Source organism: Microvirga sp. Mcv34, assembly GCF_024519725.1.
Taxonomy (GTDB): Bacteria; Pseudomonadota; Alphaproteobacteria; order Rhizobiales; family Beijerinckiaceae; genus Microvirga.
The window spans coordinates 103,038-158,708 of sequence record NZ_JALJRK010000002.1 but is presented as its reverse complement, the minus strand read 5'-3'; the positions used below and the strand labels follow the sequence as shown (position 1 = coordinate 158,708).

Annotated in this window: 55 protein-coding genes (1 of these 55 cut by a window edge); 26 read left to right on the top strand and 29 right to left on the bottom strand. The window is 64.4% G+C overall.

The genetic code is table 11. The features are described 5' to 3' along the window. From OC446_RS02135 to OC446_RS02115, 5 genes are all read left to right on the top strand, one after another. Positions 1 to 386: the 3' portion of a TIGR01244 family sulfur transferase gene (locus OC446_RS02135; RefSeq protein WP_262027386.1), read on the top strand. Its footprint begins 58 nt before the window's first position; only the last 386 of its 444 coding nucleotides appear in the window; its start codon lies off the left edge, out of view; it ends in the stop codon at positions 384 to 386. 146 nt (positions 387 to 532) lie between these two features. Beyond that, entirely contained in the window at positions 533 to 1,117 is a 585-nt protein-coding gene (locus OC446_RS02130; protein WP_262027385.1) for a GbsR/MarR family transcriptional regulator, read from the top strand. Between the two features lie 2 nt (positions 1,118 to 1,119). After that, entirely contained in the window at positions 1,120 to 2,541 is a 1,422-nt protein-coding gene (locus tag OC446_RS02125; protein WP_262027384.1) for a cytochrome ubiquinol oxidase subunit I, read from the top strand. A 3-nt stretch (positions 2,542 to 2,544) separates the two neighbouring features. Continuing rightward, positions 2,545 to 3,552 (top strand): cytochrome d ubiquinol oxidase subunit II, encoded by a 1,008-nt coding sequence (gene cydB, locus OC446_RS02120; protein WP_262027383.1) that lies wholly within the window; start codon positions 2,545 to 2,547, stop codon positions 3,550 to 3,552. Continuing rightward, complete coding sequence (locus tag OC446_RS02115; protein ID WP_262027382.1) at positions 3,552 to 3,674, top strand: DUF2474 domain-containing protein; 123 nt, start codon at positions 3,552 to 3,554, stop codon at positions 3,672 to 3,674. Before cydB ends, OC446_RS02115 begins: the two co-directional genes overlap by 1 nt. A 33-nt stretch (positions 3,675 to 3,707) precedes the next feature. On the opposite strand, the gene OC446_RS02110 is transcribed toward OC446_RS02115, so the two are convergent. Genes OC446_RS02110 through OC446_RS02100 form a run of 3 tightly spaced genes read right to left on the bottom strand, consistent with a single transcriptional unit; the run spans position 3,708 to position 4,943 of the window. Continuing rightward, positions 3,708 to 4,166, bottom strand: coding sequence for a YeeE/YedE family protein (locus tag OC446_RS02110; protein ID WP_262027381.1), 459 nt, complete (start codon positions 4,164 to 4,166; stop codon positions 3,708 to 3,710). Positions 4,167 to 4,169: 3 nt separating this feature from the next. Further along, positions 4,170 to 4,595: a YeeE/YedE family protein gene (locus OC446_RS02105; protein ID WP_262027380.1), complete on the bottom strand. Its 426-nt coding sequence runs from the start codon at positions 4,593 to 4,595 to the stop codon at positions 4,170 to 4,172. Between the two features lie 12 nt (positions 4,596 to 4,607). Next, positions 4,608 to 4,943, bottom strand: a complete 336-nt coding sequence (locus tag OC446_RS02100) for an ArsR/SmtB family transcription factor (protein ID WP_262027379.1) — start codon at positions 4,941 to 4,943, stop codon at positions 4,608 to 4,610. 193 nt (positions 4,944 to 5,136) lie between these two features. On the opposite strand from OC446_RS02100, the gene OC446_RS02095 reads away from it, so the two are divergent. Together OC446_RS02095 and OC446_RS02090 are read left to right on the top strand one after the other, a co-directional pair. Further along, complete coding sequence (locus tag OC446_RS02095) at positions 5,137 to 6,909, top strand: chloride channel protein (RefSeq protein WP_262027378.1); 1,773 nt, start codon at positions 5,137 to 5,139, stop codon at positions 6,907 to 6,909. A gap of 261 nt (positions 6,910 to 7,170) precedes the next feature. Next, positions 7,171 to 7,836, top strand: a complete 666-nt coding sequence (locus tag OC446_RS02090; RefSeq protein ID WP_262027377.1) for a Spy/CpxP family protein refolding chaperone — start codon at positions 7,171 to 7,173, stop codon at positions 7,834 to 7,836. A 123-nt stretch (positions 7,837 to 7,959) separates the two neighbouring features. Here OC446_RS02090 and OC446_RS02085 read toward each other — a convergent pair whose 3' ends face one another. Then, positions 7,960 to 9,147, bottom strand: coding sequence for an amidohydrolase family protein (locus tag OC446_RS02085; protein WP_262027376.1), 1,188 nt, complete (start codon positions 9,145 to 9,147; stop codon positions 7,960 to 7,962). Positions 9,148 to 9,334: 187 nt separating this feature from the next. Between OC446_RS02085 and OC446_RS02080 the strand changes: the two genes are divergently transcribed. The 7 genes from OC446_RS02080 (at position 9,335) to OC446_RS02050 (ending at position 18,290) form a co-directional block, all read left to right on the top strand. Then, positions 9,335 to 10,042 (top strand): GntR family transcriptional regulator, encoded by a 708-nt coding sequence (locus OC446_RS02080; RefSeq protein WP_262027375.1) that lies wholly within the window; start codon positions 9,335 to 9,337, stop codon positions 10,040 to 10,042. Positions 10,043 to 10,250: 208 nt separating this feature from the next. Further along, on the top strand, positions 10,251 to 11,819 hold the full coding sequence (locus OC446_RS02075) for an ABC transporter substrate-binding protein (protein WP_262027374.1): 1,569 nt from the start codon (positions 10,251 to 10,253) through the stop codon (positions 11,817 to 11,819). Between the two features lie 58 nt (positions 11,820 to 11,877). Then, entirely contained in the window at positions 11,878 to 12,849 is a 972-nt protein-coding gene (locus OC446_RS02070) for an ABC transporter permease (RefSeq protein ID WP_262027373.1), read from the top strand. Next, entirely contained in the window at positions 12,846 to 13,760 is a 915-nt protein-coding gene (locus OC446_RS02065; protein WP_262027372.1) for an ABC transporter permease, read from the top strand. Before OC446_RS02070 ends, OC446_RS02065 begins: the two co-directional genes overlap by 4 nt. Continuing rightward, positions 13,757 to 15,487 (top strand): dipeptide ABC transporter ATP-binding protein, encoded by a 1,731-nt coding sequence (locus OC446_RS02060; RefSeq protein ID WP_262027371.1) that lies wholly within the window; start codon positions 13,757 to 13,759, stop codon positions 15,485 to 15,487. Before OC446_RS02065 ends, OC446_RS02060 begins: the two co-directional genes overlap by 4 nt. Before the next feature lie 18 nt (positions 15,488 to 15,505). Continuing rightward, positions 15,506 to 16,960, top strand: coding sequence for an amidohydrolase family protein (locus OC446_RS02055; RefSeq protein WP_262027370.1), 1,455 nt, complete (start codon positions 15,506 to 15,508; stop codon positions 16,958 to 16,960). A gap of 88 nt (positions 16,961 to 17,048) precedes the next feature. Then, a complete protein-coding gene (locus OC446_RS02050) occupies positions 17,049 to 18,290 on the top strand; it encodes an MFS transporter (protein ID WP_262027369.1) in 1,242 nt (413 codons plus the stop codon). 36 nt (positions 18,291 to 18,326) lie between these two features. Here the strand turns inward: OC446_RS02050 and paoC are convergent, their stop codons facing one another. From paoC to OC446_RS02010, 8 genes are all read right to left on the bottom strand, one after another. After that, positions 18,327 to 20,546 carry an aldehyde oxidoreductase molybdenum-binding subunit PaoC gene (gene paoC / locus OC446_RS02045; protein ID WP_262027368.1) on the bottom strand — a complete coding sequence of 740 codons (2,220 nt, stop codon included), beginning with the start codon at positions 20,544 to 20,546 and terminating at the stop codon, positions 18,327 to 18,329. A 3-nt stretch (positions 20,547 to 20,549) separates the two neighbouring features. After that, entirely contained in the window at positions 20,550 to 21,500 is a 951-nt protein-coding gene (locus OC446_RS02040; protein ID WP_262027367.1) for an FAD binding domain-containing protein, read from the bottom strand. Beyond that, positions 21,497 to 22,132, bottom strand: a complete 636-nt coding sequence (gene paoA / locus OC446_RS02035) for an aldehyde dehydrogenase iron-sulfur subunit PaoA (RefSeq protein ID WP_262027366.1) — start codon at positions 22,130 to 22,132, stop codon at positions 21,497 to 21,499. The genes OC446_RS02040 and paoA overlap by 4 nt, the downstream gene beginning before the upstream one ends. Positions 22,133 to 22,427: 295 nt before the next feature. Beyond that, entirely contained in the window at positions 22,428 to 23,132 is a 705-nt protein-coding gene (locus tag OC446_RS02030; protein WP_262027365.1) for an ABC transporter ATP-binding protein, read from the bottom strand. Further along, positions 23,125 to 23,907: an ABC transporter ATP-binding protein gene (locus OC446_RS02025; RefSeq protein ID WP_262027364.1), complete on the bottom strand. Its 783-nt coding sequence runs from the start codon at positions 23,905 to 23,907 to the stop codon at positions 23,125 to 23,127. Before OC446_RS02025 ends, OC446_RS02030 begins: the two co-directional genes overlap by 8 nt. Continuing rightward, positions 23,904 to 24,851, bottom strand: coding sequence for a branched-chain amino acid ABC transporter permease (locus OC446_RS02020; protein ID WP_262027363.1), 948 nt, complete (start codon positions 24,849 to 24,851; stop codon positions 23,904 to 23,906). Before OC446_RS02020 ends, OC446_RS02025 begins: the two co-directional genes overlap by 4 nt. Positions 24,852 to 24,853: 2 nt before the next feature. Next, positions 24,854 to 25,726: a branched-chain amino acid ABC transporter permease gene (locus OC446_RS02015; RefSeq protein ID WP_262027362.1), complete on the bottom strand. Its 873-nt coding sequence runs from the start codon at positions 25,724 to 25,726 to the stop codon at positions 24,854 to 24,856. Between the two features lie 210 nt (positions 25,727 to 25,936). Further along, positions 25,937 to 27,103 (bottom strand): ABC transporter substrate-binding protein, encoded by a 1,167-nt coding sequence (locus tag OC446_RS02010; RefSeq protein ID WP_410054991.1) that lies wholly within the window; start codon positions 27,101 to 27,103, stop codon positions 25,937 to 25,939. A gap of 296 nt (positions 27,104 to 27,399) precedes the next feature. On the opposite strand from OC446_RS02010, the gene paaG reads away from it, so the two are divergent. The 4 genes from paaG to OC446_RS01990 are packed head-to-tail and all read left to right on the top strand — an operon-like array spanning position 27,400 to position 30,658. Continuing rightward, a complete protein-coding gene (paaG, locus tag OC446_RS02005) occupies positions 27,400 to 28,194 on the top strand; it encodes a 2-(1,2-epoxy-1,2-dihydrophenyl)acetyl-CoA isomerase PaaG (RefSeq protein WP_410054990.1) in 795 nt (264 codons plus the stop codon). Next, positions 28,194 to 28,655 (top strand): hydroxyphenylacetyl-CoA thioesterase PaaI, encoded by a 462-nt coding sequence (gene paaI / locus OC446_RS02000; RefSeq protein ID WP_262027361.1) that lies wholly within the window; start codon positions 28,194 to 28,196, stop codon positions 28,653 to 28,655. Before paaG ends, paaI begins: the two co-directional genes overlap by 1 nt. A gap of 23 nt (positions 28,656 to 28,678) precedes the next feature. Next, positions 28,679 to 30,013 carry a phenylacetate--CoA ligase PaaK gene (gene paaK, locus OC446_RS01995; protein WP_262027360.1) on the top strand — a complete coding sequence of 445 codons (1,335 nt, stop codon included), beginning with the start codon at positions 28,679 to 28,681 and terminating at the stop codon, positions 30,011 to 30,013. Between the two features lie 9 nt (positions 30,014 to 30,022). Then, the gene (locus OC446_RS01990; protein WP_262027359.1) at positions 30,023 to 30,658 is read left to right on the top strand and encodes a TetR/AcrR family transcriptional regulator; all 636 of its coding nucleotides are present in this window, start codon (positions 30,023 to 30,025) and stop codon (positions 30,656 to 30,658) included. A gap of 207 nt (positions 30,659 to 30,865) precedes the next feature. Here the strand turns inward: OC446_RS01990 and OC446_RS01985 are convergent, their stop codons facing one another. The 7 genes from OC446_RS01985 to OC446_RS01955 all read right to left on the bottom strand — a co-directional run bounded on the left by OC446_RS01985 (position 30,866) and on the right by OC446_RS01955 (position 36,379). Continuing rightward, the gene (locus OC446_RS01985; protein WP_262027358.1) at positions 30,866 to 31,630 is read right to left on the bottom strand and encodes a Phenylacetic acid catabolic protein; all 765 of its coding nucleotides are present in this window, start codon (positions 31,628 to 31,630) and stop codon (positions 30,866 to 30,868) included. 16 nt (positions 31,631 to 31,646) lie between these two features. Then, the gene (gene paaE, locus OC446_RS01980; protein WP_262027357.1) at positions 31,647 to 32,723 is read right to left on the bottom strand and encodes a 1,2-phenylacetyl-CoA epoxidase subunit PaaE; all 1,077 of its coding nucleotides are present in this window, start codon (positions 32,721 to 32,723) and stop codon (positions 31,647 to 31,649) included. A 16-nt stretch (positions 32,724 to 32,739) separates the two neighbouring features. Next, positions 32,740 to 33,252 (bottom strand): 1,2-phenylacetyl-CoA epoxidase subunit PaaD, encoded by a 513-nt coding sequence (paaD, locus tag OC446_RS01975; protein ID WP_262027356.1) that lies wholly within the window; start codon positions 33,250 to 33,252, stop codon positions 32,740 to 32,742. A gap of 14 nt (positions 33,253 to 33,266) precedes the next feature. Next, positions 33,267 to 34,025: a 1,2-phenylacetyl-CoA epoxidase subunit PaaC gene (gene paaC, locus OC446_RS01970; protein ID WP_262027355.1), complete on the bottom strand. Its 759-nt coding sequence runs from the start codon at positions 34,023 to 34,025 to the stop codon at positions 33,267 to 33,269. Beyond that, a complete protein-coding gene (paaB, locus tag OC446_RS01965; protein WP_262027354.1) occupies positions 34,025 to 34,315 on the bottom strand; it encodes a 1,2-phenylacetyl-CoA epoxidase subunit PaaB in 291 nt (96 codons plus the stop codon). Before paaB ends, paaC begins: the two co-directional genes overlap by 1 nt. A 14-nt stretch (positions 34,316 to 34,329) precedes the next feature. After that, a complete protein-coding gene (gene paaA, locus OC446_RS01960) occupies positions 34,330 to 35,325 on the bottom strand; it encodes a 1,2-phenylacetyl-CoA epoxidase subunit PaaA (protein ID WP_262027353.1) in 996 nt (331 codons plus the stop codon). 157 nt (positions 35,326 to 35,482) lie between these two features. Further along, a complete protein-coding gene (locus tag OC446_RS01955) occupies positions 35,483 to 36,379 on the bottom strand; it encodes a PaaX family transcriptional regulator C-terminal domain-containing protein (RefSeq protein WP_262027352.1) in 897 nt (298 codons plus the stop codon). Between the two features lie 213 nt (positions 36,380 to 36,592). On the opposite strand from OC446_RS01955, the gene paaZ reads away from it, so the two are divergent. From paaZ to OC446_RS01940, 3 genes are read left to right on the top strand one after another with little or no spacing between them, the layout of a single operon-like run. Further along, positions 36,593 to 38,620: a phenylacetic acid degradation bifunctional protein PaaZ gene (gene paaZ / locus OC446_RS01950; RefSeq protein WP_262027351.1), complete on the top strand. Its 2,028-nt coding sequence runs from the start codon at positions 36,593 to 36,595 to the stop codon at positions 38,618 to 38,620. Further along, positions 38,620 to 40,707 carry a 3-hydroxyacyl-CoA dehydrogenase NAD-binding domain-containing protein gene (locus OC446_RS01945; protein WP_262027440.1) on the top strand — a complete coding sequence of 696 codons (2,088 nt, stop codon included), beginning with the start codon at positions 38,620 to 38,622 and terminating at the stop codon, positions 40,705 to 40,707. Before paaZ ends, OC446_RS01945 begins: the two co-directional genes overlap by 1 nt. Before the next feature lie 27 nt (positions 40,708 to 40,734). After that, entirely contained in the window at positions 40,735 to 41,154 is a 420-nt protein-coding gene (locus OC446_RS01940) for a PaaI family thioesterase (protein ID WP_262027350.1), read from the top strand. A gap of 167 nt (positions 41,155 to 41,321) precedes the next feature. On the opposite strand, the gene OC446_RS01935 is transcribed toward OC446_RS01940, so the two are convergent. Beyond that, positions 41,322 to 41,807 carry an Lrp/AsnC family transcriptional regulator gene (locus OC446_RS01935; protein WP_410054989.1) on the bottom strand — a complete coding sequence of 162 codons (486 nt, stop codon included), beginning with the start codon at positions 41,805 to 41,807 and terminating at the stop codon, positions 41,322 to 41,324. 130 nt (positions 41,808 to 41,937) lie between these two features. Here OC446_RS01935 and OC446_RS01930 point away from each other — a divergent pair, with 130 nt between their 5' ends. Then, entirely contained in the window at positions 41,938 to 45,420 is a 3,483-nt protein-coding gene (locus tag OC446_RS01930; RefSeq protein WP_262027349.1) for an indolepyruvate ferredoxin oxidoreductase family protein, read from the top strand. A gap of 202 nt (positions 45,421 to 45,622) precedes the next feature. Here the strand turns inward: OC446_RS01930 and OC446_RS01925 are convergent, their stop codons facing one another. The 3 genes from OC446_RS01925 to OC446_RS01915 form a co-directional block, all read right to left on the bottom strand. After that, the gene (locus OC446_RS01925) at positions 45,623 to 46,033 is read right to left on the bottom strand and encodes a response regulator (RefSeq protein WP_262027348.1); all 411 of its coding nucleotides are present in this window, start codon (positions 46,031 to 46,033) and stop codon (positions 45,623 to 45,625) included. Between the two features lie 112 nt (positions 46,034 to 46,145). After that, positions 46,146 to 46,568 carry a response regulator gene (locus tag OC446_RS01920; protein WP_262027347.1) on the bottom strand — a complete coding sequence of 141 codons (423 nt, stop codon included), beginning with the start codon at positions 46,566 to 46,568 and terminating at the stop codon, positions 46,146 to 46,148. Between the two features lie 43 nt (positions 46,569 to 46,611). Further along, positions 46,612 to 47,007 carry a response regulator gene (locus OC446_RS01915; RefSeq protein ID WP_262027346.1) on the bottom strand — a complete coding sequence of 132 codons (396 nt, stop codon included), beginning with the start codon at positions 47,005 to 47,007 and terminating at the stop codon, positions 46,612 to 46,614. Here OC446_RS01915 and OC446_RS01910 point away from each other — a divergent pair. Both OC446_RS01910 and OC446_RS01905 read left to right on the top strand, forming a co-directional pair. Continuing rightward, on the top strand, positions 46,988 to 47,167 hold the full coding sequence (locus tag OC446_RS01910) for a hypothetical protein (RefSeq protein WP_262027345.1): 180 nt from the start codon (positions 46,988 to 46,990) through the stop codon (positions 47,165 to 47,167). The genes OC446_RS01915 and OC446_RS01910 overlap by 20 nt on opposite strands. A 4-nt stretch (positions 47,168 to 47,171) precedes the next feature. After that, positions 47,172 to 47,615: a response regulator gene (locus OC446_RS01905; protein WP_262027344.1), complete on the top strand. Its 444-nt coding sequence runs from the start codon at positions 47,172 to 47,174 to the stop codon at positions 47,613 to 47,615. Positions 47,616 to 47,643: 28 nt separating this feature from the next. On the opposite strand, the gene OC446_RS01900 is transcribed toward OC446_RS01905, so the two are convergent. Continuing rightward, positions 47,644 to 49,314, bottom strand: a complete 1,671-nt coding sequence (locus OC446_RS01900; protein ID WP_262027343.1) for a methyl-accepting chemotaxis protein — start codon at positions 49,312 to 49,314, stop codon at positions 47,644 to 47,646. 200 nt (positions 49,315 to 49,514) lie between these two features. Between OC446_RS01900 and OC446_RS01895 the strand changes: the two genes are divergently transcribed. Continuing rightward, positions 49,515 to 50,099, top strand: coding sequence for a hypothetical protein (locus tag OC446_RS01895; RefSeq protein WP_262027342.1), 585 nt, complete (start codon positions 49,515 to 49,517; stop codon positions 50,097 to 50,099). An 81-nt stretch (positions 50,100 to 50,180) separates the two neighbouring features. On the opposite strand, the gene OC446_RS01890 is transcribed toward OC446_RS01895, so the two are convergent. Continuing rightward, positions 50,181 to 50,855, bottom strand: coding sequence for a transglutaminase-like cysteine peptidase (locus tag OC446_RS01890; RefSeq protein ID WP_262027341.1), 675 nt, complete (start codon positions 50,853 to 50,855; stop codon positions 50,181 to 50,183). Between the two features lie 663 nt (positions 50,856 to 51,518). Here OC446_RS01890 and OC446_RS01885 point away from each other — a divergent pair. After that, a complete protein-coding gene (locus OC446_RS01885; protein WP_262027340.1) occupies positions 51,519 to 51,899 on the top strand; it encodes a hypothetical protein in 381 nt (126 codons plus the stop codon). 1 nt (position 51,900) lies between these two features. Here OC446_RS01885 and OC446_RS01880 read toward each other — a convergent pair whose 3' ends face one another. The 4 genes from OC446_RS01880 to OC446_RS01865 form a co-directional block, all read right to left on the bottom strand. Continuing rightward, entirely contained in the window at positions 51,901 to 52,686 is a 786-nt protein-coding gene (locus OC446_RS01880; RefSeq protein WP_262027339.1) for a DUF1217 domain-containing protein, read from the bottom strand. A gap of 38 nt (positions 52,687 to 52,724) precedes the next feature. Beyond that, positions 52,725 to 53,279, bottom strand: coding sequence for a hypothetical protein (locus tag OC446_RS01875; RefSeq protein ID WP_262027338.1), 555 nt, complete (start codon positions 53,277 to 53,279; stop codon positions 52,725 to 52,727). Between the two features lie 72 nt (positions 53,280 to 53,351). After that, entirely contained in the window at positions 53,352 to 54,191 is an 840-nt protein-coding gene (locus OC446_RS01870; RefSeq protein WP_262027337.1) for a flagellin, read from the bottom strand. Positions 54,192 to 54,665: 474 nt separating this feature from the next. Continuing rightward, positions 54,666 to 55,505, bottom strand: a complete 840-nt coding sequence (locus OC446_RS01865) for a flagellin (RefSeq protein WP_262027336.1) — start codon at positions 55,503 to 55,505, stop codon at positions 54,666 to 54,668. Between the last annotated feature and the right edge of the window lie 166 nt (positions 55,506 to 55,671).

The window sequence follows — 55,671 nt, the reverse complement described above, 5'->3', positions numbered from 1 at the left end:
ACCTGGAGCAAGCCGCCGCCGCGGGATTCCGGTCCATCATCAACAACCGCCCGGACGGCGAAGCCTCGGACCAACCCTCGAGCGAGACCCTTGCGGCGGCCGCGCAACGCCTGGGCCTTGCCTACCGGCACATCCCGGTCGTTCCCGGCCAGCTATCCCCCGAACAGGTCGCGGCGTTCAAGGAAGCCCTCACGGCAGCCGCCGGGCCGACGCTGGCCTTCTGCCGGACCGGCACCCGCTCCACCAGCCTGTGGGCCCTCGCTTCGGCCCCTCACCTTTCGCCCGATGAGATTCTGCGGATTGCCGCGGCTGCCGGATACAACCTGGAGGCCTTGCGCCCTCAGATTGAGGCGGCTGCCCGCAACCGATCGGCGGATGCCGGATAGCCGGATCCTCGATCGCCCGACCGAGCTTCGCCTCTCATATTGCCGGCCGGCGTAGGCGAGCAGCGAGCATCCGAACCCGGCGATCCTTGACTTATGTCAACGCGTGTCCTGATATTTCAGAAAATTCTGAAATTTCAGGACACGCCGTGAATCTCCCTCCTCTTGTCCAAACCTTCGTGCTGCATTTCGGCGAGATGGGTTCCCGCTGGGGCATTAACCGCACAGTCGGCCAGATCTACGCCCTGCTGTATCTCTCCAAGGAGCCGCTGAACGCCGAGGACATCGTCGAGCGGCTCGGCGTCTCGCGCTCCAATGTCAGCATGGGCCTGAAGGAATTGCAGGCCTGGAATCTCGTGCGGCTCCAGCACAAGCCCGGTGACCGCCGCGACTACTTCGCCACCCCCGATGACATCTGGCAGATCGTCCGCACGCTGGTCGAGGAACGCAAGAAGCGTGAGATCGACCCGACCATGACGCTCCTGCGCGAGGTGCTCATGCAGGAGCCCGCCAGCGCCGAGGAGCGACATGCCCAGGAGCGCATGCGCGAGATGCACGACCTCTTCGAGCTTCTGACCGGCTGGTACGCCGATGTGCAGCGGCTCGATACGGAGCGCCTGATCCAGCTTCTGACGCTCGGCTCGAAGGTGCAGAAAATCCTGGAGATGAAAGACCGCCTCTTCGTCGTGCCCGGATCGAAGAAGAGCCGCCGCGAAGACCCCAAGGAAAAGTAAAAATGTTCGACCAGTTCGACGCCCTGCTCCTGGCGCGCTTCCAGTTCGCGTTCACGGTTTCCTTCCACTTCATCTTCCCCTCCTTCTCGATCGGACTGGCGAGCTATCTCGCCGTGCTGGAGGGGCTGTGGCTGTGGACCGGGCGCGAGGTCTATCTCAACCTGTTCAAGTACTGGCTCAAGATCTTCGCCCTCGCCTTCGCCATGGGCGTGGTCTCGGGCATCGTCATGTCCTACCAGTTCGGTACCAACTGGGCCGTCTTCTCCGACAAAGCCGGGCCCGTCATCGGCCCGCTGATGGCCTATGAGGTCATGACCGCCTTCTTCCTGGAGGCGGGCTTCCTCGGCATCATGCTGTTCGGCATGGGACGCGTCGGCCGCAAGCTGCATTTTGCCGCCACGCTCGCAGTGGCCATAGGCACCTTCATCTCGGCCTTCTGGATCCTGTCCGCGAACTCGTGGATGCAGACGCCAGTCGGCTTCGGCGTCAACGAGGCCGGACAATTCGTGCCGGGGGACTGGTGGGCGATCATCTTCAATCCGTCATTCCCCTACCGCCTCGTCCACACGGTCTTCGCCGCCTATCTCACCACGGCCCTTGTGGTCGGCGGCGTCGGTGCCTGGCACCTCCTGCGCGAGCGCACCAACAAGGGCGCCCGGGTGATGTTCTCGATGGCCATGGGCATGATCGCCCTGGTCGCGCCGCTCCAGATCCTGGCCGGCGACATGCACGGCCTCAACACTCTCGAACACCAGCCCGCCAAGGTCATGGCCATGGAAGGACACTTCCAGAGCCATCCCGAGGGCGCCCCCCTGATCCTGTTCGGCATTCCCGACCAGGAGGCCGGCACGGTGCGCAACGCCGTCGAGATCCCGAAAGCCTCCTCGCTCATCCTCAAGCATGACCTGAACGCCCCGTTGAACGGACTCGATACGATCGACCGTGCCGACTGGCCCTATGTGCCGGTGGTGTTCTGGTCGTTCCGCATCATGGTGGGCCTCGGGTTCGCGATGCTCGGTCTCGGAGCGCTGAGCCTCATCGCCCGCTGGCGCGGCCGGCTCTACGACTGGCGCCTGCTGCATCGACTGGCGCTGGTGATGGGACCGTCAGGCTTCGTGGCCGTCATCGCCGGCTGGGTGACCACCGAGGTCGGCCGGCAACCCTTCACGGTCTACGGCCTGCTCAGGACGGCTGTCTCGGCCTCGCCGCTCGAGGCTCCGGCCGTGGCCGCCTCGCTGCTCACCTTCATCGTGGTTTACTTCATCGTGTTCGGGGCCGGCACCGGCTACATCCTGAAGCTCATGGGCAAGCCGCCGCATGCGGGCGAGACCGGTCCCGAGGCCGGGCGCGGTCCGATCCGGACCGCCGGCATCACGCCGGCTCCCGCCGTCAACCCGGCCCGTACCCTCGGCGCAAAGGCGTAGCCCATGATGACCCTTCTCGATCTCCCCACCCTCTGGGCCTTCGTCATCGCGTTCGCGGTCTTCGCCTACGTGGTGATGGACGGCTTCGACCTTGGCATCGGCATCCTGTTCCCGTTCTTCAGTCCGGGACCCGAGCGCGACAGCGCCATGAACTCGGTGGCACCGGTCTGGGACGGCAACGAGACCTGGCTCGTGCTCGGCGGCGGCGGCCTGATGGCAGCCTTCCCGCTCGCCTATGCGATCATCCTGCCGGCCCTTTATGCGCCCATCATCGCCATGGTTCTGGCGCTGATCTTCCGGGGTGTCGCCTTCGAGTTCCGCTGGCGCGACCCTGGCCATCGCCGCTACTGGGACGTCGCCTTCACGACAGGCTCGGTGGTGGCGACGCTGGCGCAGGGCATCACGCTCGGCGCGCTCCTCCAGGGCATTGCCGTCGAGGGACGCTCCTATGCCGGCGGCTGGTGGGATTGGCTTACCCCGTTCAGCCTGCTGGTCGGGTTCAGCCTGGTGATCGGCTATGCCCTGCTCGGCGCGACCTGGCTGGTGATGAAGACCGAAGGCGCCGTCCAGGATCACAGCTTCCGCCTTGCGGGCAAGCTCGCGATCGGCCTGATCGTCTGCATCGGCCTTGTGAGCGCGGCGACGCCATTCCTCAGCGGCGCCTATTACGAGCGCTGGTTCGCCTGGCCACAGGTCCTGTTCACCGCCCAGGTGCCGCTGCTCGTGGGCCTCTGTTCCGGGGCGCTGCTGGTGAGCCTGCTGCGCCGCTGGGAGTACTGGCCGTTCCTGCTGACGCTGGGGCTGTTCGGTCTCTGCCTCCTCGGCCTGGGCATCAGCATGTTCCCGCACGTGGTGCCGAACGCCGTCACCATCCATGAGGCCGCGGCGCCGCATGCCAGTCTTCAGTTCATGCTGGTCGGCGCGAGCGTGCTGATCCCGATCATCCTCGCCTATACCGGGTACGCGTATTGGGTGTTCCGCGGCAAGACCGGGCACGAGGGATATCACTGATGGGCAAGCACCTCGAACAGGGTTCCGCATTTAAGCAGTGGCTGTGGTTCGCCGGCCTCTGGGCCGCCGGCGTCGGCACGACCGGCGCCGTCAGTCTCGTCATCAGGGCCTGGTTGACCTGATCGTCGGTGGACGGACATGCCGGCCCGATGGGCTCATCCATCCACCTGCGCGGCTTCGCGGCGGACGGAGACCCGAGGCCAGTCGGCGGGCGCGAGGCGGAAGAGCGCCATGCCGACGATCATTGCAGCCACGAAGACAAAGACCTGCCATGGGCCGAAGGTCAACCCGACCAGGGCCGGTCCCGGGCAGAAGCCGACGAGGCCCCAGCCGATTCCGAACAGGGCCGCCCCGCCGATCAGCCGGGGATCGAGGTCGCGCCGGGTCGGGATTTCGAGGCGCGGCGCCAGCACGGGTACGCCGCGACGTCTGGCGACGAAATAGCCTAGGGCCGAGACCGCGACGGCGGCGCCCATCACGAGAGCGAGGCTCGGATCCCACTGGCCGAAGATGTCGAGGAAGCCGAGAACCTTGGCCGGGTTGACCATCTGGGACACGATCAATCCGAGCCCGAACAGCAGGCCGGACGCGAAGGCGGACAGGATCAGGGGCATGGCTTACATCCCGATGACGTGACGAGAGAAGAAGACAGTGGCGACCGCAGTGGCCATGAAGACGAGCGTCGCCACGATGGAGCGCGGCGAGCCGCGGCCGATGCCGCAGACGCCGTGGCCGCTGGTGCAGCCCGCCCCCAGGCGCGTACCGAACCCGACGATCAGCCCTGCTACAATCAGCAGTGGCAGGGATGCACCGAGCCTGACGGGCGGCAGCGTGCCCCCGGCGATGACATAAATCGGAGCTGCGACGAGCATCCCGGCCAGGAAGGCGAGACGCCAGCCGACCTTACCGCGCTCGGGCGGGATCAGCCCGCCCAGGATGCCACTGATGCCCGCGACGCGCCCGTTCAGTACCAGGAGCAGGGCCGCCGAGGCGCCGATCATCAAGCCGCCGAACAGGGCGGACACAGGAGTGAAGTTTTCCATAGCTGCCTCCGATCAGGCCGGCCTGCCCGTTCTGGTCTGCTTGCAATAGAGCTCGTAGAGAAGGCCGAAGAGCTGCTCGATGCGGGGGTCGGCGATGCGATACCAGATCGTCTGACTCTCGCGCCGCGTGGCGACGATGCCCTCGTCCCGCATCTTGGCCAGATGCTGCGACAGGGCCGACTGTGATAGCCCGACCGCCTCCACAAGCGAGGTGACGTTGGCCTCGCCCCACTCCACCAGCTTGCACAGGATCATCAGCCGGCGTTCGTTGGCGAGCGCCCGCAGAATGTCCGCGACTTCGGTGGCCTTCCGTTCAAATGTCTCGAGGTCGAGTTCCACCTTGGTCATCCAGAGATCCCATAAATAAGTTTATTCTAATTTAGCATATCCTTATTGAGATTCAAGACCCATTCGATTCCTCCCTGGCGGGAAGAGCTGCGCCAAGAAGGTTGCCCGGCGAGCCGAAAATGGGTTGACGGCAACGGCCGGCACGCCCAAACCGCCTGCACCCCGCGGACAGACCGCTCCTCACCCGAACCGCATGATGCTGCTTCGCCCTCGCCTTCCGGCGCTCCCGAACATTCGCAAGCCGAATGGCTCGTTCCGCCTGGTCGGCCTCGCCATCGTGATCGGTATTCTGACCGGTCTGATGGTGGCGATCGTGCAGCAATTCGTCGTCTTCGCGCAGCGCGCCATGCTGGGCTTCGCGGCCGAGCGGCGGATCGCCCTGCCGGACCATGCCTCCTTCCTGAGGATCGCCCTGGCCCTCGCGTGCAGCGCCTTCCTGGTCACCCTGCTGTCGCACCTGATCGCACGCTGGAGGACCAAAGATCCCATCGACGCCGTCGAGGCGAATGCCCTCAACGGGGGCAGGATGGGTTGGTACGACGCCACCGGAGTCGTGATCCCGATCCTCGCCTCGGTCTGCTTTGGAGCCTCGGTCGGCATCGAGGCGGCCGTCACCCAGCTCGGGGCGGTGCTCGCCAGCCGCCTGGGACGCCGCCTGGGCCGGCCCCGCTCCGATCTGCGCCTGCTGGTGGCGGTCGGCGCCGCGGCCGCCATTGCGGCCGCCTACCGGGCGCCGATCGCCGGGATGCTATACGCTTACGAGCTGCTGTTGGGGACGTTCTCCCGGCGAACCCTGGCTCCCATCGGGCTCGGCGCCATCGCGGCCGTGATGACCATCTGGCTGCTCCTGGGACAGGAGCGGCCCTTCAGCCTCGAGACCGGGCCCGGCACGTCCTGGTCCGACTATCCGCTCGCCGTCCTGATCGGGTTCGTCGCGGCCTTCGCGGGCATCGTGGTGATGCTGCTGGTCTCGGCCATCGAGCGCCTCCTCAAGCGCTTTCTGAAGAACGAGGTCCTGCGCCGGCTGTCCGCCGCCCTTCTTCTCACGGCGCTCGCAACCCGCTTCCCGGCCGTTCTGGGAAGCGGTCACGCGGCCATCGAGCACGCCGTGTCCGGCGATATCGCCGGCCGCCACGCCCTCGGCCTGCTCGCCGCGAAGGGCCTGGCCTCCGCCGCCAGCCTCGGGTCCGGTTTCCGCGGCGGCCTGTTCGGCGCCTCGCTCATGATCGGCGCTCTCCTTGGGCAGGTGCTGGCCTGGGTCTTGGCCTTCATCCCGGGGGCTCCGGCTTGGAGCCCGGCCCTGTGCGCGGTGATCGGCATGGCTTCGGTCGGGGCGAGCGTGATCGGCAGTCCGCTCGCGATGATCTTCCTGGTTCTCGAGACCACCGGGGACTTCGATGCCACCATCGTGGTGGCGATCGGGGCGCTGACGGCCTCGTTCCTCACGGACCGCCTGTTCGGCTACTCGTTCGCCACCTGGCGCTTCCAGCAGCGCGGCTTGGCCATCGAGGGCGGTCACGATGTCTCCCGCCTAGAAGCAGCCGCGATCGGCGAGATCATCAAGCCGCCGAAACGGGCCGTGATGGCTAATGGAAGCCTGGAGGAGGTCCGTCGGGCCCTGTCGACGGCAGGCGCCCGCGGCACGGCCGTCTATGCCGTGGACGGAACCTTCCTTGGCCTGATCGACCCACGCCTTGTCGAGGCGGTCGAGGCCGAGGGTGCCGACCTGCCGGTCGTGGCCGCCGAGCTGGTTTACGAGTCCGGCCCAATCGTCACGCCTGCTGCGTCCCTTGCGGAAGTCCTCGACATCTTTCGCAGCGACGACCGCGCCACCCTGGCCGTTGTCGGGTTCGAGGACCGCAACAAGATCGTCGGCTGCATCCGCGCCCGGGATGCCTTTGCGCTGGCATCGTCGCTCCTGGACGCTCAACGCCGGGAAGATCTCGGAGGCGGAAGCTGGAAGTGACCTGATCCCTTGGGCGTCGCCATGGGGAGGGTGGTTATCCGCCTCCCGCATCGTCCAGGATATGGTCGAGGGCACACCTCTTCGAGGCTTTCGGGCAAAGCGCGTTTGAGCAAGATCAAGGAAGCGTGTCGAAGCCAGCGTAACGTTTGAGACATATTCTCATGAATGGGCGTCACGATCACACGCCACGCGAGTGAGCATCACCATGTCGTCCACGCCCACGCACCCCGCTCGACGGAACGGATCGAAGGACAGAACGCCATGAAGAGACCTATTCTCGCCGCCATCCTCGTCGCCATCGCCGGTCCCGTCTTGGCCCAGGCCACGGTGCCTGCGCCTGCGCCGCGCCAGATGCCCACCGCTCAGCCCAGCGAGCCATCACCGATGAATCGGATGCCCATGGGACCGATGATGGGCCAAGGCATGATGGGCGGAAGAATGATGAGTGGGCCACATAGGGGAATGATGGGCCGGTTCTCGCCCGAGGACATGAGCGCCTTCATCGACGCCCACATCGCCGCGATCCACGCCGGTCTCAAGCTGTCGGCCGACCAGGAGAAGCTGTGGCTCCCGGTCGAGGCCGCGATCCGGAACCTGGCCACCTTGCACGTCAGCCATATGCAGGCCATGCGCCAGGCCCGCGGGATGATGACGAGCGACCCGGTCGGCCTGGTCCGCGCGATGGCGGACCGGATGAGTCAGGGAGCGGATGCGATGCGCAAGCTCGCGGATGCCGCCTCACCGCTCTATGCCACGTTGGACGAGGCTCAGAAGCGGCGCCTTCAGGTGCTCGTGCACATGGGCGGCCGTGGCATGATCGGACCGGGAATGATCGGCGCGGGAATGATGGTTCCCGGTGGCCCCATGATGCCGGGCGGATCCGATGATGACGATGACGACAACGCCGACAACCAGGACAGTCGCTGACATCCCGAGCCGTCCGGTTGCAATGCGAATGAATGCGGGCGAGATGATGCGAGAGTTCGGTCGGCCTCGAGGCTCATCGTGACCTCTCGCACTACCCTCACGTTCAATGCCTGAATGGAAGGATCAAGGCGCAGAGATCGACGCGATGCCATCACGAGCGATGACCTTGCCGCCCTTCATCACCATTTTGCGCGGGCGTCGGCTTACAACGGCCTCGGCGAGCGTTTCGCCGTCGAGCAGAACAAGATCCGCTCGGCATCCGGGCTCCAGGCCATAATCATCAAGGCCCATCATTCGCGCTCCGCCATACGTGCAGGTGTCGAGCGCCAGCGCGACCTCGTCGTCGCGACGCAGGTTGTTGCGCAAGCCGACGAGGACAGCCCGCTCCAACATGTCCGGACTATTGTAGGGTCCCCAGGTGTCGCGCACCCCATCATTGCCTGCTGCGACGACGATGCCCGCTTCCATCAGCCGCTTCACGGCCGGTGCTGGCCTTGAGGACGGTGCCGTCGTCAGAATATGAATCTGCGCTTGAGCCAAGGAATCGATCAGCGCCGAGACATAGTCCTGATCGGTCATGCCGAGGCAGAACGCATGGCTGATCGTGACCTTGCGCTGCATCCCCAGAGCCTTCGTGCGCTCGATGATGAGCTCCATGGAGAAAGCTCCCAGCTCCGCCGGTTCATGGAGATGGATGTCGACCGGGACGGCATAGCGCTCGGCAAGATCGAACACGACGTCGAGATGTCCCTTCGGATCGCGATCGATCCCGGCCGGGTCGAGCCCACCGACAACCTGGGCGCCGAGTTGAAGGGCTTTTTCCATAAGCTCGACGGTACCGGGCCGGATGAGCATGCCGCTCTGCGGGAATGCGACGAGTTCGATTTCGACGAGGTCCCGATAGCGCTCCCGGGTCTCGAGAACGCCCTCGATGCCCGCCACGCCGACCTCCGTATCAACATCCACGTGGGTTCGGATGTGCGTTGTGCCGAGGGATGCTGCGAGCACAGCCTGCCGGGCGGATTGACGGGCAGGATCGATGCCAAGAACACGCCGCTGCATCCGCTCGTTGTCGATCTTATCGATGAGGCGCGGCCCCACCTCGTTGCGATACCAGCCCATGCCGAGGAGCGTCTTGTCCATATGGGTATGGGCCTCGACGAGCCCAGGGATCAGGATGGCCCCGCCTCCATCCAGGATCTCCGTGTCCTCCGGAACCTCACTGGTGGCGGCGATCCGTCCCTCACGGATGGTCACAGAGGTCGTCTCTCCTCCCATGGGGCGCACATTGCGGATCACCAGGCTATGCATCAGCGTCCTCGCTTCTCAGATCGAATCCGGGGCAACACGGTTGGAATGGATTGCCATTCCATGCCACTTGTATACAATTATGCATACAGAATGCCAATAGGATCCCCGCCTCCTGAAGAATCCACGCTTCCTGAGCGGTCGGTTTTGTGGAACATAGTTCGTCCCCTGAGTTCCCACGCAAGGTCCAATGAACGCTTCAGCCAGAAAGCCCAAGTCAGCCGCCGGTACTCGGAGTGATTCCGTTTATGCTGGGCTTCGCCGGGCGATCATTGAGCAGGCGCTGATGCCGGGAGACAAGTTGACGGAAGACGTCATCGGCGAGCGGTTCGGCGTCAGCCGGACGATCGTCCGGACCGTTCTCGCGCGCCTTCATGCCGAAGGGCTCGTCGACATGCAGCCGAACAAGGGCGCCACCATCGCGCAGCCGAGCCTGTCGGAAGCGCAGGACGTTTTCGAGACGCGAATGTGCCTGGAACGCCAAGTTCTTGTTCGGCTTGCGGAAAAGGTCACTCTCGACGACATTGAGCGCCTGCAGCGACATGTCGATCTGGAGACGAAAGCCAACACGCAGGATGGAGCCGCGGCGATCCGTCTGGCAGGCGAATTTCATATTCTTCTGGCTTCCCTCTCCGGCAACAGAGTCCTTGCCCGGTATGTCGACGAGGTGGTTTCACGCTGCTCGCTCATCCTGGCGCTCTACAGCCGGCCGCACTCCTCCGATTGCTCGATCCATGAGCATCAGCAGATCATCGATGCGCTCCGGCTGCGGAACAGCCAGGCTGCCATCGACGCCATGGATCATCATCTCAAGGCGGTGACGGACCGGGCACTCCTTTCCTCCACGTCCGACAAGCAGCGGGACATCCGGTCCATCCTCGACCGTTACGCTTCCTGAGCACCGGACCCGCGCCTCCCAATGCTATCGATCGAGGCCGGGATGCTTCTCTCGATGGGAGAGCATTGCCTGCTATAGCGCCAGATCCCGCACCAGAGTGACGAAAATTCAGTCACAGGCCGAATTGACGGCCTAATGTTTGTATGCAATTTTTTCCGTCATTGTATCCAATAAAGAATCCGTTCCAGAGGATCTGTGGAGGTCAATCATGAAAACCAGACTTGCGGCCAGCCTGACCGTCGCCGTCGCCGCCCTGATGGGAGTGTCGGCGGAAGCCAAGACCTTGCGGTGGGCCTCGCCCACGGACATCACGACGCTCGACCCCTATGCGCATACGGAGAGCTTCACGACGAGCATGCTGCACCACGTCTTCGACCCCCTGGTGCGCCGCGGCCGCAATCTGGAGCTGGAACCAGCGCTGGCGGTGAGCTGGAAGACCATGAAGCCCGATACCTGGCGCTTCGAGCTGCGTCGGAACGTGAAATTCCACAATGGCAATCCCTTCACGGCGGACGATGTGGTCGCCTCGATCACCCGTATCCTCGATCCGGGGGCTCGGGCTCGCGGCAACCTCGCGACCGTGGTCAGGGCGGAGAAGGTCGACGACTTCACGGTCGACATCATCACGCAGGGCCCCTACCCGCTGCTCCTCAACGATCTCGCCGGGATCTACATCCTCGACAAGGAATGGATGGAGGCCAACGGAGCCCTGAAGCCCGGGAATATCGCGACCGGCGTCACGACCGCGGCATCGACGACCGCCATCGGCACGGGACCCTTCAAGGTGGAATCCTACAAGCCTGACGCGGGCACGACCTTCGTGGTGAATCCCGATTGGTGGGACAAGCCGCAGCACAATCTCACCCGCATCGAGTTCAAGCCCGTGAAATCGGATGCGACCCGCGTCGCCGCCCTGCTGTCGGGCGAGCTGGACCTGATCGCCCCCGCGCCTCTGCAGGACCTTCAGCGGATCTCCTCATCGCAAGGCTTCAAGGTCATCGAGGAGCCTTCCCTGCGCCTCATCATGCTCTCGCTCAATGTCCGTCCCGAGCTGAAGGCGATGCCCGGCCAGAAGAACCCTCTGCTCGACGTCAAGGTGCGTCAGGCCATGTGGCATGCCATTGACATGGAGACGATCAAGAAGCGCGTGATGCGCGACAAGTCGCGCAATACCGGCACGCTCGTCGCACCACCCGTCCCGGGCTACGCCAAGAAGAACGATGTGACGCTGGCCTATGACCAGAACAAGGCGAAGCAGCTCTTGGCGGAAGCCGGTTATCCCAACGGCTTCAAGACGAAGCTGAACTGCCCGAATGATCGTTACATCAACGACGAGCAGACCTGTGTGGCTATCGCGTCCATGTGGGCGAAGGTCGGCATCCAGGCGGAACTGCAGACCGAGTCGCGTGCGACCTACTTCCCGCGCCAGGATCGCGGCGAATTCGATGTGTCCATGGTGGGCTGGGCAACCCTGCCGCCCATGGATGGCTTCAGCGTCCTCTCGTCGCTGCTCACCGAGCAGAAGGACGGGTACGGCGGTTCCAATGCGGGCACCTATAGCAATCCGCAGATCGAGGACCTGACCCGCAAGGCCGCCGTCGAGCTCGACGAGCCGAAGCGCCGCGCCATGCTGGCGGAAGCCCTCAAGGTCGCGCGGGACACGGTCGCCTACATCCCGCTCCACCAGCAGCCGTTGGCCTGGGCCGTCCGCGACGGCGTCGACGTTCCGCAGTTTCCGGACGAATACGTCCGCCTGTGGTTCGCGACCGTCAAGTAAACCCGCAGCAGGAGACGGGCGGCTCGCCTGATAGAGGCGGGCCGCCGAGGAAACACCCATGTTCAACGTCCTCATCTCCCGGCTGGGCCAAGCCGTCCTCGTGATGCTCGTCGTATCGGCGGTGTCTTTCGTGATGTTCCGCTATGTCGGCGACCCTGTTGCGACGATGTCGCGGGAGAATGCCTCCGTGGAGGAGAAGGCTGAGCTCCGGCGCTCGCTCGGCCTCGATCAGCCGCTCGTCGTTCAGTATGGCCATTTCCTGAGCCGCACCCTCAGGGGCGACCTGGGCATCAGCTATCGCAATCAGCGACCGGTCACGGAGCTCATCGCCGAACGGCTTCCCGCCACGCTGGAACTCGTGATCATTGCGACGATCCTGTCGCTCGCCCTCGGCATCCCGCTCGGCGTGCTCTGCGCGCTCAAGCCCCATGGCATCGCCGCAAGACTGGTTCAGGCTCTTTCCCTCATCGGCATATCGACACCCACCTTCGTGACTGGCATCGTGCTCATCCTGGTCTTCGCCGTGTCCCTCGGTTGGCTGCCCTCGTTCGGACGCGGCCAGGTCGTCGATCTCGGATGGTGGTCGACAGGTTTCTTGACGATCAGCGGCCTGAAGTCCCTTCTCCTTCCGGGCATTACGCTCGCTCTGTACCAGCTCACCCTCATCATGCGTCTGGTGCGGGCGGAGATGATCGACGTTCTGTCCAGCGACTACATCCGGTTCGCGAAAGCCCGCGGCTTGCCGGCGCGCTACATCCACTTCCGGCTCGCTTTGCGAAACGCCCTAATGCCGGTCATCACGGTCACGGGCCTCCAGATCGGCTCCCTCATCGCCTTCGCCATCGTGACGGAAACCGTCTTCCAATGGCCGGGCATGGGCCTTCTCTTCATCCAGGCCGTGAGCTTCGTCGATATTCCCGTCATGGCGGCCTACCTGCTCTTCGTGGGCCTGCTCTTCGTCCTCATCAACACCGTCGTCGACATTCTCTACGCGGTGGTCGATCCCCGCCTGCGCGCGAGGTCCGCATGAAAACACTCGCCTCCACCCCCGGTCTGTTCGTCCGATTAGGCGCTCCGCTCTCGGTGATTGTCGCCGCCATCGTGGCCCTGTTCCTCGTGGCCTGCGCTTTGCTCGCCTCCTGGATCGCGCCCTACGATCCAACCGATCTTGCTTCATTCGATCTGATCAACGCCGAATTGCCGCCCGCCTTTACCACCGATGGCGATCCGAGCTTTCTTCTGGGAACGGACAATCAAGGCCGCGACCTGCTCTCCGCCATGCTCTATGGTGCGCGCGTGTCCATCGCCATCGGCGGCGGCGCGGTCCTGCTCGCTGCGACCCTCGGCGTCACCCTGGGTCTTCTCGCCGGCTATTTCGGTGGCCGCGTCGATGCCCTGATCATGCGGATCGGCGACGTGATCCTGAGCTTCCCGACGATCCTGCTGGCGCTCCTGGTCAGCGGCATCGCGCGGGCGATCTTTCCCGGAGCGGCCACGGCCGAATGGGCGCCGATCATCCTGATCTGCGCCATCGCCATCCATGAATGGGTGCAATATGCCCGCACCGTACGGGCCGCTACCATGGTCGAGACAGCGAAGGACTATGTTCGCGCCGCGAAGGTTATCGGCCTGCCACCGAGGCGGATCATGCTGCGGCATATCCTGCCGAACGTGATGAGCCCGGTCCTCGTTATCTCCACGATCAATCTCGCCGCAGCCGTGCTCACCGAAGCGACCCTGTCCTTTCTCGGGGTCGGCATGCCTCCCACCTACCCGTCGCTCGGCACACTGATCCGCATCGGCAACGAGTTCGTGTTCTCGGGCATATGGTGGATCGCCCTCTTCCCGGCGCTCGCGCTCGTGATTCTTGTCCTGTCCGTTAACATCGTCGGCGATTGGCTTCGTGATCGCTTCAATCCCAAGCTGAGGGTGAAACGATGAACGCGCAATCCACACCCGTTCTCGCCATCGACAATCTGCGCGTCGAATACCCTCTCGCAAACGGGAGCGTCTTCACTGCCGTGGAGAACGCCTCTCTCATCATCCGCCCGGGCGAGATCCACGCCCTTGTAGGTGAATCCGGTGCCGGCAAGACGACCATCGGCAACACGGTGATGGGGCTTCTTGAAAAACCGGGACGCATCGCGGCCGGGAGCATCCATATCGACGGCAAGCGCTTCGATCCCGCCAGAGGATCGGCGGAGGGTATCATTCTCGGCCGCGATGTCGGAGCCGTGTTTCAGGATCCGATGACGAGCCTGAATCCGCTCTTCACCATCGAGAGCCAGCTCACGGAAGCGATGCGCTTCCACCTCAGGCTGAGCAAGACCGCAGCCCAGGCGCGCGCGCTGGAACTGCTCGAAGCCGTCGGGATTCCCGAGCCGCGTCGCCGTCTCAAGGCCTATCCTCACCAATTGTCCGGCGGCCAGCGCCAGCGTGTGGTGATCGCAGCCGCTCTCTCCTGCAATCCCAGGCTCCTGGTTGCCGACGAGCCGACGACGGCGCTCGATGTGTCGGTTCAGGCGCAGATCCTCAAGCTGGTGCGCGATCTGGCAGATGATCGCGGGATTGGCATCCTGCTCGTCACCCACAACATGGGCGTCGTCGCCCAGATCGCCGACCGCGTCACGATCATGCATCGGGGCAAGGTCGTCGAGACCGGATTGACGGAAGAGGTTCTGCGCCGCCCCAAGGCTCCCTATGCCAAGGCGCTGATTGGCGCGGTTCCTCGAATCGACCAGCGCCTCGACCGGTTTCCCGTTCTGGGCGATGAGGGCAAGGGCCGCGCGGAGCAGGCTCGAGCGGAACTGCGCGCGAAGGCCGATCGCGCGGACGCACCGTCCGACGAAGCGCCCATCCTGTCGGTCGAAAACCTGTGTGTCGATTACAGCACCAGCGGCTGGCTGCCCGGCTCGAAAGGCCATCGCTTTCGCGCCGTGGATGGCGTTTCCTTCTCTGTCCGCAGCGGCGAGGTCTTCGGCCTCGTAGGCGAATCCGGCTGCGGCAAGACGACCATCGCCAATGTCGTGTCGGGCCTCGTGCGTCCTACGGCGGGCCGCGTGCTCTATCGCGGCCAGAGCATCGCCGGAGAAGGCGCGACACGCCGTGTCGGGCCGCTTCGACAGGCGATCCAGATGATCTTTCAGGATCCCTATTCATCGCTCAACAGCCGCATGCGGATCGGCTCGATCCTGTCCGAGCCGATCCTCTTCTATCGTCTCGCCGACACCCGTTCCGAGGCCGAGCGCGACGTGGAGCGGCTGATCGAAGCCGTAGGCCTCGATGCGGAGGCAGCACAACGCTTTCCGCATGCGTTCTCCGGCGGCCAGAGACAGCGCCTCTCCATCGCTCGGGCGCTCGGTGCCAGACCCAAGCTCATCGTCTGCGACGAGCCGACATCCTCCCTCGACGTCTCCGTCCAAGCACAGATCCTGAACCTTCTGAAGGACCTGCGTGACGCCACCGGACTGACCCTCCTTCTGATCAGTCACGACCTCGCCGTGGTGCGCCAGATGTGCGACCGGGTGGCCGTCATGCGTCAGGGCAAGCTCCTGGAGCAGGCAGACTCAGAAACCCTCTTCGATGCGCCACAGCATGCCTATACCCAGGAACTGCTGTCGCTCGTTCCGACCCTCGACCGTATTCGCGGCGAAACCAAAGCCGCCTGACCGACCGGAGTTCATTTCATGGCTGACATCATCATCACCAACGGCATCGTCGTCACGATGGACCCGCACCGGAGGGTCATCGAAAACGGTGCCGTCGCCATCGAGAAGGACCGGATCGTCGCCGTCGGGACAACGGAAGAGATCCTGGCGAGCCATCAGGCGCCCACGATGATCAACGCCAGCCGCAAGATCGTCATGCCGGGTCTGATCGACGGACACGCCCATGCAGGGCACGGCCTGATCAAGACCATGGGCGGCGGCGACAGCGACGCATGGTACGAGGCCTGTCACAAGGCTTATACTGTGGCCTCCACGCCCGAATTCTGGCGCGCGGAGGCGCGTCTCGCTGCACTCGAGCGTTTGCGCTTCGGCGTGACCACAGGCGTTTCTTTGCTGGGCGGGGGAGACACGATCCTTCGCACCGACGAACCCATCTACGGTGATGCTCATTGCGAAGGCGTGCGGGAAGTCGGCACCCGGTCCGTCGTCGCCGTCGGGCCGACCCGGCCTCCCCATCCCCGTACCTATGCGCGCATTGTGGACGGAAAAGCCGTCGAGCGCCCCGTAAGCTTCGAGGAGCAGTTCGAAACCTGCAAGACACTCATCGATACCTGGCACGGCAAGCATGGCGGGCGCCTCAACATCGCACTCATCACACCGACCCTGCGGGCGGAGCATCTCGCGGAGCTTGGTGCGGAGAACTTGGAGGAGGCAAAACGACAGGCTCGGATGACGGCGGCTCTCGCGCGTGAAGCCGGCCTCGTCTTCACGCAGGACGGGCACACGAAGGGAAGCGTCGCCTATGCCAAGGAGCTCGGTATCCTAGGTCCAAACGCCCTGCTCTCGCACTCCACCAACCTCACCGAGGATGAAATCCGGATCGTTGCCGACACGGGAACGAGCATCGCCCACAATCCAAGCGCCATCGCGTCGATCCTCGGGCGATGCCCGGTGCCCGAATTGCTGGAAGCGGGGGCCAATGTCTGCCTCGGCTCGGACGCCACGGCGCCGGATCGATCCGGCGATATGTTCCGGCACATGCAGCAATGCATGCATTACCACCGGACCTACTTCAAGGATCCCACCTGGCTGCCGCCGGGCCGGGTGCTGGAAATGTGCACCATCGACGGCGCCAAAGCGCTCGGGATGGATAAGGACATCGGGTCGCTCGAAGTCGGCAAGAAGGCTGATGTGGTATTGGTCGATCTGCGCCGGCCGCACCTCTATCCCCTCAACATGCCGGTCTTCCGGCTGATCTACTTCGCCAACGGCAATGACGTCGATACAGTAATAGTCGATGGCCGCATCGCCCTGCAGGATCGTAAAGCCGTGTTCGTCGACGAGGATGAAGTGCTCGACGACGCGCAGCGCGAGACCGAGGCGATGCTCGAGCGGACCGGATTCCAGTCCATGCTCGAGACGCCGAAGATGTTCTGGCACCACGTGAGAGCCACCGATCAGATCGAACATTGACGGCCCACGACGGCGAGATCGAACCCGCTGCACCCGAGCATCACGACAAACCGCACCAGCCGCCTCCACGCGGCTGGAAGGACAGATCATGCCAATAGTACGCGACCGGGAGACGAAGGAGACGCAAGCGCTACGCGGCAGCACGCGGGCTGGATCCCTCCCCGTTGCCTTCGTCGTGTCCTGCGTCGTGATCGCGGCGCTCAACCTGCGGCCTGCCCTCACCTCGACCGCCACCATGATGACGGAGGTTCAGGCGAGCCTGGATCTCAGCCGGGCGTGGATCGGCGTTCTGACCACGATGCCGGTGCTCTGCTTCGGTATTTTCGGGCCGCTGGCGCCTTTCCTCTCCGCCATGCTCGGCCTCGAACGCGCCATCGCGGTCCTTCTCCTAGGCCTTGCGGCGGGGCTCGCCCTGCGCGGGATCCCGACGGGCTTCGCGCTGTTCGGCGGCACCCTCATCGCAGGAGCAGCCATCGGGATGGTGGGCGTGCTCCTGCCCGTCGTGATTCGCCGCCGCTTTCCGGCGCAGCTCGGCCCGATGACAGGATTCTACACGATGGTCCTGAGCATCGGTGGGGCCAGCGCCGCGGGGCTGACGCCTGTTTTGGAGGGAGCCTGGCGCTCCTGGCCCATGGCCCTGGCGAGCTGGAGCATTCTCGCTCTTGCCGGCGGCATCATGTGGGCCACCCTCGCTTCCGGCGAGACGGCTTCCTCCAGCACCGCCCGCCTGCCGCGCTTCTCACTTCTGCTGCGCGACCGCCTGGCTTGGTCGGTTACGGCCTTCATGGGGCTTCAAGCTGGGCTAGCCTTCATCGTCCTTGGCTGGCTGCCGACACTGCTGCGCGATCGAGGGCTCGATGTGCTTGATGCGGGCGTCGTCACATCCGTTTCGATCCTGGCGCAGACGGTGACCGCGCTGCTGGTGCCCTCGCTCGCGACGCGACGGGTGTCACCCCGGCTTCTGATTCTGCTGGTTCTCATGGCCACCTGCACGGGATTTCTCGGCCTGCTCTATGCGCCGCTCGCCTCCCGCGTCCTGTGGGCGCTCGTCCTTGGCCTGGGCCAGGGAGGGCTGTTCGGACTGGCGCTTCTGTTCGTCTCTCTGCGCTCGCCAACCGCGGAGGTCACGGCGATGCTGTCGGGCATGTCGCAGAGTATCGGCTATCTCGGCGCATCCCTATGCCCCTTTGCCGTCAGTGTGCTGCGCAGCAGCGACGATCCCTTCCGGGGCCCCGCCATCATGGTGGTCCTGATCACGGCGGCCTGCATCTGGTCCGGTCTGAGAGCCGCGGCGCCCGCCTATGTGCTTCCCCATCTCAAACAGGGCTGACGACGTCACTCTCTCGATGTCTGCACAGCGGAAGCCTCAGACGGCTTCCGGCAACCTCTCGATCAGCTTGTCCAGCGTGAGCGGATAGTCGCGCACGCGAATCCCGGTGGCGTTATAGACCGCATTGGCGACCGCCGCTCCGACGCCGCAGATACCGAGTTCAGCCACACCCTTGGCCTTCATCGGCGACGACATCGGATCCACCTCGTCGAGGAAGACGACGTCCTGATGCGGGATATCGGCATGAACCGGTACTTCGTAACCGGCGAGGTCGTGATTGACGAAGAAGCCGCGCTTCGTATCAACCGCGAGCTTCTCCATCAGGGCTGCGCCAACTCCCATGGTCATGGCCCCGATCACCTGACTGCGGGCCGATTTGGGATTCAGGATGCGGCCAGCCGCACACACCGCCAGCATGCGTCGGACCCGGATCTCGGCCGTCGCGGCATCGACTCCGACCTCGGCGAAATGGCCGGCAAAGGTCGATTGCTGCTGCTTCTTGGCGAGGTCTCCGTATTCGATCATGTCCTCGGCGACAAGTTCGCCCCCGCTCGCGGCAGCGGCGAGGGGAACGCTCCGGTTGCCGGAGCGCACTTCGTTATCCGCGAACACCGCCTCGGCGGAGTTGAAGCCGAGCTTTGCTGCCACGGCTTCGCGCAGCTTGACGCAGGCGGCGTAGACCCCAGCCGTGGAATTGTTCGCGCCCCATTGCCCACCAGACCCGGCCGAGGCCGGAAAGGCGGAATCACCGAGCCGGACGTTCACCATCTCCAGCGGGACCCCCATCATCTCGGCCGCCGTCTGGGCAAGGATGGTGTAGGACCCCGTCCCGATATCGGTCATATCGGTTTCGACCGTCACCATGCCGCGTCCGTCAAGGCGCACGCGGGCCGCCGACTTGGTCAGGAGGTTGTTGCGGAACCCGACCGCCATACCGTATCCCACGAGCCAGCGCCCATCCCGGACATGGCCCGGCTGTTGCTGACGCCGATCCCAGCCGAAGCGCTCAGCACCATGCCGCAGGCAACCCACCAGATCCCGATGCGAGAAGCGGCGTTCCGGCTTCTCAGGATCGACCTGGGTATCGTTGATGATACGAAACTGCACCGGATCGATGCCGAGCTTCTCGGCCATCTCGTCCATGGCGATTTCGAGCGCCAGCAGACCGGGCGCCTCTCCGGGCGCCCGCATGGCGTTGCCTTCCGGAAGATCGAGATGCGCGAGACGCAGTGCCGTCAGTCGATTGGCCCCCGCATAGAGCAGTCTCGTCTGGTCGACCGCCGTCTCGGGCTTGCCGTCCGCGAGGTTGCCCGACGTACTCTCGTGCGCGATCGCAGTGATCGTGCCGTCCGGGTTTGCGCCGATCCGAATGCGCTGGATCGTCGCCGGCCGATGCGTGGTGTTGTTGGCGATCAAGGGACGGGTCAGTGCCAGTTTGACCGGTCGTCCCGCGGCTTTGGCGCCGAGGGCCGCCAACACCGCATCGGCGCGGATGAAGAGCTTTCCTCCAAAGCCTCCACCGACATAGGGCGCATCGAGACGCACGTTCTCGGCCGGGATGCCGAGGATCTTGGCGATGCTGCCCTTGCCCCAGGCGATCATCTGGTTCGAGGTCCAGAGCGTGAGCTTGTCCCCGTTCCAGGCCGCGATCGTGGCGTGCGGCTCCATCATGGCGTGGCTTTCGTCTGACGTCGTATAGCTCTCGTCGAGCTTGACCGGCGCAGCCGCGAAAGCCTCCTCGAAGTTTCCGATCCGCGCTTCGTGCGGAGCCCCGCTGCCCTCGCCGCTGTCGCTCGCGACCGGCTCCGCATGGGGAGCTTCGGCCTCGAGGTCATATTTTCCGGGCTCCTGCCGGTAATCGACGCGGATCAGGTGCGCCGCCGCGCGGGCCTGTTCGAAGGTCTCCGCGACCACGACGGCAATCGCCTGATGGTAGTGTTGGATGACCGGCCCGCCGAACAGGTAGGCGGCGTTCATCCGGCCCCGCCCCAGGCGAGGCGTGTCGAGCGTCGTGACGATGGCCAGAACGCCGGGGGCGCTCCGGGCGTCGCTCAGATGCATGGCATCGATGCGCCCCTTGGCGATCGCCGAGCCGAGCACGAAACCGTAAGCCTGGTTCGGCACCGCGTCGTGACGCTCATAGGCATAGGGAGCGGTCCCCGTGGTTTTGTACTTGCCGTCGATGCGGTCGGTCGGGCGACCGATGACCTTGAGCTGATCGATCGGGCTAGTGCCGGCAGGAGTGTCGAATTTCATGGTTCAGGCCCTTGCCTCGGTCAGCACTGTCGCAATCGTGCGCTCGACGAGTGGAAGCTTGAAAGCGTTGTCTCGGGTTGGCTTGGCATCGGCAAGGAGCGCCGCTGCCGCCGCCTTCGCGCCGCGGGACAGTTCCGCGTCCGCTCCTTCGATCCGCCAGGGCTTGTGCGCAACGCCGCCAAGGGCCACCCGCCCTGTGCCATCTGGCTGCACGATGGCTGCGACCGAGACCAGCGCGAAGGCGTAGGAAGCCCGGTCTCGGACCTTGCGATAGACCTGCTTGCCGCCCACTGGCGGCGGCAGGGTGACGGCCGTGATGAGCTCGCCCGGGTCAAGCACGGTCTCGACATGGGGTGTATCGCCAGGAAGACGATGGAACTCGGCGATCGGAATCGCTCGCGTCTTTCCGTCGGCATCGACCGTCTCGATCGTCGCATCGAGCGCCCGCATGGCAACCGCCATGTCGGATGGATTGGTCGCGATGCAGGCTTCGCTCACGCCGACGACCCCGAGTTGCCGGCTGACCCCGTCCAATGCCGAGCAGCCCGATCCCGGCTCCCGTTTGTTGCAGGGATGGGCCGTGTCGTAGAAATAGGGGCAGCGGGTACGCTGCAGCAGGTTGCCGGCGGTGGTCGCTCGGTTGCGCAGCTGTCCGGAGGCGCCGGCGAGGAGCGCGCGCGACAGGACCCCGTAATCGCGCCGAATCCGCTCGTCGGCTGCGAGGTCCGTATTGCGCATGAGCGCCCCGATGCGCAGGCCGCCCTCGGGTGTCGCCTCGATCCCATCGAGCTTGAGGCTGTTGATGTCGACGAGATGGGTGGGCGTCTCGATCTGCAGCTTCATCAGATCGAGCAGATTCGTCCCGCCCGCGATGAACTTGGCGCCGGGGTTGCGCGCGACCGCGGCGACGGCCTGCGCCGGTGAGCTGACGCGCTCGTAGGTGAAGGCCTTCATCCTTGCCTCTCCACGACTTCAGTGATGGCTTCGACGATGTTGGAGTAAGCGCCGCAGCGGCAGATGTTGCCGCTCATGCGCTCGCGCATCTCGGTCTCCGTCGGCTGGACGGGCGCGAGGAGATCCGCCGTGACATGGCTTGGAATGCCGGCCTTGATTTCCTCCAGCATTGCGACGCTCGAGCAGATCTGGCCTGGCGTGCAGTAACCGCATTGATAGCCGTCATGCTTGATGAACGCGGCCTGCATCGGATGGAGATTGTCGGGCTGGCCCAGCCCCTCGATCGTGGTGACGGAGCTGCCCTCCTGCATGACGGCGAGCGTCAGGCAGGAATTGATCCGGCGTCCATCCACGATCACCGTACAGGCGCCGCACTGCCCGTGGTCACAGCCCTTCTTGGTGCCGGTCAGGTGCAGATTCTCGCGGAGAAGATCGAGAAGCGTCGTTCTCGTATCGACATTCCGTGTATGAGATTTTCCATTCACCGTGAGGGACACCTGGAACTCGACAGGGTTTCCATCGGGCCCCGGCTGCGCCTTCGCGGTGCCTGGCATGGCCGGCATGGCCGCGCACGCACCGGCACCGACCATCAGATCACGCCGGTTCAGATTCAGGTCGTCCGAACCCACCATTTTCGGTCTCCAGTCCGTCGAGGATTGTCTGATACTGGGAATGACTCGCCCACGCCCACGATGCCCGCGCATCTCGCCGAACGCCTCCACGGCGCGAACAGTTCCGGTGGGCTGGGTCGCGGCTTTCAACATTCCAGCACGGGATATGCAACAAGACCCAGACAAGTGTGGCGGACGAAGAAATTGTCCAGACCGAACATTATTATGCTGGAGCTAAGCCTTGACTTGCGTTTATCCGGCCCCTCCGTGCATCCAGAGCATTAGGAACAGAAACCCGATGCGTACAGAGGTGCCCTCACGCGATGCCGAGATAGGCCGCCTTGATCTTAGGATCGGCGAGTAGCGCGGAACCGGCGCCGCAATGCGCGACCTTTCCAGTTTCCAGTACATAGCCGCGATCCGCGATCGCCAGGGCCGCGCTGGCGTTCTGCTCGACGAGGAGCACCGTGATGCCGTCCTTCTTGAGAGACACGATGGCATCCAGGATCTGGTCGACGAGAAGCGGTGACAGGCCAAGCGACGGCTCGTCCAGCAACAGAAGCTTCGGGCGTCCCATGAGGGCACGGCCAATGGCGAGCATCTGCTGCTGACCGCCCGACAATCCACCCGCCAAGAGATGCCGCTTCTCGGCCAGGACCGGGAACATGGTGAAGATGCGGTCGCGATCCTGGTCGATGGCCTTGTCCCGGCGTCTGTAGGCGCCAAGCCGCAGATTGTCCTCGACGGTCAGAGGCCCGAAGACCTGCCGTCCTTCCGGCGACTGCGTCATGCCCAACTCTACTCTCTTGTGGGGCGGCAGCCGGTCGATGCGTTGGCCCTTGAAGCGGATTTCACCGCTGGTGATGGGCTGAACACCCGAGAGCGCGCGCAGCAGCGTCGTCTTGCCCGCTCCGTTCGAGCCGACCAGCGCGACGATCTCGCCGGTTTGAACGTCGAGATCGATGCCCTTGAGCACCTCGATCCGGCCATAGACACTGCGCAGATTTCTCACCTCAAGCACGGGCAGCCTCCCGGGCGCCGTGCTGTCCCAGATAAGCCTCAAGGACCCTTGGATCATCGCGCACCTCCCGCGGCGTCCCTTCCACCAGCGGCCGCCCTCGCTCGAGCACGAGGATCCTGTCTGAGATCTTCATCACGAGCTTCATGTCGTGTTCGACGAGGACCACGGCGACGCCCCGGTCGGCGACCTGCTTGATCAGGTGGTCGATTTCCTCCGTCTCCACCGCATTGCAGCCGGCGGCAGGCTCATCGAGAAGAAGCACGCGCGGTTCGGCGGCGAGCGCGCGCGCAATCTCGAGCCGCTTGCATGCCCCATAAGGCAAGGAACCGGCGGGAACATCGGCAGCGTCCTTCAAGCCCACCTCGGCGAGGAGATCAAGCGCCGCCGCCCGGGTCTCCCGGTTCTGACGCGTGACGGAAGGCGTCCTGAACAGGGCCGGCAGGAGGCTGCACTTCTCCCGCAGATGTCGCCCTACCATCACGTTCTCGCAGGCCGTCATGCGCTGGAAAATCTGCAGGTTCTGGAAGGTCCGAGAAAGCCCGCGCGCGGCGAGCCTATGAGGGGGAAGCCCTGTCACGTCCTCGTCCGCGAGGTGGATCGATCCGCGGCTCGCCGTATAAACGCCGGACACGATGTTGAAGAGCGTCGTCTTGCCGGCGCCGTTGGGCCCGATGATCGACAGAATCTGCCCGGGGCTGGCGGAAAAGCTCACGCCGTCCACGGCCTTCACGCCGCCGAAGGAAATGCCGATGTCGTTCGCTTTCAGGATCGTCATGAGCGGGCCCTCCGGACCAGCAGGCCTGACAGGCTCGGCACGATGCCGTTGCGCATGAAGATCATTGCCACGATGATGATGAGGCCCAGCAGGAGATGCTCGTATTCCTGGAAGATCGTCAAAGCCTGCGGGAGGGTGATGAGCACCGCGGCGCCGACGATGCTTCCAAACACGGAGCCGAGCCCGCCCAGCACGACGATGGTGACGAGTTCCACTGAGTGCAGGAAGCCCGCCTGATCCGGATTGATGAAGCCGTTCATGAAGGCAAGGGCGGAGCCTGCGAGCGAAGCATAGATTGCGGCGATCACGAAGGCCTGTAGCTTGAAGCGCGCCACGTCGACACCGACCACCTGTGCGGCCACCTCGCTGTCATGGAGCGCGCGGAAGGCGCGTCCGGTCGGCGTCTCGTCGAGGTTGAGGGCGATCCAGGTTCCGACGAGGAGAAGTCCGCCGGTGACCCAGTACCATGTATACGATCCGCTCACCCGCCAGCCGAAGAGGGTCAACCGTTCGACCGGCATGCCGTCCGGTCCGCCAGTCCAGCGGCTCTCTGTTGTAATGACGAGGGCCACGAGGACGCCGAGGCCCAGGGTCGCGATGGCAAGGTAATGCCCTTTCAGCCGCAGGATCGGGCGCCCGACCAGATAGGCGAGAATGCCTGAGAGAACCGCGCCGACGAGCAGCGCGGCCCACGGCGGAATGCCGAGATGCGTCGGCCCGATCGCCACCGCATAGGCGCCGATGCCGAAGAAGGCCGCATGTCCCAGGCTGACCTGGCCCGCCTGCCCCATCAGGATGTTGAGGCCGATGGCGGCGAGCGCCGAGACCCAGACGAGTGAGGCCACACGGAAATAATAGCTCGATGGAAAGACGAACGGCAGCGCGGCGATCACCGCCGCCAGTACGAGGAGCGTGATGGAGCGCTGGTTCAGGAGTGCCCGCATGTCTACACCCTCTCCACGACCCGACGTCCGAACAGGCCCTGGGGGGCCGCGAACAGGACGATAAGAATGACGACGAATGCGAAAGCATCCTTGTAGGTCGAGCTGATGTAGCCCGCGCCGAACGCTTCCAGTAGACCGAGCAACAGACCGCCCACGACGGCGCCGAGAGGATTGCCCATGCCGCCCAGCATGGCGGCAGCGAACCCCTTCAGGGCTAGCAGCGTGCCGACGTCGTAGCTCGTCAGCGTGATCGGTGTCACGAGGATGCCGGCGATGGCCCCGATGGCGGCGGAGCCGCCGAAGGCCAATGCCATGATGGTGGTCGTGTTGATTCCGACGAGACGCGCCGCGAGGCGATTGGCCGCCGTCGCCAGCACGGCTTTGCCCGTGATGGTGTGTTCGAGAAAGACATAGAGCGCCAGCACGACAACTGCCGTTCCGCCCAGCACCCAGAAGCTCTGCGGCTGCACGGCCGCACCCAGCACGTCAACCGGCGTATCGCCCGTAAAGGCAGGCAGCTTGTGGAACTGCTTGTCGAAAACGATGGCCGCGAGGCCGCGCAGCAGGATCGATGCCCCGATGGTGATGATGATGAGGGTCACGGCCGATGCACCGCGAGCAGGCTCGATGGCGAAGCGATGCAACAGCAGCCCGATCGCGACGGCTACGCCGATGGCAATGACGGCGGCCAGCGGAAGGGGCACACCGGCCGCCGACACGAACACCGTCACCATGCCGCCGAGCATGACGAATTCGCCCTGAGCGAAATTCACCACACCCGACGCGTTGTAGATCAGGGTGAAGCCGAGTGCGACCAGCGCATAGACGGCTCCCACCGTCAAACCGGAAATGAGGAACTGGAGGAACTCGGCCATGATGCTGTCCTGTAACCTTCTAGGGCATCGGACCCAAAAGTGGACTTACACTTTTGGGTCCGATGCTCCACTCCTTGAAGAGCGCATCCTTCGGGGCGGAAAAACCCGAGTCCACTTATCGATGACCCGGCCTCTGGGTCCGCACGATGCGCTAGGTGCGGAACGAGAGGCTGATATTCAGCATCCCGTCCGATCGGTTGCGTCGAGGGATCAGCTTCCCGAAGCGACCAGGTTCCAGTCTCCGCCCTTGATCTCGAGCATGCGGAAGGCCGAGAGGTCGAGGCCGAGATGGTCGGTGGGCGACATGTTCACGATGCCACCGGTGCCGACGAACCCCTTGGTCTTTTCGATCTCGTCGCGGATTTTCTTCGGGTCGGTCGAGTTCGCGCGCTTCATGGCCTCGACCAGGATGAAGAGGCCGTCATAGGCGTGACCGCCGAAGGTCGAGACCGACTGCTTGGTCGCGCCTTCGTAGGCCTGCTTGTATTCCGTCACGACCTTCTTCTGCGGATCGCTCTCCGGCAGCTTGTCGCCGACGAGAAGGGCGGCGGCCGGCAGGCGCACGCCTTCCGCGGCAGCTCCGGCGAGGTCGATGAAGCTCTTCGAAGCCACGCCATGGCTTTGGTAGAACGGGATGTTGGTCATGCCGAGCTGGGCGTAGTTGCGAGTCACGATGGCCGGCCCCTGCCCGAAGCCCGGATTGACCACCGCCTGCACGCCGGCCGTGTTCTTGATCTTGGTCAGCTGGGCGGTCATGTCGCTGTCGCGCGGGCCGTAGCTCTCGTCGCTGAGGATCTCCATGCCGTAGTTCGGCGCGACCTTGACGCATTGCGCGCGCATGGAGGCCCCAAACCCGTCCGTGCCCGAGATCAGGCCGATCTTGGTGAGATTGCGCTTCTTCAGATCCTCGAAGATCTTCTCGCACGCCATCTTGTCCGTGTGCGGCGTCTTGAAGACGAACTTGCGCACGGGGTCGATCACCTCGATGGCGCCCGCAAGCGAGATGAACGGAACCTGCGCCTCTTCGAAGACTGGGATCATCGCCATGGTGGAGCCGGTGGTCGTTCCACCGACCATGGCGATCACCTCGTCATCCTCGATCAGGCGCGTCGCGAACGTGCGCGCCTTGTTGGCATCGCCGCCATCGTCGTAGATCACGAGCTCGATCTTCTTGCCGGCGACACCGCCTGCCGCATTGATCTTGTCGACATAGAGCCGCAGCGTCTTGTCTTCCGGTTCTCCGAGGAAGGACGACGGCCCGGTGACCGAGAGCACCGACCCGATCTTGACGGTGTTCTGGGCGAGAGCACCCTGCGCAAAGCCGAAGCTCATGACGCTGGCGACCAAGAGTGATTTGAGAGCGGTCTTCGAGTTCATCTGTTTCCTCCGGTTTCGTTGTCGTTGTCTGTTTTTATTGTTGCGCAAAGACTCGGGCTCCCAGGGCGCCGCGGATCATTGCGGAAGGAGGCGATCAGGAGACGGTAAAGCCGGCGTAGCTTTGGATACGGATCCTGTCGGCCGCCAAAGCATGCCATCCCGCTTATCGCCCTGAAGGACCGAGTGTTGGCTGATTGACGCTGTTTCTCTCATCAATATAATTGACCGGACGGTTGGTCAATAGTAAACAAGTCGCACGACCATCCGCTTGCCATCAGCGAAAATTCGGGAGGGCCATGGTGGAGAACGATCTCATCGTCACGGAGCGTCGCGAGGGCTATCGGGTCCTCGCCCTCAACAGGCCCGACCGCCTGAACTCCTTCAACGAGGCGATGCATGCGGCCCTGATGTCCGCCCTGCTCGACGCCGAAGCGGACGAGACCTGCCGCGCCCTTGTCCTCACGGGTGCCGGACGCGGGTTCTGCGCCGGCCAGGATCTGTCGGACCGGGTCTTCAGCCCCGGACAGGTTCCGGATCTCTCCTCAACCCTGGAGCGCCTCTACAATCCGCTCGTGCGCAAGCTGCGCGCGCTACAGATGCCCGTCATCTGCGCGGTGAACGGCGTTGCCGCGGGGGCCGGCGCCAACATCGCGCTCGCCTGCGACATCGTCCTGGCGGGACGTTCTGCCAAGTTCATTCAGGCCTTCGCCAAGCTCGGCCTCGTGCCGGATTCGGGTGGCACCTGGTTCCTGCCGCGCCTCGTTGGACCGGCGCGTGCGCGGGCTCTCGCGCTTCTCGCCGAACCGGTCACGGCGGAGCAGGCGGAAGCCTGGGGCATGATCTGGAAGGCTGTCGACGATGCCGCCTTGATGGATGAGGCGCATCGCCTTGCCGCCCACTTCGCGGTTCAGCCGACCGCCGGCCTCGGGTTGATCAAGCAGGCGCTCGATGCCTCCGAGACGAACGATCTCGACCGGCAGCTCGATCTCGAGCGCGACCTGCAGGGACAGGCGGGACGCACGCCGGATTACATCGAAGGCGTCAGGGCGTTCTTCGAGAAACGGCAGCCGAAATTCACCGGGAGGGCGTGATGGACACGCGATCGCATCAACAGGACGATGCGTCCCACGCCCTGGCCGCAGCCTGCGCCGAGGCCATGTGGGCGGAGGATCAGGCGAGCCAAGGGCTCGGCATGGTGATCGAGCGCGTGTCGCCGGGCGAGGCCATCCTCTCCATGACGATCCGCCCCGACATGACGAACGGGCACGGCATCTGCCACGGCGGCTTCATCTTCACGCTGGCGGACTCAGCCTTCGCGTTCGCCTGTAACACCTACGACCAGCGCACGGTGGCGCAGCATTGCGCGCTGACGTTCCTTAAACCGAGCCGGCGGGGCGACAGGCTCACGGCCCATGCGGTCGAGCGCAACCGCTCGGGCCGCTCCGGCATCTACGACGTGACGGTCCGCGACGGCAAAGGCGAGGTCGTCGCCGAATTCCGTGGCCATTCGCGCACCATCGCGGGCACGCTTCTCGGCTCAGATCCTCAATAAGAACAAACGAATGGGAGGTTCCCGTGCTTCAGATCCCGAATCGCAAGCTGTCCGAACTCAAGCCTCAATCCACTCAGCTCGATCGTTTCGAACTCGCATCGCGCGATGAACTGGCCGCCTGGCAGCGCGAGCGCCTCGCCTGGTCGTTGCGCCATGCCTACGAGAACGTGCCGCATTACAAAGCGAAATTCGACGCGGCGGGCGTTCACCCAGACGATTTCAAGGATCTGAGCGACCTCGCTCGGTTCCCCTTCACCACCAAGGCCGACCTGCGGGACAATTACCCGTTCGGCATGTTCGCCGTCCCGCAGAACCAGATCGCCCGCGTGCACGGCTCGTCCGGCACCACCGGAAAGCCTACGGTCGTCGGCTACACCAAGCGCGACATCGACACCTGGGCCGACGTGGTGGCCCGCTCGATCAGGGCCAGCGGCGGCCGCCCCGGCATGAAGGTGCACGTCGCCTACGGTTACGGCCTATTCACGGGTGGGTTGGGCGCGCATTACGGCGCCGAGCGCCTCGGCTGCATGGTGATCCCCATGTCGGGCGGCATGACGGAGCGGCAGGTGCAGCTCATCCAGGATTTCCAGCCCGACGTCATCATGGTCACGCCGTCCTATATGCTGGCGATCCTCGACGAGTTCCGGAAGCAGGGGCTCGATCCGCGCCGCTCCTCGCTGAAGGTCGGCATCTTCGGCGCTGAGCCCTGGACCAATGCCATGCGGACGGAGATCGAAGAGACCTTCGACATCCATGCGGTCGATATCTACGGCCTGTCCGAGGTCATGGGCCCCGGGGTCGCCTGCGAATGCGTGGAAACCAAGGACGGGCTGCACATCTGGGAAGACCATTTCTATCCCGAGGTGATCAACCCGGTGACGGGCGAGGTCCTGCCGGACGGCGAGGAAGGCGAGCTCGTCTTCACCTCGCTGACCAAGGAGGCGATGCCCGTCATCCGCTACCGCACCCGGGACCTGACGCGCCTCCTGCCCGGCACGGCCCGGGCCATGCGCCGCATGGAGAAGATCACCGGCCGCACCGACGACATGATGATCATCCGGGGCGTCAACGTGTTCCCGACCCAGATCGAGGAGAAGCTCCTCACGATCCCGAGCCTGTCGGGGCATTACCAGATCATCCTGACCCGAGAGGGCCGGATGGACCAGATGGAGATCCGGGCCGAGATCCGGCCGGATGCAGATTACCCGGAGACCCGCAAGGCCGCCGCCGAACGCCTGAGCCAATCCATCAAGGATACCATTGGCATCACGGCTCATGTAAACGTTCTCGATCCTGAAGGAATCGAGCGCTCTCTCGGCAAGGCGAGACGGGTGATCGACCGCAGACCGAAAGAATAGAAGAGTCCCATGGCCCGAACCCGTGCCACCGATTATGACGACAAGCGCCGGGCGATCCTCGATCGCTCGGCCGAACTCTTCGCGGAGCACGGATACGACCGCGCCTCCATGAGCAAGATCGCGGAAGCCTGCGGGGTCTCCAAGGCCAATCTTTATCACTACTACAGGGACAAGGAGGAGCTGCTCTTCGACGTGATCCGCTTTCACCTCGAGGAACTGCTCGAGGTTGTAGAAGCGGCCGACCGCCCGGACCTCTCCCCCGAAGATCGCCTGAGGGAACTGGTCGCGGGCCTGCTCGAGGCCTATCGCGACGCCGATGCCCAGCACAATGTGCAGATCAACGGCATGCGCCTGCTCCCGGCCGACCGGCAGGGAGAACTCAAGGCCGTGGAGCGGGAGCTGGTGAAGATCTTCTCCGATGCGGTGGAGGGCGTGGCGCCGCAGCTGAAGGGGACCAGGCTGCTCAAACCCGTGACCATGTCTCTCTTCGGCATGATCAACTGGCACTATCTCTGGTTCAAGAGCACCGGCGAGGTGACCCGTGCGGATTATGCCGCGCTCGTATCCCACCTCATCGTAGATGGGACCCGCAATCTTCGCGCGGAACCGGCTGGCTCCCCTCGGCGCGCCAGCGCAGCGGAATAGGACCCTGTCCGCTCAAGGATCGCGCCGACCTTCGGGTCGACGCGAAGCATCCAGTTCGGATCCGCGACCTTCCCACCTCATGGCCTCCGTGGACTTGATCCGGGAACCAGTGCCGGCCATCCCGACGCTGAGAAGCCCTGCGTCTTGCCGATCGAGATCACCGGGATAAGCCTGGTGATGAAAAGGGAAGTGACGAGGTGGCGGATGTCACCCCGGAACGGCGAGGCCGAAGCGCGAAAGCATCGGATGAACGAGCCTCTGCCACTCGGCCGTCAGCTCCTCCCGACCCTTCCGGCGCAATCCGTATCTCCGATGCTGGGTGAAGTGGTCCGACGTGCTGCTGCCGAAGGTGTCGGCCACGCGAGGATACCAGTAGTTCACCGAGGCCTGGGCATCGGTCCTGTCGTGCCCTCTCTCCAGGGCGTCCCGCAATCCCTGCTGCCCGAGCTCCGCATGACGTCGCTCGGCGGGAAGGATTTCGGCCAACGCGTCGGCAAGAGGCTGATAGGAGCCGCGCGTCAACTCGTCGAGCTGCACCACCGTGGCCTGCCCCATCAGGCAATTCATCACCACTGCGTCGACCCAGCCGTTGATCGGGTAATGGAACACGTTGAGGCGCATGTCGCCATCCATACGCCGCGTGCCGAGATCGACGCTGCGATCGAGCCGGGACGCCCAGGGATGAGCACCCACATACTGGGCCGTGTTGGCGCCGAACTGTTCCATCAGGCCCAGAACCTGACGGGCATGATTGAACTTGTCGAAGACGATCCGCGTCGCGATGATCCGCTCCTTCAGTCCCGGAGCCAGATTGATGCAATCGGCGAAGCCGGAGGCGCCCGCCATCTCAGAATCGATGAAGATCGCCATCAAGCGCATCAGCTCGCCGCGATAACGCGGCGTGACGTTCCCCGGCGCGCTCAGCCGGCCGCCGCCGGCTATGAAGGTGACAAGATCCTCTTCATCGACCATGGCAGCCGCTCCCTCGTCATTTGTCGAAATCGACCAGGATCTTGTCGCTGACCGGATAGCTCTGGCAAGTCAGGATATACCCGCGGGCGATCTCGTAATCTTCCAAAGCGAAGTTCGCGTCCATGTCGACCTCGCCTTCGACCAGCATCGCCCGGCAGGTGGAGCAGACGCCACCCTTGCAGGCATAGGGTAGCTCGAGCCCTTCGGCCGTGGCGGCATCGAGGACCGAGGCGGTTCCCTTCTCGAAAGTCAGGCTCCTGGCCCGTCCGTCGATGACGATGGTGGCCTCGCACAGGTTCTTGCGATCCTCCGCGGTAGCCTCCTCGGGCCGGCGCTGCCGGCGGCTTGGCGTCGAGGTGGCGAAGAGCTCGAACTTGATCTGGCGCTTGTCGAGGCCATGCTCCTCGAGGCTTTGCGCGACTCCCAGCATCATGTCCTGCGGCCCGCAGATGAAAGCGGTGTCGATGGACGAGGCGTCGATCCAATGGTCGAGGAGCTGATCGCACTTTTCCTTGGTCAGGCGCCCGTTGAAGAGATCGATATCCTGCTGCTCACGGCTGAGGATGTGGATCAGGCTGAATCGGTCGAGATGCTCGTTCTTCAGATCCTCCAGCTCCTCGCGGAACATGATCGAGCTCGAAGCGCGGTTGCCGTAGAACAGCGTGAAGGAGGATTGAGGCTCGGCTACCAGCGTCGTCTTGACGATGCTGAGCAGAGGCGTGATCCCGCTGCCTGCTGCGAAGCCCACGAAGTGACGCTTGCGGGCCTGATCGAGGGGCACGAAGAAATTGCCCATCGGCGGCATGGCCTCGATGACCTGCCCGGCCGCGAGCTGCTCGCTCGCCCAGCTGGAGAATGCGCCGCCGGCGATTTTCTTGATGCCGACGCGGAGCCTGCCCTCCATCGGGGTCGCACAGATGGAATAGGATCGCCGCACCTCGTCGCCGTCGATGGTGGTGCGCAGAGTCAGGTATTGCCCCGGCGAGAAGCGGAACGCCTCCTTGTGCTCATCCGGCACGTCCAGCGTCAGGATGATCGCATCGCGGGTTTCGCGCCGCACGTCGGCAACGGTGACGGGATAGAACTTCGTCATGGAGCATCCGCTCTTTTCAAATGCACTTGAAGTAGTCGAAAGGCTCGAGGCAATCGCAGCACCGGTACTGCGCCTTGCACGGCGTCGATCCGAATTCGCTCACCCGTTCGGTATTCACCGATTTGCAGCGCGGGCAGGCGATCGCCAGCGGCTTGCGCAGGAAACGGTCGAAGGGCGATGGCCCGCCGGAACTCTCGGCCGGTGGCGCAATGCCGAAGGCCTCCAACCGGCGTCGCCCTTCCGGGGTGATCCAATCCGTCGTCCAAGGCGGCGAAAGGCGCCGCTCGACGCGCAGGCGCTCGATCCCTCGCGTACGCAGGGCGGCTTCGATCTCGAACGCGATGACGCTTGTCGCGGGACAGCCCGAATAGGTCGGGGTGATCGCGACGACCAGTTCGTCGCCGTCCCATTGCACATCGCGAACGATGCCGAGATCCATGACCGAGACGGCGGGCACCTCCGGGTCGGGAACCGCGTCCAGCCAGCCTCTGATCTGATCCGGGTCCGGTCGTGTCAGGCTGTCGATCATCACACCCGCGCTCCTCACCACGTGGCGTTGGGATAGGCCCGCTGCAGGAATTGGAGATCGGCCAGAATGTAGCCGAGATGCTCGGAATGGATGCCGCGCCGTCCGCCCTTCTGGGCCCAGCCGGGTTGCGGCAGGGAGAGTGTCGCCTCCTCGGCCGTCGCCCGGACGAGCCCTAGCCAGGGCTCGTGCAGCGTCACGAGATCGGGGCCCAGACCCTCCTGGACCATGGCCCGGTCAATGTCGTCGCTCTCGAACAGCTCGCCCGTATACATCCACAGATCGTCGATGGCGGCCTGCATCCGGCGATGGCTCTCCTCCGTGCCGTCGCCGAGGCGCAGGACCCAGTCGCGGCTCCGCTCGAGGTGATACGTGACCTCCTTGAGGCTCTTCGCCGCGATCTCGGCGATGCGGGCATCCTTCGAGCCGGTCAGCTCGCGCAGCAGGAGGTAATGCCAAGCATCGAAATAGAACTGACGCGCCATCGTGACGGCGAAGTCGCCGTTCGGCTGCTCGACGAGAAGGACGTTGCGGAAGTCGCGCGCATCGCGAAGATAGGCGAGCTTGTCGGCGTCGCGCCCCTTGCCCTCCACCTCGCCCGCGAGGTTCAGCCAGAGCTGCGTTTGTCCGATGAGGTCGAGGGCGACGTTGGAGAGCGCCAGATCCTCCTCGAGGACCGGCGAATGCCCGCACCATTCCGACAAGCGGTGCCCGAGGATCAGGGCATTGTCCCCGAGGCGCAGCAGATACTCGAAAAGAGCGTCCTGCCCGTTCATCACATATGCCCCAACTCTTCGGGAATCTCGTAGAAGGTGGGGTGGCGGTAGACCTTGCTGTTGGCGGGGTCGAACAGCGGTCCCTTCTCGCCGGGCGAACTCGCCGAGATGTCAGACGCCTTCACGACCCAGATGCTGACGCCCTCGTTGCGGCGCGTATAGACGTCGCGCGCATTCATGATCGCCATCTCGGCATCGGGCGCATGCAGGCTGCCCACATGGCGATGGGCCAAGCCGTGCTGGCTGCGGATGAACACCTCCCAGAGAGGCCATTCCTTCTTGTCGGTCATTCTTGATCTCCCGCTCAGGCAGCCTTGGCCTTTGACCGCGCCGCCTTCTTGGCCGCATAGGCGTCGGCTGCGTCGCGCACCCACTGCCCCTCCTCGTAGGCCTTCACGCGGGTGCGCAGGCGCTGGCGGTTGCAGGGGCCGTTGCCGGCGATGACCTGGTAGAACTCGTCCCAATCGATCTCGCCGAAATCGTAATGTCCGCGCTCCGCGTTCCATTTGAGGTCGGGATCCGGAACGGTGAGGCCGAGATACTCGGCCTGCGGCACCGTCTGGTCGACGAATTTCTGGCGCAGCTCGTCGTTGGAGTTGATCTTGATTTTCCAGCGCATGGACTGGGCGCTGTGCACCGAATCCGCATCGGACGGGCCGAACATCATGAGCGACGGCCACCACCAGCGGTTCAAGGCGTCCTGCGCCATCTGCTTCTGCTCGGGCGTTCCGCGGGCGAGCTTCGTCATGGCGTCGTAGCCTTGGCGCTGATGAAAGCTCTCCTCCTTGCAGATGCGGATCATCGCACGCGAATAAGGACCATAGGAACAGCGCTGCAACGGCACCTGGTTCATGATCGCGGCGCCGTCGACGAGCCAGCCGATGGCCCCGATATCGGCCCAGGTGAGCGTCGGATAGTTGAAGATGCTGGAATACTTGGCCTTGCCGCTGTTGAGCTGCTCCATGAGCTCGTCGCGGCTCACGCCCAGCGTCTCGGCCGCGCAGTAGAGATAAAGCCCGTGGCCGGCCTCGTCCTGCACCTTGGCCAGCAGGATTGCCTTGCGCTCCAGGGTGGGCGCACGGGTGATCCAGTTGCCTTCCGGCTGCATGCCGATGATCTCGGAATGGGCGTGCTGCGAGATCTGCCGAATCAGGGTCTTGCGGTAGGCCTCCGGCATCCACTCCTTCGGCTCGATCTTGATGTCCGCGTCGACGCGCTCCTGGAAGGCCTGCTCCTCCGGGGACATCTCATCCTTGGAGCGGACATGTTCGACGCCCGTCTTCACCATCTGTGCGTACACGGCGCTTCTCCCTGGTTTCGCGGCCTTGCCGACCTCTTCCCACCTCCGGCGAGGGCAGGATCCCTGCGCGCAGGCGGCATGCCTCACCGGCTTTCCGCAGGCCTTCTTAATATGTCACATAAAATAGCTTATTCAAGAATTTCTTGTAACGTATTCGTCAGCCGATCTTCAATGCGGCAACCGGCTCCATCGCGGCGAAACGCTGCCCGAAATCCCGGTCGGCTGCCGGCAGGGGTCCCATGTCGTTCTGAGCATGGGTGTCGATCCAGCGCTCCGCCGCCGGCAGCAAGGTTCTGTAAATCGTACCGCAAAGGGAGCGGGCGGCCGTTCCGGCCCAAGGTTGCGGGAGGAGCTGGGCCGGCAGCAGCGGGTCCTTCAGGACCGCCCTGCGGTAGTCGTGGATCAAGAGGATGCGGACCAGCAGGGCATCGAGATTCGTGAACCCTGCGCCCCTCTCAAGGGCTCCAAGGATGCCCGAATAGGCATCGATGAACCGCCTGTAGCGGCCCTCGATCTCCGCCAGGGGCCAAGCCCGCTCCACCAGTCGCCGGGCCGTCGCCGCATCGGCCGGAGTCGCGCTTAGCCTCAGGAACGGCCCGATCCCGTCGGCCGATGCCGCAGCCGCCAGCATTAGGTCCGGCCCTAGGGCGCCATAGCCTGCCGCCGAAAGCTCGTTCCTGAGCGCGCTGCGGTCCTGAGCGTTCTCCAGAAGAAGGAGATCGAAGGAGCCCTGCCAGTCTTGGGGCGGGTCGGCGTAGATCCGCCGCGTGGCTTGGGCGAAGGCCTCCTGCCCCTTGGGCGTCAGGCGGTAATAGCTGTTGCGCCCAACCTTCCAGCGCTCGAACCATCCCTCCGACACGAGGCGGGACAGGGCCGTCCGGACGAGCGTGTCGCTGATGCGGAAGGCCCGCATGATCTCGTGCAGGGATGCGAGGGACAGCACCCCACCCCGGGGTACCACCGCGTCCCCGAAGACGGTGACGATCAGCGACCCCGCCCGGATCGGTGTCCGCTCGTGGAACTTGTCAAGCAGGGTCTCTACGAACGCGACCATGCAAACCTACTCCGGTCTTCTCCGGCCAAGGCGGCTTCTGCCCCTTGGCTTCCTGCTATCCCACCTACCCATTCTTCTCACTTCCTGTCGAGCCGCCCCGTCAGCCCAAGGCCATCCTCGAAATTCCTTGACTAACCGGCCGGTCGGTTAATAATGCGGCAAAGATCCGGCGATGCCAATCCCGCCGCCCGTCATAGCAATCCAAGGTGCCCCATGAGACTCGAGAGCTTCGTTCGCGGAAGTTGGATGTCGCCCGGTCAGGATCTGGCCGACATTCACAGCGCCGTCACCGGCGATGTGGTCGCGCAGGTCGCCAGCGGCGGCCTCGATATGAACGAAGTGCTGGCTTATGCCCGACAGGTCGGCGGTCCCGCCCTACGGAAGCTCACCTTCCATCAGCGGGCAGAGCTTCTGAAACGACTTGCCATTTACCTGTCAGAGCGCAAGGACCAGCTCTACACGCTTTCCTTCCAGACCGGCACCACGCGAACCGACAACTTCATCGACGTGGACGGCGGCATCGGCACTCTCTTCGTCTATGCCTCCAAGGGCCGCCGCGAACTACCCAACACCACCTTCCTTCTGGACGGCAATGTCGAAGCCCTGTCGAAGGGCGGCAGCTTCGTCGGCCAGCACGTGATGACGCCGCTCCACGGGGTCGCCGTCCACATCAACGCCTTCAACTTTCCCTGCTGGGGCATGCTCGAGAAGCTGGCCCCCGCCATTCTGGCCGGCGTGCCGGTGGTCACGAAGCCCGCGACGATCACGTCCTACGTGGCGCACGCGCTGCTGCGGATGATCGCGGAATCCCGTATCCTTCCCGATGGTGCCCTGCAATGCATCGTCGGTTCCACGGGTGATCTTTTTGACCACCTGACCTGCCAGGATGTGGTCTCGTTCACCGGCTCCGCCGACACGGCCCAGAAGCTGCAGCGGCACCCGGTCATCGCGCGCGAATCCGTGCGCTTCATCGCCGAGCGCGACTCGCTGAACGCCGCCATCCTGGCGCCCGATGCCGGGCCGGGAACGCCGGAATTCGACCTCTTCGTCAAGGAGGTCGCCAAGGAGATGACCGTGAAGGCCGGGCAGAAATGCACGGCCATTCGGCGCGCCATCGCGCCAAATGCCCTTGTGCCGGCGGTGATCGATGCCTTGGGTGAGCGGCTGTCCAAGGTCAAGGTCGGCAACCCCGAGCTCGAAGGCGTCCGTATGGGCCCGGTCGTCGGCCTCGGGCAGCGCCGCGACGTGCTTGCCCAAGTGGCGAAGTTGCGGGCGGAAGCGGATATCGTCGTCGGCGATCCCGACAACTTCACGGTCGAGGGCGCTGACCGGGAGCGCGGCGCCTTCCTTCCCCCGCTCGTGCTGCATTGTGCGGACCCGATCCGAGCCAAGAACGTGCACAGCGTCGAGGCTTTCGGCCCCGTCTGCACCGTCATGGGCTATGACGGCCTCGATCAGGCCGTGGCCCTGGCCAATAAGGGCGACGGCAGCCTCGTCGCCTCGCTCTACACCTACGATCCCGCTGCGGCGACCGATCTCGTCTTCGGCGTCGGCGCCTTCCACGGCCGTCTCGTGCTGATCGACCGCGACTGCGCCAAGGAGCAGACGGGCCATGGCTCGCCGATGCCCCACATGGTCCATGGCGGGCCGGGGCGCGCTGGCGGCGGCGAGGAGCTCGGCGGCATGCGCGGCGTGCACCATTACATGCAGCGCACGGCCCTGCAGGGTTCGCCCGCCATGCTCTCGCGCGTGACGCAGAGCTGGATCAAGGGAGCGCCCACCATCGAAGCGGGACGCCACCCCTTCCGCTACTATTTCGAGGATCTCGCCATCGGCCAGACCTTCGTTTCCAAGGAACGCACGATCAGTCTCGAGGACATCGAGCATTTCGCGGAATTCACCGGCGATACCTTCTATGCTCATATGAGCGAAGAGGCGACGAAGGATCATCCATTCTTCCCGGGCCGCGTGGCCCACGGTTATCTGCTGCTGTCCTTCGCGGCAGGCCTCTTCGTCGACCCGGATCTCGGGCCGGTGCTTGCCAATTACGGTCTCGACTCCTTACGTTTCGTCAAACCCGTGCAGCCGGGAGAGACCATCAAGGTCCGGCTGACGGCGAAATCCAAATCGCCGCGCAACGAGCAATACGGCGAGGTACGGTGGGACGTGGAGATCATGACGGACAAGGGTGAAACGGTTGCAACCTACGAACTCCTCACGATGAACGCGGTGCGCCCATGATGGGCGCGGCCTCGCCCGAGGGCATCGATCCGGTCAGGTTGATCCCCACAAGCCCAGTCGCCCTGATCGAGATCGATAATCCGCCGGTCAACGCCACGTCGCAGGCGGTCCGGGCGGGATTGCTCGCGGCGATCCGGGAGGTGGACAACAATCCCCGGATCGAAGCCGTGGTGATCGCCTGCGCGGGGAAGACCTTCGTGGCCGGCGCCGACATCCGCGAATTCGGTCAGGTTCCGCGCGAGCCGCACCTTCCCGACGTGATCAATGCCATCGAGGCCTGCTCCAAGCCCGTCGTCGCGGCAATCCAGGGCACGGCTCTCGGGGGAGGCTGCGAGATCGCGCTGGCCTGCCATGCCCGCGTGGCCGAGGCGGGCGCGAGCCTGGGCCTGCCTGAGGTCAAGCTCGGGCTGGTGCCGGGAGCCGGCGGCACGCAGCGCCTGCCCCGGCTCGTCGGGCTGGACGCGGCCCTGGACCTCGTGACCAGCGGACGCCCCGTCAAGGCGCCGGAAGCCCTGCGTCTCGGCCTTATCGACCGGCTCTCCTCCGGCGATCTTCGGCAGGATGCGATAGCGCTGGCGCAGGAGCTGATTGGTCAGCCGCTGCGCCGCACCGGTGATCGGATTGTGACGCCGATGGATGCTGAGGCGGCATCGGCGAAAACCGCGGAAATCCGGAAAAAAGCAAGGGGCGCTGAAGCTCCGGACAAGGCCGCGGAGCTCGTTTTGCAGGCCGCGAACCTGCCGCTTCAGGATGGCATGGCACGGGAGCGCGAGACCTTCCTGGAGCTGCGCTCCTCCGAGCAATCGGCGGCCCTGCGGCATGCCTTCTTCGCCGAGCGGGAGGTGATGCGCCTGCCCGGGCTCGACTCGGTCGAACCGCGCTCCGTTCAAAAGGTCGGAATCGTCGGGGCCGGGACCATGGGCTCCGGGATCGCCATCGCCTTTGCGGATGCGGGCTTCGACGTCAGGATCGTCGAGACGAGCGAACAAGCTCTTGGCGCCGGGCAGGCCCGGGTGAGGGACGTCTACGACAAGCAGGTTGCGAGCGGCCGGATCACCTCGGCCGTGCGGGACGAACGCTTGAAAGCCATCGGGTATGCGGTTGGTATCTCCTCCCTGTCGGATCGGGATCTGGTCATCGAGGCGGTGTTCGAGGATCTGGACGTCAAACGCGCGCTTTTCCGCGATCTCGACGCCATCCTGCCGCCTGGCACGATCCTAGCAACGAATACCAGTTACCTTGATATCTCGCTGATAGCCGCTGCCACATCACGGCCGGCCGATGTGGTCGGCCTGCATTTCTTCAGCCCGGCCCATGTGATGAAGCTCATCGAGATCGTCCGGACCGGCGCGACCGCCGCCGATGTAGTCGCCACGGGGCTCGCCCTCGCCAAGCGCCTGCGCAAGATCCCGGTGGTCTGCCGGGTCTGCGACGGCTTCGTGGGCAACCGGATCCTGTCGCGCTATCGCCAGCAGGCGGAGTACCTGCTCGAAGAGGGTGCGCTGCCGCACGAGGTCGATGCCGCGCTCGAAGCCTTCGGCTTCCCGATGGGGCCTTTCGCCGTCTCGGACCTCGCCGGGCTCGACATCAACTGGGCGCGCCGCAAGCGGCTGGCGCCGACCCGCGATCCGCGCGAGCGCTATGTGGACATCGCCGACCGGCTCTGCGAGGCGGGGCGGTTCGGGCGCAAGACCGGCGCGGGCTGGTATCGCTACGAGGGCGGCAAGCGGGAGGTCGATTCGGCCGTGACGGCGCTCGTCGAGGAGGCGTCGCAGCGGCGCGGGCTGACGCGGCGCGCCATCTCGGCCGACGAGATCCAGTCGCGCATCCGCGCCGCCATCGTCAACGAGGCGTGCAAGATTCTCGACGAGCACATTGTCGAACGGCCGCTCGACGTGGATGTGGTGATGATGCACGGATACGGCTATCCGGCTTGGCGCGGCGGTCCTCTGTTCGAGGCGGACCGTGTAGGCTTGCAGCCGATCCTCGCGCAGGTGAGGGAGCGCGCCGCGCAGGACGGGCCCGGCTGGGAGCCGGCCGAGGGTCTCGTCAGTCGCGCGGCGTCGGGAGCGAAGTTTTACCCATAAGCGGAAGCGATAAGTGGGGGATCTTTCATGTTCGATCGCGCGACCGCCGAGGAAATGCTCGGGAGCGTCTTCGCGCCCTGGGTGCAGGCGCTCGATCTCTCCATCGAGAGCCTCGACCAGGAGAGCGCGACCCTGCGCATGCGGTTCTCCGAAAAGCTCTGCCGCGACAACGGCGTGATCTGCGGGCAGGCGCTGATGAGCCTCGCCGACACGGCGATGGTGTTCGCCGTGTCGTCCGCCGCAGGCGCCTACAGGCCGATGACGACGGTCGACCAGACCATGCACTTCCTGCGCCCCGCTGCGAAAGCCGACGTGCTGGCGGAGGCGAAAGTCGTCCGCCTCGGCCGTACCATGGCCTTCGGCAGCGTGACGCTCACGGCGGATGGGGACGCGCGGCCCGTCGCGATGGCGCAGCTTGCTTATGCGTTGCTGGGCGAGGGCCGGTAGAGACACTTTGCGTAAGCAGGAGCTGGCTCAAGCCTAAGCCCTCATCCTGAGGAGGTCGCGGAGCGACCGTCTCGAAGGACGAGGGCGCCTCCAGTGCACACTGGACGATACTTCGAGACGCCACTTCCTGGCCCTCAGGATGAGGCGGTGGTTTAGGGAAGGAACGTCTAGAACGGCAGCGCGACGCTCGTCTTGATTTCCTTCAGGACCACATTGGTGCGCACGGTGCGGATGCCCGGCAGGCGGAACATGAACTCGTCGAGGAACGCGTTGTAGGCCTTCATGTCGCGTACCACGACGCGCAGGTGGTAGTCGGCATCGCCCGTCGTCGCGAAGCATTCCATGACCTCGGCGCGCTCCCTCACGCGCGACACGAACTCGTCGACGAATTTCGCATCGTGCCGTTCGAGCGATACGTGCAGGATCGCCGAGGTCGAGAACCCCGCCTTCTCCCGGTCCACCAGGGCCGCATAGCCCACGATCACGCCGGTTTCCTCAAGCGAACGCACGCGCCGCCAACAGGCGGACGTGGACATATTCACATCCTCGGCGAGCTGCTGGTTCGTCGTGCGCCCCTCCTTCTGGAGCTGCGCCAGAATATGCTCGTCCTGCTTGTCCAACACGGCGCCACCCTGACTGGTCGTTTCTTCCATTTATAGCGCCATTTCCAACAACATCTACCGCAAGATTCGGCTTGATGGGGATGAACAGGAAACATCTACCAGCCATTCGGGATTATCATTTAAGCCAACGAAGAAGGCGTCCCGCTTCGGGAGGAAGCTGATGAAAAGCGTTCCGTCACTCGATTCCTATCAGCTCACCGACCGCTATGCCCGCGAGACGGGCCGGGTCTTCATGACCGGCACCCAGGCCATCGTCCGAATCGTGCTCGACCAGGCCAAGCGCGACAAGGCGGCGGGGCTCGACACGGCCGGCTTCGTGTCCGGCTATCGCGGATCGCCGCTGGGCGGCGTCGATCTCGAACTCTGGCGCGTGAAGGACGAGTTGAAGGCGCACCGGATCGAGTTCCTGCCTGCCGTCAACGAGGACCTCGCCGCGACCGCCGTTCTCGGGTCGCAGCAGGTCGAGACCAATCCAGACCGGCAGGTGCAGGGCGTGTTCGGCCTCTGGTACGGCAAGGGTCCGGGCGTTGACCGCTCCGGCGATGCGTTGAAGCACGGCAACGCCTATGGCTCGTCGCCCCATGGCGGCGTGCTGGTGATCGCCGGCGACGACCATGGCTGCGTGTCGTCCTCGATGCCGCATCAATCCGACGTCGCCTTCATGAGCTGGTTCATGCCGACGCTGCATCCGGCGAGCGTCAGCGAATATCTCGAATTCGGCGAATACGGCTATGCGCTGAGCCGCTTCTCCGGCATGTGGGTCGGCTTCAAGGCCGTGTCGGAGATTGTCGAATCCGGCGCATCCGTGGAGCTGCATCCACCGCGCTCCTTCATCGAGCCGGATTTCACGCCGCCGCCGGGCGGCCTGCATTATCGCTGGCCGGACCTGCCGGGTCCGCAGATCGAAGAGCGCATGGAGGCGAAGAAGCATGCGGTCTATGCCTTCGCCAAAGCCAACCCCATCGACCGGCGCATCTACGACATCCTGAACGCGAGCTACGGCATCGTCACCGCCGGCAAGGCCCATCTCGACCTGATGGAGGCCTTGCGCCTCATCGGCCTCGATGAAGCCGCCTGCCGGGCGCATGGCATCGACATCTACAAGGTCGGCATGGTGTGGCCGCTCGCCCTGCACGACGCGCTGGAATTCGTGAAGGGCAAGCGCGAGATCCTCGTGATCGAGGAAAAGCGCGGCATCATCGAGAGCCAGTTCAAGGAATATTTTTACGATTATCCGGGTTCGAAGCCCGAGCGCATGGTCGGCAAGCACGACGAAACCGGCGAGCGGCTCATCCCCTGGACGGGTGAACTCTCGCCGCGCTTCCTCGCCGGCGTTCTCGCCAAGCGCCTCGACCCGATCTTCCCCGATCTCGACCTCGCACAGCGCGCCGCCGCGCTGACGCCGGAACCGGAGCGCGTGATCACTGTTTCGGGCGCGACGCGCACGCCTTACTTTTGTTCCGGCTGCCCGCACAACACCTCCACCAAGGTGCCAGAAGGCTCGAAGGCACTCGCGGGCATCGGCTGCCACTTCATGGCGAGCTGGATGGACCGCGAGACCTCGTCGCTGATCCAGATGGGCGGCGAGGGCGTGAACTGGGCGGCCTCGTCGAAATTCACCGGCCAGGGCCACATCTTCCAGAACCTCGGCGAGGGCACCTATTACCATTCCGGCTCCATGGCGATCCGGCAGGCCATCGCGGCGGGCGCCAACATCACCTATAAGATCCTGTTCAACGACGCGGTCGCCATGACGGGAGGCCAGCCGGTCGACGGTCCCGTGAGCGTCCATGCCATCGCGCACAGCGTGCGCGCCGAGGGCGTATCGCGCATCGCGCTCGTGTCGGACCATCCGGACAAGTTCGACTCCGCCGACCTCCCGAAGGGCGTGACGATCCATCCGCGCGAGGATCTCGATGCGGTGCAGAAGGAGCTGCGCGATATTCCCGGCGTCACGGTGCTGATCTACGAGCAGACCTGTGCGACGGAAAAGCGCCGCCGCCGCAAGCGCGGACAGATGGAAGACCCGAAGCGCTTCGCCTATATCAACGACCTCGTCTGCGAAGGCTGCGGCGATTGCTCGGTGGCGTCCAACTGCCTGAGCGTCGAGCCGAAAGAAACGGCGTTCGGACGCAAGCGCAAGATCAATCTCTCCACCTGCAACAAGGACTTCTCCTGCCTGGAGGGTTTCTGCCCCAGCTTCGTGACCGTGGAGGGCGCCACGCGCCGGGCCAGGACCACGAGCGGCTTCGATGCCGCCGCGCGCGCCGCGTCCCTGCCGTCCCCTGCCCTTCCTGAACTCTCGAAGCCGTTCGATCTTCTCGTGACCGGCGTCGGCGGCACCGGCGTCGTCACCATCGGGGCGCTCATCAGCATGGCGGCGCATCTGGAAGGGCATGGCGTATCAGTTCTGGACTTCACCGGCTTCGCGCAGAAATTCGGCCCCGTGCTGAGCTTCGTCCGGCTCGCGGCGGATCCCGATGCTCTGCATCAGGTGCGCATCGACCAGGGCGCGGCCGACGCGCTGATCGGCTGCGATCTCGTCGTCAGTTCCTCGCCCAAGGCGTCGGGCACCTATCGCCACGGCACGCGCGCCGTGGTCAACACCGCCGAGATGCCAACCGGCGACGTGGTGCGTTTCCGCGATGCGGACCTCGCCAGCCGCACGCGCCTTCGCGCCATAGAGCGCGTGATCGGCGCGGGCAACATGGCGACGCTCGATGCCAACGCGCTCGCCGAAACGCTGCTCGGCGACACGGTCTATGCCAATGTGATGATGCTCGGCTTCGCGTGGCAGCAGGGCCTCGTGCCGGTGTCGTTCGAAGCGATCTCCCGCGCCATCGAGCTCAACGGCGTCACCATCGAGCGCAACCGGCAGGCCTTCGCCTGGGGCCGGCTGCTCTGTGCCGACCCGGACGTCGTGCGCCAGGTAGCGGGCGGCAAGCCGGAAGAAGTCGAGACGCTCGACCAGGTGATCGCCCGGCGGACCGCCTTCCTGACCGCCTATCAGAACGCCGCCTATGCAGATCGTTTTGAGGCCCTGGTGGCGCGCGTGCGCAAGGCCGAGAGGGCGCTCGGCTCCGAGACGCTCACCGACGCGGTGGCGCGCTCGCTGTTCAAGCTCATGGCCTACAAGGACGAATACGAGGTGGCGCGGCTCCACATGGAAACGGGCTTCCTCGACGAGTTGAAGCAGCAATTCGAGGGCGACTTCACGGTGCATTATCATCTGGCGCCGCCGCTCCTGCCCGCCAAGCGCGATGCGCGCGGCCGCCCGAAGAAGCGCAGTTTCGGCCCCTGGCTTCAGACGCCCCTCGCCGTCCTCGCCCGGCTGAAGGTGCTGCGCGGCACCCCGCTCGACGTCTTCGGCTACACGGCCGAGCGGCGCATGGAGCGGGCGCTCATCGGCTGGTACGAGGCGCAGATCGACAGGATCCTCGCCGCTCTCGACCAGCGGCCCTTCGCTGACCTCGTCGCCATCGCGAAGGCCCCGATGGACATCCGCGGCTACGGTCCGGTCAAGGAAGCCGCCATCCATCAGGTGCAGGCGAGCGTGGAGCGCCTGTGGGATCGCGCGACAGCGGCGCCCGAGCTGAGCGGCCACGTCATCACCGGGCTTGTCCCGGTGATCTCGATGGATTGAAGCGCCGAGCCCTTCAGCATCGGGATGGCCGGCACAAGGCCGGCCATGACGTAGGAGAGTGTCATTCCCGGCCGGAGCGCAGCGGAGGGGAAGGGAATCCACGATCAGGCGCGACGCCATGGATCCCCTTCCCGCACTGCGTGCGCCGGGGATGACACTGTTGTGTCAGGAGCGCCTTAGAAACGAGAAGTCCCGAACCGCCTCAGGCCTCCTGGCTCACGCCGCCCTGGGTCGCGGTCATGACCTTCTTCAGGGCTGCCACCAGATCATCGGGGAGGATGGGCTTGTGCAGGAACGCCGCGTTGGGCGGCATGTCGCCGGGGCCGGGGCCAGTCTTGCCGGAGATGACGAGGACGCCAACCTCGGGCCAGCCCTGCCGGACGAGGCGCGCGAATTCGAAGCCGTCGATGGAGCCAGGCATGTCCACGTCCGTGAGGACCACCGAGATGTCCGGCCGGGTCTTCAACACTTCGAACGCCTCATCGGCATCCTGAGCCTCGACGACCCAGAACTCGGCCTCCCGCAGGATATCGACCTGCGTCAGACGAACGAGCGGCTCGTCTTCAACCAGGAGCACGACCGGCTGCTTTACGATTCTGCGATGGGGCTTCATGCACGTTCAAACGGACATGCCGGGATCCGGTTCCCATGGCTTGCACGGGCGTGAGGCTTCCCGTCATGGGCGGCCTTGTCGCCGATGATGACATGAGAGGGGAACGCCGATCTCAGGAACGCCTGGCCTTGAACGTGAGCTGCTTGATCCGGTCGACCACGTCCTTCGACGGATACGGCTTCTTCAGCAGCGGACCGGCCTCGCACAGGGTCGCGGCGATGTCGGCCGAGCGTTCCGCCCCGGACGTGAGGATCACTTCGGTGCCCGGCTTGTTGCTGCGGACCCACCGCGCCAGCCCGAAACCATCCATCGATCCGGGCATTTCGACGTCGCTGAACACCACGTGGACGGAGACCTCCGGCGACTGAAGGATCGCCACGGCCTCTTCGGCATTCACCGCCTCATGAACCCGGTAGCCGCATTCGCGCAGGTAATCCGCGATCACGAGACGAATCAGCACCTCGTCCTCGACCACGAGAACGGTCGGGAGGGGGGATTCGGCATCGGCCGTGATGTTCGTCGACAGGGTGCTCACGGCTTGCTTAACCGTTGAGCTTCCATCCTTGTTCCCTTCGGGCCTATGCAGGCTCCGGCCAATTGAGGCTGCTCATGACGAGGCCGACGACCTGGGACGCGGGATAGGGCTTGCGCACGAGCGGACCGAGGCCGCCCGGATCGATTTCACCGTCCGCGGAAGCGACGATGATCCGCATGGGTTTCTGCCGCGCGCCGGCCAGATGGGCGGTCTCCAGCCCGCTCTGCGCCCCCGGCAGATCGAGGGCGATGAACAGGAGGTCGACCCGGACGGCGTCGATCACCGTCAGGGTCTCCTGGGAGGACCCGGCTTCCAGGACCTTGAAGCCCGAGCCGCGCAGCTCGTCGCTGACGAGGCAGCGGACTCGGACATCGACCTCGGCGACGAGGATGGTGGGAGGTGTCCGGCGTGGAAGAACCGTGACGGATGCAGCGCTCATTCTTGCCCCTGACGCGACACAATACGCGGACAACGTGCATCCGTCCCAAGGGTTCTCCCGCAAATTCGCGCAGGTTTCCGTCGATTGGCTGGCCTGGGAGGGCGGAACGGTCTATCAAGGACCGCGTTTCGCGTTCTTTGCCCTCCTCACCCCGCGTTAGCCTCTTGTCCGATCCGAAACCCTTAGGCGTCATTCTGCTGGTGGAAGACGAGCCGCTCGTGCGGCTGGTGGCGGCCGAAATTCTCATGGAGGCGCATTTCCGCGTGATCGAGGCGGCCGACGCTGAGGAGGCCCTGACGGTTCTGAAGGCCGAGATCGGGATCGACGTGGTGCTCTCCGATGTGGAGATGCCGCCCGGCATGACCGGCTTCGACCTCGCCTGGAAGGTCCGCCGCACCTGGCCCTGGATCGGGCTTGTCATCGCGTCGGGCCGGGAATGGCCGCGGGAGAACGACCTGCCACCGGGAGCGGTCTTCCTGGGCAAGCCTTATTCTCAGGCGGCCCTGCTCGCCCACGTCCGTACCGCCGTCGAGAGGGCACAGGCCGCCCGCCCCCGGACGCAGGACGGCACGGGTGGAGCAGTTCCCCCCGTGCCCAAGACGGCCTGACGGCCGAGACGGCCCAGACGGCCCTGTTCTAGGCCGCCCGCACGCCCTGCAGGAAGCCGTCGACCTCCCGGCTCAGCGCATTCGAGTTGGCTGCCAGCTCGCCCGCCGCGGCTAGCACCTGCGACGCGGCCGAACCCGCATGGGTCGCGGCGCCCTGGACCTGGACGATGCTCTCGCTCACGTCCTGTGTGCCCCTGGCCGCCTCGCTGACATTGCGCGCGATCTCCTGCGTGGCCGCCTGCTGCTCCTCGACGGCGGCCGCCACGCTGGTGGCGATCTGGTGCACCTCCTCGATGGTGAGGCCGATATCCCGGATGGCGTCGACCGCATCCTTGGTCGATTGCTGGATCTGGTGGATATGCGCGCCGATATCCTCTGTCGCCCGCGAGGTCTGGTTGGCGAGTTCCTTCACCTCGGCGGCCACCACGGCGAAGCCCTTGCCGGCCTCGCCGGCGCGCGCCGCCTCGATGGTGGCGTTGAGGGCGAGAAGGTTCGTCTGGCTCGCGATGGTGTTGATGAGGGCGACGACCTCGCCGATCTTCTGCGCGCCGTCCGCCAGGGTCTGAACGAGCGCGTTGGTCCGGCGCGCGTTCTCCACGGCGCGGGCGGCCGCGACCGAGGTCTGCGACACCTGCGAGCCGATCTCGTTGGACGAGGCCGCGAGCTGCTCCGCCGCCGCCGCGACGGCCTGCACGTTGCTGGAGGTCTCCTCGGCGGCGGCCGCCACCGAGTTCGACTGCTGGTTCGTCTGCTGCGCGGTCGAGGCCATGGAACGGGCCGTCGCCTCCATCTGCTGCGCGGCGACGGAGAGATGCTGCACCAGTCCGCCGACGCTGCCCTCGAAACTCTGAGCGAGCGCCATCATCTCGAGCCGGCGCCGCTCCGCCGCCTGCTTCTCGGCCTCGGCCTGTGCAAGACGAAGGTTCTCGGCCTCCTGCATGGCGCCGGCGAAGACCTGCGTCGCCTGCCAGATATCGCCGATCTCGTCCTTGCCCACCTTGGCGTGCGGCAGGTCGTAGTCGCCCGCGGCGAGCCTGCGGATCGCGTCAGTCACGCGCCGCAGGGGCTGGGCGATCTGCCGGTGGCCGACGAGCCACCCGATCAGCAGCGCAAGGACGGTGCCCGCAAGGGCGATCCCGACGAGGAGCATCAGGCGCTGGTCGTAGAGTTCGGCCGCGCGCCGGTTGACCGCCTTGATCTCCTCGCTGCCGCGCTTGGTCAGAGCATCGATGCTGACCTGGAAGGCCTTCCGGTTGGCGCGGTTCGCTTCGGTATTGCCCTGCGCATTGGCAGCCGTGGGAGAGACCTCGTTGCCGAGACGCACCGTCTCGGAGCGGAATTTGGCGAACTCCGCCGCATCCCTCACGACCGCATCAAACAGGGCCCTGTTCGCGGCCGGAACGATCGGTTCCCATTCCTTCAACAGCGCATCCACGTCCTTCAGGGTCGCGAGAAGCCCGTCACCGAACTTGCGCGCCTCGGCCGTGTCTTTCGACGCGTAGATCCCCCTGGCTTCCATGACCACATGGGTCACGAGCCGGTTGAGGCGCTCGCCATAAAGGGCGCGTGTGGCCGCAAGGCGCACGTCATCGACGGCCTTGTGATAGGTCTGCAATGTATTGATGCCCACGGCGGCGGTCACGACCGCGACGAGGCTCAGAGCCGCCACAAGCGCAAAAATCTTCGTCCTGATTTTCATGATAAACCTCGGGCGGTCGAACCCGCCACAACATCTCTGTACGACAGGTCATGGTATCGCGCCGTGGCTTGCGCGAGGCTTGTTCGACGCAAGCCCTCACCCTTTGGAGGTATACGGCCAAGTTTCGCCGCCCGAGTGACGATTTCTTAAGCATAAGCCCATACGCATGATGGCACGCGGTTCTCAACGTGGCGGTTTCCATGGGCATTCGGTTCGACAAGGTTTTGGAGCAGGTGGCCAGGGCTGGAAGCGCCAGGGAACACGTCTCCACGGCCGAGCGGCGGGAGCGCAAGGTCCAGCGCATCGAGGAATCGATCCGCGCGCGTGAAGCGGTCGGCGATCGTATCGTGATGTGCCTCGGCCTGGCCCTCACCCTGTCGGCCATCGGCCTGCCGGTTTATGCGCTGCATTTCAGCGAAAGCTACACCTATCTTACGGGCGTCGTGGCCGACACGACCAGCGGCAAGGCCGTGACGCGCACCATCGACCTGAGCCCCGCGACGACGGGCTCACTGGCGAAGAAAGAGCTTGAATCGACGGCGAGCCACAAGGTCGCCACGACCCAGAGCGCCGCCAGAAGCCCTCAGTTCCAACGCTACGTTCTCCATCGGGCCACGGGCGAGTCCGCCCTGATCGAAGGCCCAGACGGCATCTGGTGGGTCACGCCCGGAATGACCCTGCCCGGCATCGGCCAAGTGATCTCCATCGAGCGCTCCGATGCCGGTTGGGTGGTCCTGACGACCGAGACCATGATCACGCAGTCGCCGGCGCGGGCGTCGAGCTGAAGAGCATAGGGCGCACCATCGCGCGCCTTTCGCCACATCGAAGAATGAATGGGAAGCGGCGTTCCGCGAAACGCCCGTCTCCTATTTCGTCGCGGTCGCGACCGGGCCAGCCTGGTTGCCGAGCCAAACCCAATCGGTGCCGTCCGACCCTTCCCGCTTCACATAGCGATATCCCGTCTGCTGCCAGGGAAGGACGGCGTTGCGCTTGTTGTCGAGGATGTAGTCGCCGCGATCCGTGCGCGCCATGAGAACCGCGTGCCCTGCCCCGAGTTCGTCGATCACCACGGTCATGCGCAGGGCCCGCTGCGGCAAACCGGCCTGCGTGAGACGGCGGCGCTTGAGCAGCTGGATATCCTCGCAATCGCCCATGCCGTCGTCCGGATAATCCCAGCGATCGGCGACACCCCAGTGATCCTGGTCCGTGACCGGCGCGATCTCCTTGTTCACCTGCTCGTTCACGTCGACAATCAGCTTCCAGATCGCCTGATCGAGAACGATGGTGTCGGGCTCGGACGGATTGTGGGCGCATTCCTGCGGCCGCTGCGTGCAGAATTCGATCCAGGCCGGTGTCGGCCCGGCGGCTCCGACGGCATAGAGCGTGTCACCGCTGCCCCGCGTGGTGAAATGCGGAAATTCGAGCGCCGATCCGGCTCCGGCCGTGGCCGACAGGACAAGGGCCGCGAGACCTGCTGACGCGAAGAAGCGACGAAGACGTCGACTGCGCCGTTCTGAATCTTTGATAGTAATCCCGCACATGCCCCGCACCTGTTCAGTTTTATTATTTTCAATAAAGCTGTCAGCAGCGGATGCCGGGCGCAAGTGTGAACTTGCCGCAAGATCACGAAGGTCGCGGCACTGTTGACTTCCAGCAACAGAACAAGCAACCGCCGCTTGCGACCTACCCGAATGAAGAGGAAAGATCAGCATCGGGGCGGCGCCAATACAATGGCGAGTTATGTCGGAGCACGGTCCCTAGGCTAAACCGGTGAACCGATCCGCGTGAGGCATGTGCAGAGAACCCGTCAGCAACGTCGCGGACGAACATCGCCCTTCCATTCGGCACCTCTGCGCGGAAAGACGGGTTTTGTTTCAGGATCGACCCTGCGCCATGCTGCGACTTCTGGCCCAATGCCTCGTCCTTGCTGACGAAATCATGAGGCGAATGACGGGCATCCCAATCAGCCCGACCAGAGATGCTGCGACGACCGGCACCAGAACGATAGCCATGGATCTCTCCTCATCACTCGGAGGTACTCCTTCAATATGAAGCATAAACCTTGCCCGAACCTGACTGTCTTCGATGCGGGCGCGTCACCTGCGGTCGATGGTTTACTACGCTGGCAAGAAAGGCTTCATCCGAGGCGGATCGCCGGTATAGTGCAGGCTCCGAATGGATTTCGTCCGATCTGGGGGATTGTCTTGAGAACGCTCTTCGCGACGCTTGCGGTCGCCCTCGGTGTCGGCGGCTGCGTGCCGGCGGTCCAGGAACCCCTTGCCGTATCGTGCTCGGATTATGTCGGCAAGCCCATCTCGGCGCGCATCGCCGCCTGGGGCCCGCCGCGAACCGTCTATCGGATCAGTCCGACCCAGGTCGGCTACATCTTCGAGAGCAGGCAGACCGCTTATGTCGGCGGCGAGCCCTACTACACCGTGAACTACCTGACCGGTGCGGACAAGCACCACGCATCGGCGCGCAAGGTCACGACGATCTGCAGCGGTGTGTTCGTCGTGAACGCGCCCTATGACGCGATGCCGGTCGATGAGCGGATCGTCGTGAACGTGGTCTCGGCCAAGGGCTAGATCAGAAGCCCCCGCGCCGGAGCTTGGTGATGCTCATCATCAGGTCGACGCTGATGCCTGCTTCCGTCGGATCCGAGAACAGTGTCAGCACAGGGGAAACCTGCTCCAGGCTGGCGTTGTTCATGTCCCACATGGCGGAGAACCGCATGATCAGCTTGTCGACCTTCTTCGGGTCCTGCAGATCCTTGATATTGATGTGCTTCTCCAGGTTGCGAACCTGCAGATCGATGCTTGCCTTCGATGCTTCCTTGGGGATGTTGAACGTCGTCTGCATGAATGTCAGAAGGCGCTTGTCCGCCAGCAATCCCATCGTCGAGGCGACGCTGGACGCCTTCCGCTTGAAGTAAAGCGCGAGCCTCACGCCTTCGTTCTGCTCGCCCTCCTTGTTCTCCAGCGTCTGCTGGTAGTACTTGCTCACGGCTTCCGTCGTCGCACTGGCCTCGGAGGTTGCCTTGTCGCCTTTGGAGGCAAAGTCGAATGCCCTGGCGAATTCCTTGTAGCGCGGATCGACCAGCTTGTTCGCCATGCTCGTGGACGAGGTAACGCCTTCCGTGAGCACTTTCTTCATGAAAGCCTTGGCGTAGATCATGTCCTCAAGGCCATAGGCCTTCATGGCATAGCTGAAGAGACGGTAGTCCTTCATGAACTCGTCGACGGTCTTCACCTTCGAGATGTTCGCCCGATAGTATTCGGTATCGCGTTTGACCATCGCGTCGTTCTGGGTGAGATTCTTGGTCAGCGCGGTGTTGCTCTGCAACAGCTGATAGCGCGTCATCGTGCTGATCATCGTTCACTCCTTCGGCTCGTCTAGCCGCGCACCGCTCATCAATCCCGTGCCGTTGCGATGGTCCGGCAATCCTTCGAAAACCGCTCGACCACCGCCTGGGTCTCTCCGGGATCGAGGTAAAACCTCACGCTCTGCGGCTCGAGGCGGAAATTCGCAAGTTCGACGATAAGCGTCTGTGCTGTCGCGAGGCTTGTGACGAAGCCCATCACCTGATCCTCGCCACGCAACTGGCCGTAGCGGTCGCGGTAGACCCAGTGGGAGACTTCCGGAGGATGGTCATCCAGCCAATAGACCGTGCTCCGCCCCCGGTTGTCGCTGGGCCCGAGATAGGCCCTCTGCATCACGGTGGCCGCGACGGCCACTTGCGGCGGCTCATCCTCCGCCGAGACTTTCGTGCAGGAAAACCAGAGGGAGCTGCCCCCCTCCCCCCTGACCTGCGCCAGTGCCCGGTTCGGGGCGCCATCCTGGTCGGTCTGCAGGGCATAGTTCCACGTCCGGAGAGCGCCTGTCGCGGCGACCGACAAGTCGGTTGGCGCCGCGCTCAACGAGCAGGCGGATACGAGAACGATCGTACGCTGGAATACCTTCAACATGACTCAGCCGGTCCCAAAAGAAAGCCCCGCCTTTTGCAAGACGGGGCCTTGTCGTTACCGATCAGAAGGCTCTTACTGGAAGAGCTTCAGGATCATCTGGCTGTTCTGGTTGGCGATCGAGAGCGACTGCACGCCGAGCTGCTGCTGCGTCTGCAGAGCCTGCAGGCGGGTCGAAGCCTCGTTCATGTCGGCGTCGACCAGCGAGCTGACGCTGTTCGTCAGCGACTCGCTCAGAACGTTCAGGAACTTCGACTGAGCCTCGATCTGGTTCTTGGCTGCGCCGAGCTCGACAGCATAGTCACGGATCACGCCCAGGAACGTCTCGACAGCCTTGGCCGCGTCGACCGCCGTGTCGGAGTCGGCGACGTCCGCGAAGGTGTCCGTTGCAGTGGTGGCCGCGTCGCTGATGTCGACCGCAGTGAGCTCGATAAAGTTGAAGGTGTCGGCACCCGTGCCGCCAGCGAAGCCGGAAACCATCTTGATCGGGTCTGTCTTGGAGCCGTCAAGCAGGTTGACGCCATTGAGGGCCGCATTCGAGATGTTCTTCGTGAGCTCTTCGCTGAGCTTCGTGAGCGACGTTCCGATGGCAGTGAACTCGGCATCGGTCTTCGCATCGGCAGCCTTGGCCAACTCGACCTTGATCTTGTCGACGGTGTTCACAAGGCCATCGAGGGCCGACGAGGCAGTGGTGAGCAGGTCGCTGTTCTGCTTCAGCCGCTCCTTGATGGTGCCGATCACGCTGTTGTCGGTCTTCATCTGCGTCGACACCGACCAGTTGGTGGTGTTGTCGGAGGCGGAACCCACCTTGAGGCCGGTGGAGATCTGGCTCTGGGTCTTGCTCAGGGCGTTCTGCGTGTTGCTGAGGTTGCGCAGAGCGGTCAGGGCGGAGGCATTGGTAAGGATGGAGGACATGTGTGTGTTCCTTGAATGATGAAGAGGGTTCAGGGAATGTCGGAATCTAACCGACCCAGCGGAGTGGCATCATGCCTCGAGGGGTATCGATCCGCTGTTCACATGCATCCGGGCTTGAACCGGTAAAATAGAGCGGCGTCATGCCGAGCCGTAGTAGTGGCTCTCCACAGTGCTGTCTTAGCGCGTCCGATCGATGTCTCAATCTGTCGTCGCGTCCATGTCCCTTCAATAGCGACGCCCTTTCCTCGCGTCAAGGATAAAAATTAAACTTAATGATGTCTAGGAGCAAATTTACCTTTCGTTAACTTTTTAAATGGGCCGGACCGCAAGCACAATCGTCCAATCGCGACAGTAAACAGAAGCCAATACTTGCGCTGCACAACCTCACAAGAGACCTCGCCCTTTCGCCCGCACAACGCAAAAAGGCTCTGCCTCACTAGAGGCAGAGCCTTCATTTGGTGATCTCTAAGGCTCTTACTGGAAGAGACGCAGGATCATCTGGCTGTTCTGGTTGGCGATCGAGAGCGACTGCACGCCGAGCTGCTGCTGCGTCTGCAGAGCCTGCAGGCGGGTCGAAGCCTCGTTCATGTCGGCGTCGACCAGCGAGCTGACGCTGTTCGTCAGCGACTCGCTCAGAACGCCCAGGAACTTCGACTGAGCCTCGATCTGGTTCTTGGCTGCGCCGAGCTCGACAGCATAGTCACGGATCACGCCCAGGAACGTCTCGACAGCCTTGGCCGCGTCGACCGCCGTGTCGGAGTCGGCGACGTCCGCGAAGGTGTCCGTTGCAGTGGTGGCCGCGTCGCTGATGTCGACCGCAGTGAACTCGATAAAGTTGAAGGTGTCGGCACCCGTGCCGCCAGCGAAGCCGGAAACCATCTTGATCGGGTCTGTCTTGGAGCCGTCAAGCAGGTTGACGCCATTGAGGGCCGCATTCGAGATGTTCTTCGTGAGCTCTTCGCTGAGCTTCGTGAGCGACGTTCCGATGGCAGTGAACTCGGCATCGGTCTTCGCATCGGCAGCCTTGGCCAACTCGACCTTGATCTTGTCGACGGTGTTCACAAGGCCATCGAGGGCCGACGAGGCAGTGGTGAGCAGGTCGCTGTTCTGCTTCAGCCGCTCCTTGATGGTGCCGATCACGCTGTTGTCGGTCTTCATCTGCGTCGACACCGACCAGTTGGTGGTGTTGTCGGAGGCGGAACCCACCTTGAGGCCGGTGGAGATCTGGCTCTGGGTCTTGCTCAGGGCGTTCTGCGTGTTGCTGAGGTTGCGCAGAGCGGTCAGGGCGGAGGCATTGGTAAGGATGGAGGACATGTGTGTGTTCCTTGAATGATGAAGAGGGTTCAGGGAATGTCGGAATCTAACCGACCCAGCGGAGTGGCATCATGCCTCGAGGGGTATCGATCCGCTGTTCACATGCATCCGGGCTTGAACCGGTAAAATAGAGCGGCGTCATGCCGAGCCGTAGTAGTGGCTCTCT

What these genes read in the sequence shown, in the direction of transcription:
- cydB (WP_262027383.1), top strand. Translation starts at nt 2,545, where the DNA reads ATGATGACCCTTCTCGATCTCCCCACCCTCTGGGCCTTCGTCATCGCG.
- paaZ (WP_262027351.1), top strand. Translation starts at nt 36,593, where the DNA reads ATGAGACTCGAGAGCTTCGTTCGCGGAAGTTGGATGTCGCCCGGTCAG.
- OC446_RS01915 (WP_262027346.1), bottom strand. Translation starts at nt 47,007, where the DNA reads ATGAGCGCTGCATCCGTCACGGTTCTTCCACGCCGGACACCTCCCACC.
- OC446_RS02115 (WP_262027382.1), top strand. Translation starts at nt 3,552, where the DNA reads ATGGGCAAGCACCTCGAACAGGGTTCCGCATTTAAGCAGTGGCTGTGG.
- OC446_RS01925 (WP_262027348.1), bottom strand. Translation starts at nt 46,033, where the DNA reads ATGAAGCCCCATCGCAGAATCGTAAAGCAGCCGGTCGTGCTCCTGGTT.
- OC446_RS02075 (WP_262027374.1), top strand. Translation starts at nt 10,251, where the DNA reads ATGAAAACCAGACTTGCGGCCAGCCTGACCGTCGCCGTCGCCGCCCTG.
- OC446_RS01895 (WP_262027342.1), top strand. Translation starts at nt 49,515, where the DNA reads ATGGGCATTCGGTTCGACAAGGTTTTGGAGCAGGTGGCCAGGGCTGGA.
- OC446_RS02040 (WP_262027367.1), bottom strand. Translation starts at nt 21,500, where the DNA reads ATGAAGGCCTTCACCTACGAGCGCGTCAGCTCACCGGCGCAGGCCGTC.
- paaE (WP_262027357.1), bottom strand. Translation starts at nt 32,723, where the DNA reads ATGACGAAGTTCTATCCCGTCACCGTTGCCGACGTGCGGCGCGAAACC.
- OC446_RS01945 (WP_262027440.1), top strand. Translation starts at nt 38,620, where the DNA reads ATGGGCGCGGCCTCGCCCGAGGGCATCGATCCGGTCAGGTTGATCCCC.
- paaD (WP_262027356.1), bottom strand. Translation starts at nt 33,252, where the DNA reads ATGATCGACAGCCTGACACGACCGGACCCGGATCAGATCAGAGGCTGG.
- OC446_RS02110 (WP_262027381.1), bottom strand. Translation starts at nt 4,166, where the DNA reads ATGCCCCTGATCCTGTCCGCCTTCGCGTCCGGCCTGCTGTTCGGGCTC.
- OC446_RS02125 (WP_262027384.1), top strand. Translation starts at nt 1,120, where the DNA reads ATGTTCGACCAGTTCGACGCCCTGCTCCTGGCGCGCTTCCAGTTCGCG.
- OC446_RS01870 (WP_262027337.1), bottom strand. Translation starts at nt 54,191, where the DNA reads ATGTCCTCCATCCTTACCAATGCCTCCGCCCTGACCGCTCTGCGCAAC.
- OC446_RS02095 (WP_262027378.1), top strand. Translation starts at nt 5,137, where the DNA reads ATGATGCTGCTTCGCCCTCGCCTTCCGGCGCTCCCGAACATTCGCAAG.
- OC446_RS02060 (WP_262027371.1), top strand. Translation starts at nt 13,757, where the DNA reads ATGAACGCGCAATCCACACCCGTTCTCGCCATCGACAATCTGCGCGTC.
- OC446_RS01955 (WP_262027352.1), bottom strand. Translation starts at nt 36,379, where the DNA reads ATGGTCGCGTTCGTAGAGACCCTGCTTGACAAGTTCCACGAGCGGACA.
- OC446_RS01875 (WP_262027338.1), bottom strand. Translation starts at nt 53,279, where the DNA reads ATGTTGAAGGTATTCCAGCGTACGATCGTTCTCGTATCCGCCTGCTCG.
- OC446_RS02085 (WP_262027376.1), bottom strand. Translation starts at nt 9,147, where the DNA reads ATGCATAGCCTGGTGATCCGCAATGTGCGCCCCATGGGAGGAGAGACG.
- paoC (WP_262027368.1), bottom strand. Translation starts at nt 20,546, where the DNA reads ATGAAATTCGACACTCCTGCCGGCACTAGCCCGATCGATCAGCTCAAG.
- OC446_RS02020 (WP_262027363.1), bottom strand. Translation starts at nt 24,851, where the DNA reads ATGCGGGCACTCCTGAACCAGCGCTCCATCACGCTCCTCGTACTGGCG.
- OC446_RS01990 (WP_262027359.1), top strand. Translation starts at nt 30,023, where the DNA reads ATGGCCCGAACCCGTGCCACCGATTATGACGACAAGCGCCGGGCGATC.
- OC446_RS01930 (WP_262027349.1), top strand. Translation starts at nt 41,938, where the DNA reads ATGAAAAGCGTTCCGTCACTCGATTCCTATCAGCTCACCGACCGCTAT.
- OC446_RS02050 (WP_262027369.1), top strand. Translation starts at nt 17,049, where the DNA reads ATGCCAATAGTACGCGACCGGGAGACGAAGGAGACGCAAGCGCTACGC.
- OC446_RS02025 (WP_262027364.1), bottom strand. Translation starts at nt 23,907, where the DNA reads ATGACGATCCTGAAAGCGAACGACATCGGCATTTCCTTCGGCGGCGTG.
- OC446_RS02070 (WP_262027373.1), top strand. Translation starts at nt 11,878, where the DNA reads ATGTTCAACGTCCTCATCTCCCGGCTGGGCCAAGCCGTCCTCGTGATG.
- OC446_RS02055 (WP_262027370.1), top strand. Translation starts at nt 15,506, where the DNA reads ATGGCTGACATCATCATCACCAACGGCATCGTCGTCACGATGGACCCG.
- OC446_RS01880 (WP_262027339.1), bottom strand. Translation starts at nt 52,686, where the DNA reads ATGATCAGCACGATGACGCGCTATCAGCTGTTGCAGAGCAACACCGCG.
- OC446_RS02065 (WP_262027372.1), top strand. Translation starts at nt 12,846, where the DNA reads ATGAAAACACTCGCCTCCACCCCCGGTCTGTTCGTCCGATTAGGCGCT.
- paaB (WP_262027354.1), bottom strand. Translation starts at nt 34,315, where the DNA reads ATGACCGACAAGAAGGAATGGCCTCTCTGGGAGGTGTTCATCCGCAGC.
- OC446_RS02100 (WP_262027379.1), bottom strand. Translation starts at nt 4,943, where the DNA reads ATGACCAAGGTGGAACTCGACCTCGAGACATTTGAACGGAAGGCCACC.
- OC446_RS01935 (WP_410054989.1), bottom strand. Translation starts at nt 41,807, where the DNA reads ATGGAAGAAACGACCAGTCAGGGTGGCGCCGTGTTGGACAAGCAGGAC.
- OC446_RS02015 (WP_262027362.1), bottom strand. Translation starts at nt 25,726, where the DNA reads ATGGCCGAGTTCCTCCAGTTCCTCATTTCCGGTTTGACGGTGGGAGCC.
- OC446_RS02080 (WP_262027375.1), top strand. Translation starts at nt 9,335, where the DNA reads ATGAACGCTTCAGCCAGAAAGCCCAAGTCAGCCGCCGGTACTCGGAGT.
- paoA (WP_262027366.1), bottom strand. Translation starts at nt 22,132, where the DNA reads ATGGTGGGTTCGGACGACCTGAATCTGAACCGGCGTGATCTGATGGTC.
- paaC (WP_262027355.1), bottom strand. Translation starts at nt 34,025, where the DNA reads ATGAACGGGCAGGACGCTCTTTTCGAGTATCTGCTGCGCCTCGGGGAC.
- OC446_RS01900 (WP_262027343.1), bottom strand. Translation starts at nt 49,314, where the DNA reads ATGAAAATCAGGACGAAGATTTTTGCGCTTGTGGCGGCTCTGAGCCTC.
- OC446_RS01985 (WP_262027358.1), bottom strand. Translation starts at nt 31,630, where the DNA reads ATGGTCGATGAAGAGGATCTTGTCACCTTCATAGCCGGCGGCGGCCGG.
- OC446_RS02090 (WP_262027377.1), top strand. Translation starts at nt 7,171, where the DNA reads ATGAAGAGACCTATTCTCGCCGCCATCCTCGTCGCCATCGCCGGTCCC.
- paaG (WP_410054990.1), top strand. Translation starts at nt 27,400, where the DNA reads ATGGTGGAGAACGATCTCATCGTCACGGAGCGTCGCGAGGGCTATCGG.
- paaI (WP_262027361.1), top strand. Translation starts at nt 28,194, where the DNA reads ATGGACACGCGATCGCATCAACAGGACGATGCGTCCCACGCCCTGGCC.
- OC446_RS02010 (WP_410054991.1), bottom strand. Translation starts at nt 27,103, where the DNA reads ATGAACTCGAAGACCGCTCTCAAATCACTCTTGGTCGCCAGCGTCATG.
- OC446_RS01865 (WP_262027336.1), bottom strand. Translation starts at nt 55,505, where the DNA reads ATGTCCTCCATCCTTACCAATGCCTCCGCCCTGACCGCTCTGCGCAAC.
- OC446_RS02105 (WP_262027380.1), bottom strand. Translation starts at nt 4,595, where the DNA reads ATGGAAAACTTCACTCCTGTGTCCGCCCTGTTCGGCGGCTTGATGATC.
- OC446_RS01890 (WP_262027341.1), bottom strand. Translation starts at nt 50,855, where the DNA reads ATGTGCGGGATTACTATCAAAGATTCAGAACGGCGCAGTCGACGTCTT.
- OC446_RS01940 (WP_262027350.1), top strand. Translation starts at nt 40,735, where the DNA reads ATGTTCGATCGCGCGACCGCCGAGGAAATGCTCGGGAGCGTCTTCGCG.